Source organism: Lacinutrix jangbogonensis, from assembly GCF_000797445.1.
Classification (GTDB): domain Bacteria; phylum Bacteroidota; class Bacteroidia; order Flavobacteriales; family Flavobacteriaceae; genus Lacinutrix; species Lacinutrix jangbogonensis.
Map to the genome: position 1 here is coordinate 115,343 of NZ_JSWF01000031.1, position 57,671 is coordinate 173,013.

Annotated in this window: 45 protein-coding genes, 1 tRNA gene and 2 pseudogenes (2 of these 48 running past the window's edge); 44 read left to right on the top strand and 4 right to left on the bottom strand. The window is 33.1% G+C overall.

Features of this window, described 5'->3' with window-relative positions; all coding sequences use genetic code 11:
* On the top strand, positions 1–460 hold the 3' end of the coding sequence (locus tag RH82_RS12280; RefSeq protein ID WP_034061130.1) for a metallophosphoesterase. The gene continues 842 nt to the left of window position 1, outside the view; only the last 460 of its 1,302 coding nucleotides appear in the window; its start codon lies beyond the left edge, outside the window; the stop codon is at positions 458–460.
* An 86-nt stretch (positions 461–546) separates the two neighbouring features.
* Positions 547–843 carry a thioredoxin family protein gene (locus RH82_RS12285; RefSeq protein WP_034061132.1) on the top strand — a complete coding sequence of 99 codons (297 nt, stop codon included), beginning with the start codon at positions 547–549 and terminating at the stop codon, positions 841–843.
* Positions 844–862: 19 nt separating this feature from the next.
* On the opposite strand, the gene RH82_RS12290 is transcribed toward RH82_RS12285, so the two are convergent.
* Positions 863–1,525 carry a polysaccharide deacetylase family protein gene (locus RH82_RS12290; RefSeq protein WP_034061134.1) on the bottom strand — a complete coding sequence of 221 codons (663 nt, stop codon included), beginning with the start codon at positions 1,523–1,525 and terminating at the stop codon, positions 863–865.
* A 2-nt stretch (positions 1,526–1,527) separates the two neighbouring features.
* Complete coding sequence (locus tag RH82_RS12295) at positions 1,528–5,022, bottom strand: glycosyltransferase family 117 protein (protein WP_034061136.1); 3,495 nt, start codon at positions 5,020–5,022, stop codon at positions 1,528–1,530.
* A gap of 209 nt (positions 5,023–5,231) precedes the next feature.
* On the opposite strand from RH82_RS12295, the gene RH82_RS12300 reads away from it, so the two are divergent.
* Positions 5,232–5,304, top strand: a tRNA-Gln gene (locus RH82_RS12300).
* 110 nt (positions 5,305–5,414) lie between these two features.
* Here RH82_RS12300 and RH82_RS12305 read toward each other — a convergent pair.
* Positions 5,415–6,236 (bottom strand): universal stress protein, encoded by an 822-nt coding sequence (locus RH82_RS12305; RefSeq protein ID WP_034061138.1) that lies wholly within the window; start codon positions 6,234–6,236, stop codon positions 5,415–5,417.
* Between the two features lie 282 nt (positions 6,237–6,518).
* Between RH82_RS12305 and rimP the strand changes: the two are divergent.
* The 4 genes and pseudogenes from rimP to RH82_RS12325 all read left to right on the top strand — a co-directional run bounded on the left by rimP (position 6,519) and on the right by RH82_RS12325 (position 12,175).
* A pseudogene (gene rimP / locus RH82_RS12310) lies at positions 6,519–6,979 on the top strand (ribosome assembly cofactor RimP).
* A 12-nt stretch (positions 6,980–6,991) separates the two neighbouring features.
* Positions 6,992–8,224, top strand: a complete 1,233-nt coding sequence (gene nusA, locus RH82_RS12315; RefSeq protein ID WP_034061140.1) for a transcription termination factor NusA — start codon at positions 6,992–6,994, stop codon at positions 8,222–8,224.
* Positions 8,225–8,267: 43 nt separating this feature from the next.
* Positions 8,268–11,093, top strand: coding sequence for a translation initiation factor IF-2 (gene infB / locus RH82_RS12320; protein ID WP_034061142.1), 2,826 nt, complete (start codon positions 8,268–8,270; stop codon positions 11,091–11,093).
* A gap of 195 nt (positions 11,094–11,288) precedes the next feature.
* A pseudogene (locus RH82_RS12325) lies at positions 11,289–12,175 on the top strand (IS1595 family transposase).
* 72 nt (positions 12,176–12,247) lie between these two features.
* Here RH82_RS12325 and RH82_RS12330 read toward each other — a convergent pair.
* A complete protein-coding gene (locus RH82_RS12330) occupies positions 12,248–12,589 on the bottom strand; it encodes an SPOR domain-containing protein (protein WP_241148061.1) in 342 nt (113 codons plus the stop codon).
* A gap of 213 nt (positions 12,590–12,802) precedes the next feature.
* Between RH82_RS12330 and RH82_RS12335 the strand changes: the two genes are divergently transcribed.
* The 37 genes from RH82_RS12335 to RH82_RS12515 form a co-directional block, all read left to right on the top strand.
* On the top strand, positions 12,803–14,095 hold the full coding sequence (locus tag RH82_RS12335; protein WP_034061206.1) for a c-type cytochrome: 1,293 nt from the start codon (positions 12,803–12,805) through the stop codon (positions 14,093–14,095).
* Between the two features lie 76 nt (positions 14,096–14,171).
* On the top strand, positions 14,172–17,273 hold the full coding sequence (locus tag RH82_RS12340; RefSeq protein ID WP_034061144.1) for a TAT-variant-translocated molybdopterin oxidoreductase: 3,102 nt from the start codon (positions 14,172–14,174) through the stop codon (positions 17,271–17,273).
* 33 nt (positions 17,274–17,306) lie between these two features.
* Positions 17,307–18,776 (top strand): NrfD/PsrC family molybdoenzyme membrane anchor subunit, encoded by a 1,470-nt coding sequence (gene nrfD, locus RH82_RS12345; RefSeq protein ID WP_052158329.1) that lies wholly within the window; start codon positions 17,307–17,309, stop codon positions 18,774–18,776.
* Between the two features lie 3 nt (positions 18,777–18,779).
* Entirely contained in the window at positions 18,780–19,310 is a 531-nt protein-coding gene (locus RH82_RS12350; RefSeq protein WP_034061146.1) for a DUF3341 domain-containing protein, read from the top strand.
* Between the two features lie 9 nt (positions 19,311–19,319).
* Entirely contained in the window at positions 19,320–19,877 is a 558-nt protein-coding gene (locus tag RH82_RS12355; protein WP_034061148.1) for a c-type cytochrome, read from the top strand.
* 21 nt (positions 19,878–19,898) lie between these two features.
* On the top strand, positions 19,899–21,284 hold the full coding sequence (locus RH82_RS12360; RefSeq protein ID WP_034061150.1) for a hypothetical protein: 1,386 nt from the start codon (positions 19,899–19,901) through the stop codon (positions 21,282–21,284).
* Positions 21,285–21,315: 31 nt separating this feature from the next.
* Positions 21,316–22,389 (top strand): cytochrome c oxidase subunit II, encoded by a 1,074-nt coding sequence (locus RH82_RS12365; RefSeq protein ID WP_034061152.1) that lies wholly within the window; start codon positions 21,316–21,318, stop codon positions 22,387–22,389.
* A gap of 28 nt (positions 22,390–22,417) precedes the next feature.
* Entirely contained in the window at positions 22,418–24,205 is a 1,788-nt protein-coding gene (locus RH82_RS12370) for a cytochrome c oxidase subunit I (protein WP_034061154.1), read from the top strand.
* Between the two features lie 173 nt (positions 24,206–24,378).
* On the top strand, positions 24,379–25,401 hold the full coding sequence (gene ruvB / locus RH82_RS12375) for a Holliday junction branch migration DNA helicase RuvB (protein ID WP_034061155.1): 1,023 nt from the start codon (positions 24,379–24,381) through the stop codon (positions 25,399–25,401).
* A 135-nt stretch (positions 25,402–25,536) separates the two neighbouring features.
* On the top strand, positions 25,537–26,865 hold the full coding sequence (locus RH82_RS12380; protein ID WP_034061156.1) for a cytochrome P450: 1,329 nt from the start codon (positions 25,537–25,539) through the stop codon (positions 26,863–26,865).
* Positions 26,866–26,927: 62 nt separating this feature from the next.
* On the top strand, positions 26,928–27,854 hold the full coding sequence (gene queG / locus RH82_RS12385) for a tRNA epoxyqueuosine(34) reductase QueG (protein ID WP_034061211.1): 927 nt from the start codon (positions 26,928–26,930) through the stop codon (positions 27,852–27,854).
* A 105-nt stretch (positions 27,855–27,959) separates the two neighbouring features.
* Positions 27,960–30,257, top strand: a complete 2,298-nt coding sequence (locus RH82_RS12390; protein ID WP_034061157.1) for an NADP-dependent malic enzyme — start codon at positions 27,960–27,962, stop codon at positions 30,255–30,257.
* Positions 30,258–30,308: 51 nt separating this feature from the next.
* Positions 30,309–30,890: a Holliday junction branch migration protein RuvA gene (gene ruvA / locus RH82_RS12395; RefSeq protein ID WP_034061159.1), complete on the top strand. Its 582-nt coding sequence runs from the start codon at positions 30,309–30,311 to the stop codon at positions 30,888–30,890.
* A 6-nt stretch (positions 30,891–30,896) separates the two neighbouring features.
* Positions 30,897–38,159 carry a T9SS outer membrane translocon Sov/SprA gene (gene sov / locus RH82_RS12400; RefSeq protein WP_034061160.1) on the top strand — a complete coding sequence of 2,421 codons (7,263 nt, stop codon included), beginning with the start codon at positions 30,897–30,899 and terminating at the stop codon, positions 38,157–38,159.
* A gap of 72 nt (positions 38,160–38,231) precedes the next feature.
* Positions 38,232–38,612 carry a glycine cleavage system protein GcvH gene (gene gcvH / locus RH82_RS12405; protein WP_034061162.1) on the top strand — a complete coding sequence of 127 codons (381 nt, stop codon included), beginning with the start codon at positions 38,232–38,234 and terminating at the stop codon, positions 38,610–38,612.
* Complete coding sequence (locus RH82_RS12410; RefSeq protein ID WP_034061163.1) at positions 38,605–38,997, top strand: VanZ family protein; 393 nt, start codon at positions 38,605–38,607, stop codon at positions 38,995–38,997. Before gcvH ends, RH82_RS12410 begins: the two co-directional genes overlap by 8 nt.
* A 44-nt stretch (positions 38,998–39,041) precedes the next feature.
* On the top strand, positions 39,042–39,767 hold the full coding sequence (locus RH82_RS12415; protein WP_034061165.1) for an energy transducer TonB: 726 nt from the start codon (positions 39,042–39,044) through the stop codon (positions 39,765–39,767).
* A gap of 117 nt (positions 39,768–39,884) precedes the next feature.
* Positions 39,885–40,682 carry an energy transducer TonB gene (locus RH82_RS12420; RefSeq protein ID WP_034061166.1) on the top strand — a complete coding sequence of 266 codons (798 nt, stop codon included), beginning with the start codon at positions 39,885–39,887 and terminating at the stop codon, positions 40,680–40,682.
* 124 nt (positions 40,683–40,806) lie between these two features.
* A complete protein-coding gene (locus RH82_RS12425; protein ID WP_034061168.1) occupies positions 40,807–42,906 on the top strand; it encodes a hypothetical protein in 2,100 nt (699 codons plus the stop codon).
* Between the two features lie 653 nt (positions 42,907–43,559).
* Positions 43,560–44,948: a hypothetical protein gene (locus RH82_RS12435; RefSeq protein ID WP_034061171.1), complete on the top strand. Its 1,389-nt coding sequence runs from the start codon at positions 43,560–43,562 to the stop codon at positions 44,946–44,948.
* A 9-nt stretch (positions 44,949–44,957) separates the two neighbouring features.
* Positions 44,958–45,449, top strand: a complete 492-nt coding sequence (locus RH82_RS12440) for a hypothetical protein (protein WP_034061172.1) — start codon at positions 44,958–44,960, stop codon at positions 45,447–45,449.
* A gap of 523 nt (positions 45,450–45,972) precedes the next feature.
* A complete protein-coding gene (gene cyoE, locus RH82_RS12445; RefSeq protein ID WP_034061173.1) occupies positions 45,973–46,863 on the top strand; it encodes a heme o synthase in 891 nt (296 codons plus the stop codon).
* A 2-nt stretch (positions 46,864–46,865) separates the two neighbouring features.
* Positions 46,866–47,447: a cytochrome c oxidase subunit 3 gene (locus tag RH82_RS12450; RefSeq protein ID WP_034061174.1), complete on the top strand. Its 582-nt coding sequence runs from the start codon at positions 46,866–46,868 to the stop codon at positions 47,445–47,447.
* 140 nt (positions 47,448–47,587) lie between these two features.
* Positions 47,588–48,586, top strand: a complete 999-nt coding sequence (locus tag RH82_RS12455; protein ID WP_034061175.1) for a cytochrome c oxidase subunit 3 — start codon at positions 47,588–47,590, stop codon at positions 48,584–48,586.
* A gap of 57 nt (positions 48,587–48,643) precedes the next feature.
* A complete protein-coding gene (locus tag RH82_RS12460; protein WP_034061176.1) occupies positions 48,644–49,033 on the top strand; it encodes a cytochrome C oxidase subunit IV family protein in 390 nt (129 codons plus the stop codon).
* A gap of 88 nt (positions 49,034–49,121) precedes the next feature.
* The gene (locus RH82_RS12465; protein WP_034061177.1) at positions 49,122–49,838 is read left to right on the top strand and encodes a hypothetical protein; all 717 of its coding nucleotides are present in this window, start codon (positions 49,122–49,124) and stop codon (positions 49,836–49,838) included.
* Between the two features lie 45 nt (positions 49,839–49,883).
* The gene (locus RH82_RS12470; RefSeq protein WP_034061178.1) at positions 49,884–50,627 is read left to right on the top strand and encodes an SCO family protein; all 744 of its coding nucleotides are present in this window, start codon (positions 49,884–49,886) and stop codon (positions 50,625–50,627) included.
* A 60-nt stretch (positions 50,628–50,687) separates the two neighbouring features.
* On the top strand, positions 50,688–51,236 hold the full coding sequence (locus RH82_RS12475; protein WP_034061180.1) for a DUF420 domain-containing protein: 549 nt from the start codon (positions 50,688–50,690) through the stop codon (positions 51,234–51,236).
* Between the two features lie 72 nt (positions 51,237–51,308).
* Positions 51,309–51,542: a hypothetical protein gene (locus RH82_RS12480; protein WP_034061182.1), complete on the top strand. Its 234-nt coding sequence runs from the start codon at positions 51,309–51,311 to the stop codon at positions 51,540–51,542.
* Complete coding sequence (locus RH82_RS18435) at positions 51,532–51,669, top strand: hypothetical protein (RefSeq protein WP_156112473.1); 138 nt, start codon at positions 51,532–51,534, stop codon at positions 51,667–51,669. Before RH82_RS12480 ends, RH82_RS18435 begins: the two co-directional genes overlap by 11 nt.
* 17 nt (positions 51,670–51,686) lie before the next feature.
* A complete protein-coding gene (locus RH82_RS12485) occupies positions 51,687–51,908 on the top strand; it encodes a hypothetical protein (RefSeq protein ID WP_034061183.1) in 222 nt (73 codons plus the stop codon).
* 239 nt (positions 51,909–52,147) lie between these two features.
* Complete coding sequence (locus RH82_RS12490; protein ID WP_034061184.1) at positions 52,148–52,438, top strand: hypothetical protein; 291 nt, start codon at positions 52,148–52,150, stop codon at positions 52,436–52,438.
* Positions 52,439–52,542: 104 nt separating this feature from the next.
* Positions 52,543–53,244: an ABC transporter ATP-binding protein gene (locus RH82_RS12495; RefSeq protein ID WP_034061185.1), complete on the top strand. Its 702-nt coding sequence runs from the start codon at positions 52,543–52,545 to the stop codon at positions 53,242–53,244.
* Entirely contained in the window at positions 53,237–54,466 is a 1,230-nt protein-coding gene (locus RH82_RS12500; protein ID WP_034061186.1) for an ABC transporter permease, read from the top strand. Before RH82_RS12495 ends, RH82_RS12500 begins: the two co-directional genes overlap by 8 nt.
* Positions 54,466–55,707 (top strand): ABC transporter permease, encoded by a 1,242-nt coding sequence (locus RH82_RS12505; protein WP_034061187.1) that lies wholly within the window; start codon positions 54,466–54,468, stop codon positions 55,705–55,707. The genes RH82_RS12500 and RH82_RS12505 overlap by 1 nt, the downstream gene beginning before the upstream one ends.
* Positions 55,708–55,774: 67 nt before the next feature.
* Positions 55,775–56,890, top strand: coding sequence for an efflux RND transporter periplasmic adaptor subunit (locus tag RH82_RS12510; RefSeq protein ID WP_034061188.1), 1,116 nt, complete (start codon positions 55,775–55,777; stop codon positions 56,888–56,890).
* Positions 56,877–57,671, top strand: partial view of a TolC family protein gene (locus RH82_RS12515; RefSeq protein WP_162182457.1) — the 5' portion only. 543 nt of this gene lie beyond the right edge of the window; 795 of the gene's 1,338 nt are visible here — the first part of the coding sequence; it begins with the start codon at positions 56,877–56,879; its stop codon lies off the right edge, out of view. The genes RH82_RS12510 and RH82_RS12515 overlap by 14 nt, the downstream gene beginning before the upstream one ends.

A 57,671-nucleotide genomic window follows, 5' to 3' on the forward strand; every position in this document is an offset into this window, starting at 1 on the left:
TAATATTCTTGGTGTTGAAAATTGGGGAGCGTCGAGACATTTTCCAAAACGCGGAAGCCTAAAAGAAGCCACAAAGTCTATTGGAGAAAACGATTTTAATATCCTTATGTCTCATGATCCGTCACATTTTGATTATGCTGAAATGGAACTTAATAAAAAAGACAGAAATAGTCATGATTTAGTTACAAACGAAACAAATGTTATTGATTTCGAGAAACATATTCATTTAACTTTAGCAGGTCACACGCATGGAATGCAATTTGGCATCGAAGTGCCATCTTTAGGTATTAAATGGAGTCCAGTAAAATACCGTTACCCAAAATGGGCCGGACTCTACGAAGTAGCAGGAAAGTTTTTACACGTAAATAGAGGTTTTGGGTACTTGGCTTTTCCTGGTCGCATTGGTATTTGGCCAGAAATTACAGTGATTACACTAAAAAAAGGAACGAAAGTTGCTTAATATGCTATTAAATTAAATAGATAAATCTATAAGTTGTTAAAAAATTGTAGATTTACAGTTATCATTTTAAACTAATACTTTAAGAAATGTCAAAATTCGGAGAATTAATCGATGTAAAAATCCCAGTTTTACTAGATTTTTTTACAGAGTGGAATGAAAAATCTACAGCTATGCATCCTATACTTCGTGATGTTGCAGCTGCACTTGGCGATAAAGCTAGAGTGATTAAGATTGATGTAGATAAAAACAAAGAATTATCGGAAGCTTTGCGTGTAAAAAGTTTACCAACTTTAATTATTTATAAAGATGGTGAAATGAAATGGCGACAAAGTGGAGAGCAAGATGCTAATACTTTAATAGCTATTGTTCAAGACTTTGTTTAAATATACCAAATGAATTACTTTATAATGCATTAGTAATTGCTTTAAAAGTATAGCCTTTTTTACTAAAATAGTCCAATACTTTTGGCAGTGCATACATCATATTTCTAGATGCCTTTACGCTATCATGAAAGACTACTATATTGTTTTTTGCAGATGCTTTACTAATTACATTTTTTAAGCATTGCTCTTTAGAGATTTTATGTTCCCAATCGAAAGCAATAACACTCCACATAATTATTTTGTAGCCTAAATGTATTAAAGCTTTACCTTGACTATTCTTCAATTGTCCAAAAGGAGGTCTATAAAGATTGTTGATCGGTGATTCTTGATTTTTGATTTCAGAATGAATAATTCCTTGCGCTTTTCTTATGTTCTCTAGATAGTTTTTAGTTGAAGTTTTCCAGCCTTTAATATGATCATGAGTATGGTTTCCAAAACTATGACCTTCTTTTAAAATAGCCTGAAAGATTTCTGGATGTTTAGCCACATTATTTCCAATGCAAAAAAAGGTGGCCTTTGCATTGTATTGTTTAAGTGTGTTTAGAGTCCATTGAGTAATTTCTGGTGTTGGACCATCATCGAATGTTAGATATAAAATTTTGTCTTTAGACGAAAAATCCCAAACATAGTTTGGGAATATTCGTTTTATAAATGGTGGTATTTTAGCAGGAATAAATGGCATGTTTATTCTTCTGTTTCAACCTCAATGGGTTCGATATTAGGGATGCTACTATCTCTATCAATATCGCGTTCTTCCCTTAATTGTGGACTATCGTCTTCTGGGAAGAGTCTACTAAATAGTTTTTCGTAATTATTAAAATTTAAGAATTCTTTTTCAGCAAAGTCTTCATCATATTCTACTAAAACGATTATTAAGGCTCTGTAACGTTCTAAATCTGTAACAATTTCTTGTCCGTTTTTAAGTTGATTATCAAGAGTCAGTTCGCTGTAGTATGTTAAATTTTCTTGATATTTTACTGCAACATCTTGAAACAATTGTCTTGCTTTGTCTTGCGACCCTACTTCGTAATAACCACTTACGTAAGGTTCTAATAAAGTATAATAACCAAATTTATCTACAGGCATATTTTCCATTGCAATGTCTGCAATGTTTTCTGCTTTATCAAGTTTGTTTTCTTGAATTAGTTTCTCCATTAAACGTGCTAGATTCCCTCTGTAAGTTATAGAATTCTTTCGTGTTTCTGGATCGTGGTAAATGTCATCACTACCACTATTTCCCCAATCCCAAGCTTTAACTTTGTCGTACATAAATTCACTGTCTACGCGACCCATATCAAAAGGATTTGCACGATCTGTAGGTGTTTTTATTGGTACGAGTTTGTAGCACATACCATCCAACTGCAGGTAGTCTTTCATCCAGATGTAATCATCTTCTCCAAAAGCACCACCAGTAAAGTAAATAGGGCGTTTCCAATCGTTATTAGCAACAATGTCTAGCATTAATAAACGTTGCTTGTAAATCGCGCTTTCTTTAATTTTTATATCTATATAATCAACCATAGCATCGGCATCTTTTTCCTTAACAATACCATATTTAATAGCATTAGCTTTATTGACAGGAATACGAATATTTTCTACTGGAAAATAATTTGTGTTTAATAATTGTGAAGGGTATTGATCTGTTTTTTCACCTTGTAATTGGATAATACGCTTAAACTTAGTCTTAGGATTATCACTAGAAACAAAATCCATGAACTCTTTAATCATTAAAGTATCTCTACTAAAAGTAGGCTTAGCTTCTTCCGTTTTTGGATCTACATAATATGTGCGTTTCATGATATAATCTCGCGTACCATATTTATACTGATCATGTGTTAATTGCGAAGGTACAGGATCACTCTCGTAAGCCTTTCGTTTCATCTGGTCTATATACCAATCGGTTTGGAATAAGCTGGTGTTTACAACACGAACATCTGTTCTATAGTTTTCAATTTCTTGAGCATACCATAGCGCAAACGTATCGTTATCTCCGATAGAGAATAGAATTGCATTTTCACCACAAGAATCTAGATATTTTTTAGCCATAGATAAGGCTGTATATTTTCCAGATCTGTCATGGTCATCCCAATTATTTACTGCTAAAATTAATGGCGCAATAAGTAAGCAAACTCCGGTAATTGCCAGAGGTAAAGCCGAACTTTTTACTTTATCTTTAAAGAACTCATACATACCATAGACACTAAAGCCTATCCAAATAGCAAACACATAAAACGACCCAACCACAGAATAATCACGTTCACGAGGCTCAAAAGGTCTTACGTTAGTGTATACTTGAATTGCGATTCCTGTAAAAAGGAAGAATACCAACAGCACCCAAAACGTTTTTTTGTCTTTATTAAATAAGAAGAATAGCCCAATAATACCTAATATAAGCGGAAGAAAAAAGTACGTATTTCTGGCTTTATTATTTTTCACATCACTTGGTAAATGATTTTGAGATTGACCTAAATGCATTTCATCTACAAAGTTAATTCCACTAATCCAGTTTCCATGATTGTTGTATTCTCCTTGAATATCGTCTTGTCGTCCTGAAAAATTCCACATAAAATAACGCCAATACATATAACCTAATTGGTATTGAAATAAATAGGTTGTAGTCGCTAAAAAAGAAGGTTTTTCAATATCTAAATACTCTTGACCATATTCTTTTAAAAACCTATGATAACCTTCATAATCAACATTTCCACGGGCAACTTCACCTTTAAACTGATTAATAAAAGCAACATCTTTTTGAACCCTTGGACTTAGAGCAACATTTAATTTTTCGCCATAAATCTCCATAAATTCGTCATACTCATTCTCTGTTAATTCGTTTTGTTGGTATTTTTCAACAAAAGCAGCAATTTTTTTCTGTGTGAACGGATCGATGTTAAATTTATCTTTTAAATTATAATCTAAAAAACCTGAAAACATCATGTAATTCTCTGCATGCTCACCACTCCACATTCTTGGTAAAACAGCAGCATGATCGTAATTGTAATTTTGTACAGCATCCTTGTAATCGTTAACAATTACGTATTCACCTTTTTCTAAATCTTTTTCATATTTAGGTTTGTCATCTCTGTAAGCATCTTTTTTGTTTTTATTTAAAGCAGCATATTGGTCTGTAAATAATGGTCCGTAAAACAAGTGTGTTTTTGGGTATTGTTCTAAATTGTAATAAGCCAAAAGCTCTCTAGCACTAGAAGGATTGTTTTCATTTATTACTACACCAGCATTAGCTCTAATGGGTAACATTAGCCAAGAAGAGAAACCAATAACTACAAATGTTAGACATAAAATACCTGTGTTAATATGTCTATAACCTTTTTCTCTTGTGTATTTTAAACTAAAATATATTGCAGCCACCAATAGAACGCCTGCGATTATAGATCCTGAATTAAAAGGTAAACCAACAGTGTTTACAAAGAAGATCTCCAATAGGCTGAAGAATCTTAGAATATTAGGAGCTAATAATTTAAAAATGAATAGTAGAATAGCAACCGAAACTATGTTTGCGATAATGAAATTCTTAAGTGTTACGGTTTTATAATTTTTAAAATAATAAATTAATCCTATGGCAGGAATCGTTAATAATCCCATAAAGTGAACACCAAATGAGAGCCCAATTATAAAAGCAATAAGAATTAGCCAACGGTTTCCTCTTGGATTATGCATGTCGAAATCCCAACGCAATGCGCAATAAAATAAAATAGACATTAATAAGGTCGCCATGGCATAAACTTCTGTTTCAACAGCATTAAACCAAAAAGAATCTGTAAAAGCAAACGTTAAACTTCCAACTAAAGCACTTCCTAAAATAGCATAGCCTTTAGCATCAGTAAATTTTTCAGAAGCAGTCATTTTTCGAAGTAACAATGAAATACTCCAAAACATAAACAGAATAGTAAACGCACTAGAAACAGCACTTAGCATATTAAGCATGAGTCCAATGTTTTCTGGTGACATAGCGAAGGTTGAGAAAAAGGCACCTAACATTTGAAATAAAGGTGCTCCTGGTGGATGTCCAACCTGTAGTTTTGCAGAGGTTAAAATATATTCACCAGCATCCCAATAACTAACCGTTGGTTCAACTGTTAAACTGTAAGTTATTAAAGCAATTAAAAAAGCGAACCATCCTAAGATAGTGTTCCATTTTTTAAAGTTTGAAGACCTCATACACGTAGTTTGTTTATTTTAATGGCGAATTTACTAATAAATATCAAATGAGAATGATAAAATTTTCATAACAGATTTTATTAAAACAGCTCATTTTCATATAACTGACTGAGTTTTCTAAAAAAAAGTAAAAAAATATAAATTTTTTTACCACAAAATGTTTGTGCAAATAAAACTTTGTTATAGATTTGCATCCTGTTACAAAATATTGGCCTATGGTGTAACTGGTAACACGTCAGTTTTTGGTACTGAAGAGTCTAGGTTCGAGACCTAGTGGGCCAACAAAATTAATCCTAATACATTTATGTGTTGGGATTTTTTGGTTTTACACGTTTGCTCGTGAAAAAAAGGCTCCGTTTTAGAGCCCCTTTTAAAATACTATGTTTTCAGTATTAAATCTTAAATGTGATTACTGGTCTTTTTGCATGATTTACAAGGTCTTCACTTAAACTCCCATTTAAAAAATGCGAAATCCCTTGCCTTCCATGTGTGCTAATACCTATAAGATCTGCGTTTAGAATATGAGAAAAGTTTAAAATTCCTTTCTCTACAGTTTCGTCATTGTATATGTTTGTCGTGTAGTTTGTAAAGTTTGTCCCTTCTATAAACTCAGAAATTTTCACTTTAGCACGAGCTGTTGTTTTAAAGTTAGAAACGGTATTTACCATTAATAGATGAATTTTTGCATTAAAAGCTTCTGCTAGTTTAGTTGCTTGTTTAAACGTTTCTCTATTGTCATTTTCAAAGTCGGATGCAAAAACAAATTCTTCAATATTAAAATCGTCATGCTCGTTTTTAATTACTAAAACAGGCTTTTCAGACGTACGTACAATTTTTTCAGCATTAGAGCCAATAAACATTTCTTTAATACCACTAGAACCATGAGATCCCATAACGATTAAATCAATGTCATGAGACTTACAAGTTTCTAAAATTCCAGTAGAAATATCATGGAAATCTACCATTTCTCTTACAGTAATGTCGGTTAAATAGTCTTTAGCCATAACACCTTCAAACTGCTTGTGTGCTAATTTCATGAAGTATACAGCTTCTGGTAAATCTGCTGGAGCATTTTTACCAATACTTGATAATGGTAAATCTAGCATGTGTAATAAAATAAGTTCGCAATTGTGTTTTTTAGACAATTGAGCTGCTACTTTTATAGCATTTTCGGCTTCTTTTGAAAAGTCCGTAGGGACAAGAATTTTTTTCATAATTAATGATGTTTAAGAAGTACTTCAATTTAATAAAAAAAAAGGACTTCTAAAAATCAATACTATAATACTTCTAGATTTTACGGGAAAGGTTTGTCTTTTTATGTTGTAAGGGGTGTTTTATTTTACTAGAAAATTTGACATAACACAACGGTAGTTTTTTGAAAAAGCAAAAGTCTGCTTTAGTTTTCTATGAAAATTAATAAAAACATCGTATATTTGCACCGTTGTAAGAAAAATGAATGTGAGCGGACGAAAAGTCCGCTCTTTTTATACTTAAAAATGTTTAATACCACAGTAAAAGATTTATTGAATGAAGCCTTAGAGGAAAGAGCCGATTTGTTTTTAATCGATTTCACTATTTCTGGCGACCAATCAATAAGCATAATTATCGATGGTGATAATGGTGTAAAAGTTGAAGATTGTATGTTTATTAGCAGGGCAATTGAAAATAATATTGATAGAGAAGAACATGATTTTTCTTTAGAAGTAGCTTCTTCTGGAGCAGCTGCGCCTTTAACGCTACCAAGACAATTTAAAAAAACTTAGGTAGAACATTAGAAGTTAGAACACAAACCGAAAACATTGAAGCAGAATTAATAAATGTCTCGGAGGAAGGTATTGAATTGACATGGAAAGCTAGAGAGCCAAAACCTGTAGGAAAAGGGAAGGTGACGGTTCAGAAAAATGCAGAAATAGCGTTCAACGATATTGTAGAGGCAAAAGTTATGATAAAATTTTAATTTAGTAGAATAATGGAAAATATAGCGTTAATTGAGTCATTTTCAGAGTTTAAAGACGATAAATTAATCGATCGTGTTACGCTAATGGCGATTTTAGAAGATGTATTTAGAAATGCATTAAAGAAGAAGTTTGGAGATGATGATAACTTCGATATTATTATAAACCCGGATAAAGGAGATTTAGAGATTTGGAGAAATAGAATCGTTGTTGCGGATGGAGAAGTGGAAGAGCCTAATCAAGAGATTTCTATAACGGCTGCAAGAAAAATTGAACCAGATTTTGAAGTTGGTGAAGATGTTTCTCAAGAAGTTAAACTTATAGATCTAGGGCGTCGAGCTATTTTAGCATTACGCCAAAACTTAATTTCTAAAATTCACGAACACGATAATACCAATATATTTAAGCACTTTAAAGAGCTTGAAGGAGATTTATATACTGCAGAAGTACACCACATTCGTCACAGAGCAGTTATTTTATTAGATGATGATGGTAATGAAATTATTTTACCAAAAGATAAACAAATACCTTCAGATTTTTTCCGTAAAGGAGACAATGTAAGAGGTATTATCGATAGTGTAGAGCTTAAAGGTAATAAACCAGCGATTATTATGTCGCGTACATCACCTAAGTTTTTAGAGAAATTATTCGAGTCTGAGATTCCTGAAGTATTCGATGGTTTAATTACTATTAAAAACGTAGTAAGAATTCCAGGTGAAAAAGCGAAAGTAGCTGTAGATTCTTACGATGATAGAATTGATCCTGTTGGAGCTTGTGTTGGTATGAAAGGATCAAGAATTCATGGGATTGTTCGTGAATTAGGAAATGAAAACATTGATGTTATTAATTATACTAGTAACTTACAATTATATATTACAAGAGCATTAAGTCCAGCACGAGTAACATCTATTAAAATTGATGAAGAAAACAAACGTGCAGAGGCTATATTAAAACCAGAAGAAGTAAGTAAAGCTATTGGTCGTGGAGGTCACAACATTCGTTTAGCGGGGCAACTTACTGGTTACGAGATTGACGTTTTTAGAGAAGGTGCAGAAGAAGATGTGGAGTTAAGAGAATTCTCTGATGAAATTGAAGGCTGGGTAATTAAAGAATTTAGCAAAGCAGGTCTAGATACGGCTAAAAGTGTATTAGAGCAGGACATTGTAGATTTAGTAAAAAGAACAGACTTAGAAGAAGAAACAATATTAGATGTTATAAGGATTCTTAAGGAAGAATTCGAAGATTAACATATATTTGAGTAAAATTAAGGTATTAAGGTAAAGGCAATTTATGGCTGAAACGATTAGATTAAATAAAGTACTACGTGAGCTTAACATCTCTCTAGATCGTGCTGTGGAATTTTTAGATTCCAAAGGTGTCGATATAGAGAAGCGTCCGACAACGAAAATTTCTGAAGGGACTTATAAGATTCTTTCAGATGAATTCGAAACAGATGCTGGTAAAAAGGTTAAATCTCAAGCGGTTAGTGAAGCTAAGCTTAAAGAAAAGGAAGATTTACGTATTAAACGTGAGCAAGAATTAGAAGTTAAGCGTAAAGAAGAGGAAGCTAGAGCTATTGCCAAAGCCAAGGCCGAAGAAGTTGTAAAAGCGTCTAAAACCCTTTCTGGACCTAAAAAAGTTGGTAAAATAGATTTAGACCCTAAAAAGAAAGCGCCTAAAGTTGAGACAAAGGAAGTTAAAGAAGTAAAGGTTGAGGCTCCAAAAAAGGAAGTTAAGGCAGATACAAAAGCTCCTGTAAATGTTGAAGTAAAGAAGGAAGCTCCTCTTAAGAAAGTGGATTCTGCTAAAGCTGATTCGACTAAAGCCGATTCGACTAAAGCCGATTCTTTGAAAGAAGAATCTGCGAAATCTAAACCTAAAAAACCTGAAAAAGAAGTTCCTGCTGAAGAGATTGCTAAAGAAGAAAGCAATATACCAGAAACAGTAGAAACTCAATATCAAAAACTTTCAGGACCTAAAATTGCAGGTGAAAAAATAGATTTATCTCAGTTTAATAAGCCAAAGAAAAAGAAAGAGGTTGTTAAAAAAGTGGATGATGCTAATAAGAAAAAGCGTCGTCGTATCTCTAAGCCAGGTGATAATAGACCAAGTGCTGGCGGAAACAACAGAGGAGGCAATAATCGCGGTGGAAACGATAGATTTAAAGGGAAACCTGGACAAGCGCGTCGTACTATTGTAAAAGCAGAACCTAGCGAAGAAGATGTAAAGAAACAAGTAAGAGAGACACTTGAAAAATTACAAGGGAAATCGAGCAAAGGTAAAGGTGCTAAATATAGAAGAGATAAAAGAGATCAACATAGGGAGCAGACAGAAATCGATGAACAAATCGAAGCAGCAGAAAGTAAAATTCTTAAAGTAACAGAATTTGTTACTTCAAGTGAAGTTGCTACGATGATGGATGTTCAGGTAACTCAAATTATCTCGGCATGTATGTCTCTTGGTATGATGGTAACAATGAATCAGCGTTTGGATGCTGAAACGTTAACTATTGTAGCAGAAGAGTTTGGTTATAAAGTAGAATTTGTAACTGCAGATATTGAAGAATCAATAGTTGAGATAGAAGATAAGCCAGAAGATTTAATTGAACGCGCACCTATTGTAACTGTAATGGGACACGTAGATCACGGTAAAACTTCCCTTTTAGATTACATTCGTCAAGAAAACGTAATTGCAGGAGAGTCAGGTGGTATTACACAACATATTGGAGCGTATGGTGTAGAATTAGAAAATGGTCAAAAAATAGCATTTTTAGATACTCCAGGTCACGAAGCATTTACAGCAATGCGAGCACGTGGTGCACAAGTTACAGATATTGCTATTATTGTTGCTGCCGCAGATGATGATATCATGCCGCAAACAAAAGAAGCAATTTCTCACGCTCAAGCAGCTGGAGTGCCTATTGTATTTGCAATAAATAAAATTGATAAACCTGATGCTAATCCAGAAAAGATTAAAGAAAGGTTAGCACAAATGAATCTTTTAGTTGAAGATTGGGGTGGGAAAATTCAATCTCATGATATCTCAGCAAAAGTAGGTACAGGTGTTAAAGAATTATTAGAAAAAGTATTACTTGAAGCAGAGTTATTAGAGTTAAAAGCTAACCCTAATAAAGCGGCACAAGGTACAGTAGTTGAAGCATTCTTAGACAAAGGCCGTGGATATGTATCAACTATATTAGTGCAAGCAGGAACACTGAAAGTAGGTGATTACGTGTTAGCTGGTAAAAATAGTGGTAAGATAAAAGCCATGCAAGATGAACGTGGTCACGATGTTCAATCTGCAGGGCCTTCTACGCCAGTCTCAATCTTAGGATTAGATGGCGCACCGCAAGCTGGAGATAAATTTAATGTATTTGCAGACGAGCGTGAAGCGAAGCAAATTGCAACAAAACGTATGCAATTACAACGTGAACAAGATGTTCGTACTACTAAAACATTAACACTAGCAGAAATTGGTCGTCGAATCGCATTGGGTACGTTTAAAGAATTAAATATTATTCTTAAAGGTGACGTTGATGGTTCTGTAGAGGCATTAACAGATTCTTTCCAGAAACTGTCTACTGAAGAAATTCAAGTCAATATTTTACATAAAGGTGTTGGAGCCATTACAGAAAGCGATGTGTTGTTGGCTACAGCTTCAGACGCTATTATTATAGGCTTTAATGTGCGTCCTGTTGGAAATGCTAGAGTTATTGCAGATAGAGAAGAAGTAGATATTAGAACTTACTCAATTATCTACGATGCTATTAATGATCTTAAAGACGCAATGGAAGGTATGCTATCTCCAGAGCTTAAAGAAGAGACAACTGGTACCGCAGAAATTAGAGAAATCTTTAAGGTTACTAAAGTTGGAAGTATCGCTGGTTGTATGGTAATGAATGGTAAGATATTCAGAAACTCTCAAATTCGTTTAATACGTGATGGTGTAGTTGTCTATACAGGTGAATTAGACTCGTTAAAACGATTTAAAGACGATGTTAAAGAAGTTGCTAAAGGATACGATTGTGGTATGCAAGTTAAAAATTACAACGACATTAAAGAAGGCGATGTAATCGAAGCTTTCCATGAAGTAGAAGTTAAGAAGAAACTTAAATAATATTATTCAGAGCATAGCAAAGAATTCTATATATTAACAGAACTAAAAAACCGTTTTAAAACGTAATAAGATACGGTTTTTTAGTTCTGTTTCAATTGTCATTGCTAACTTAGCTTGACTTTCCTTTTCTGCACTATAAATTAATAGAGGTCAGTATATAAATACGTATCTTAGACTGAACAAATAGGGCATATAATGGAGATATTTACAGGACAAAACCTTCTAGAGTTTACTGAACGTTTTAAAACAAACGAGGATTGTAAGGAATACTTAGCTATTTTAAAAGCTGAATCGGATTATAAGTGTTTAAAATGTGCTCATTCTTCCTGTCAGAATCGCAAAGATTTTGCGAGACAATGTAATATTTGTGGCCATATAGAATCAGCTACTGCAAATACGCTTTTTCATAAGGTTAAATTTGGTGTGAGAAAAGCATTTTTCATATGCTTCGAGATGTCAACTAGCACAAAAAGTTTGTCAGCTAGTTACATGGGTGTCCGTTATGGTATCACTGAAAAAACAGCAAGATATTTTATGCTTAAGGTACGAGAAGCCATGTCTTCAAGTGGCAATTTTCCTATGGATGGAAATGTACATGTTGATGAATTTGTTCTTGGTGGAAAGGAAAAGTTGGTAGAAGTTATGATGGAAAGAAAAAGAAAGCAATAACTGCTGTCCAGCTTACTCAAGACGGAAAAGTAAAAAGAATGTATGCTATGAAAATAGATGACTTTTCTGCACAATCTCTTCAGTATATTTTTGTAAATCACATAAGTCGTAAAGCTAAGGTAAAGACAGATAAATGGAAAGGATATAGGCCAATTGCAAAAGCATATGACATTACACAGATCGAAAGTAATAATGGTATGAACTTTAAGGCATTACATACAATGATACATCAAGTCAAATCGTGGATAAGAACAACGTATTCTTGGGTGAGCGACCATAATCTTAATCGATATTTTAATGAATTTTGCTTCAGAATAAATAGATCTCAAAGCAAGTCGACAATATTCAACAATCTTATCAAGAGAATGGTCAAAACTGATAAAATATATCAGGTTGATTTTATAGGTAAATAACTACTGACCTCTAAAGAAATATTTAATCTTTTTTCTTTGGCTTAAATATAAAGGCATTTGGAAACTTGCTTTTTATTTTTTTAATGCTTTATCGGCTTCAAGTCGTGTTCTAAAACTACCAACCCAAATTTTATAGTTTGGTGTTTCGTGAACTAGTTGAGAAGACCAAGAATTAAAAGCACTATCAAAACTATTTTCTGCGTTTTCCGCTTTCGTTCTCGATCCAGAATAAATTTGAATTTTATAGCGATTACTATCTTCGTCTTCGTTATTTATCTGTTTTTTAAACTCTAATAATACTGAAATTTCTGGATCTTGATTTACAACAACTGTACCTTCTTGAGCCGATAGATAACTGCTCGTAAACGTTAAGCCTAGCGATAAACATAGGATTTTGAGCGATTTAATATTCATAATTAATAAGTATTTAATGCAAATGTAAAAGTATTAAACGAATTAGGAGGTGATTTTATTATTTAGAATTTATCTAAATTAGGAATTAAGACTTCTTTAAGATTTCAAAAATGGACTTTAAGTATTACTTTTGCGTAAGTTTTTTATAACTGTATTTTTAAAGTATAGATGAAAAAATCATACCAAAGTTTAGAAGTAAATTCAATAAATAATATGAAACAGGTGATTCACCGCAAGTTAGGTATTAATATTCTTAATTTAATCCTAATTTTTTTACTAGCGTTTTCTACTACTCTTTCTGCTCAAGATGGAGATGCAGTAGCAGGTAAGGCATTGTTTAATGCTAACTGTGCTTCTTGTCATAAATTAGATAAGAAAATGACTGGTCCAGCATTACGTAATGTTGAATCGCGTTTAGCTGAAGATGAAGGGTTAGATAGAGCTTGGATTGCTGCATGGCTTCGAAATAGTGATGCTGTGAAGGCTTCCGGAGATGCATATGCGCTTAAGATTACTAAGGAGTATAACGGTACGGCAATGACAGCTTATCCTGGATTCACAGATCAAAACATAAGTGATATTTTAGCATACACTGCAGCGGAACCTAAAACTCCACCAATAACAACTATAACTCCAAATGTAAATCCTTCTAGCGATAGTGGCTCAAACGGATTAATTTTAGGAGCTTTAGCATTATTGTTTGCAATATTAGCAGGAGCTTTATTTTTAGTAAATAAAACTTTACGCAGTTTTGCAGATGCAAAAGGTATTGCTGTTTCAGAGAAGACTAAGTCTAAGCCTTTATGGAAAGCGTTTGCTGAAAATCAATTCCTAGTATTAGTAGTTGCAATTTTCTTCTTATTAGCTTCAGCTTACTTTGTATATGGTTACTTTATGCAAGTAGGTGTTAATCAAGGTTACGAACCCGTTCAAGAAATTCATTATTCACATAGAATACACGCAGGAGATAATGGTATCGATTGTAAATACTGTCACTCTTCAGCGCGAGTGTCTAAGCATTCTGGTATTCCTTCTTTAAATGTATGTATGAATTGTCATAAATCAATATACGAAGTAGCTCCAGAAGTACAATCTGAAGGAATGGCTGAGTATGGTGTAGATTACAATTCGGAAATTCAAAAGCTATACAAAGCTGTTGGTTGGGATGATGCGGAACAAAAATATACAGGAGAGACTAAGCCAGTAAAATGGACAAGAATTCACAACTTGCCAGATTTCGCTTACTTTAATCACTCACAGCATGTTTCTGTTGCAGGAGTAGAGTGTCAAACATGTCACGGACCGGTTGAAGAAATGGAAGTGATGTATCAATTCGCTCCATTAACGATGGGTTGGTGTATTAATTGTCACAGAGAAACAAATGTGAAAGTAAAAGACAACGAATACTATACCAAAATTCACGAACAACTATCTAAAAAATATGGTGTTGAGCAATTAACAGTAGCGCAGATGGGTGGATTAGAATGTGGTAAGTGTCATTACTAATGTTACAATAGTTTTCTTTTCCGCAAAAACAGGAGTTTTAAAATAAATAAATTAAGAAGTAATTCAATTATATAATATGTCATCAAACAAGAAATACTGGAAAAGTGTTGAGGAGCTAAAAGATAGCTCTATTGTTGAGACGCTAAAAGAGAACGAGTTTGTAAACGAAATACCTACAGATGAGTTTCTTGGAGACAAGGAGGCATTAGAGTCTTCTTCTACAACGCGTCGTGATTTCTTAAAGTACGTTGGTTTTAGTACAGCAGCGGCTTCATTAGCAGCTTGTGAAGGACCAGTAATTAAATCAATACCGTATGTGGTGCAACCAGATTCTATTATTCCTGGTGTGGCTAACTACTATGCAACTACAATAGCAGATGGTTTTGATTTTGCAAGTGTTTTAGTAAAAACTCGAGAAGGTCGTCCAATTAAAATTGAAAACAATAACCTTGGAGCTACAAATGGTGGCGCTAATGCAAGAGTTAATGCATCGGTTTTGGGTTTATATGATAGTTTAAGAGTACAAAGTCCAATGAAAGGCGAAACTGCTATTTCATGGTCTACTTTTAATTTAGAAACGACTCAAAAATTAAATGCTTTAAAAGACAGTGGAAAGCAAATTGTGTTACTAACACAAACGCATGCTAGTCCATCTACGTCTAAATTGATTTTAGAATTTAAAGAAAAATATGGAAATGTTAACCATGTAGTGTACGACGCTGTTTCAGAGTCGACTGCATTAGATGCATTCCAAGCAAAATATAATGAAAGAGGCTTAGCTGATTTTGATTTTTCACTTGCATCAACAATTGTTGCTTTTGGTGCAGATATCCTAGGTGATTGGCAAGGTGGAGGATTTGACTCTGGATATTCAAAAGGACGTGTTCCAACAAACGGAAAAATGTCTCGTCATATTCAGTTTGAATCTAATATGTCTCTAGCAGGAGCTAATGCAGATAAGCGTGTCCCATTAACACCAAGTGTACAGAAATTAGCTTTAGCTAAATTACATAGCTTAATTGTAGGTGGCTCTTTTTCAGGAAGTCTACCAAAAAATATTGAAAAAGCAGTACAAGATGCAGCTTCAGAGCTTGATAAGGCGGGAAGTAATGGCGTTGTTGTTACAGGTCTTCAAGATGTAAATGCTCAAACGGTTGTTTTAGAAATTAACGAAAAGCTAAACAGTAAAGCTTTCAACGCTAAAAAGCCTATTAAAACAAGACAAGGAAATGATAAAGCAGTCATGTCTTTAGTTGCTGATATGAAAGCAGGTAAAGTAGGTGCTGTTATTATGAGTGGTGTAAATCCATTATATACATTACCCAATCATTCAGACTTTTCTGAAGGTTTAAAAAACACTGAATTATCTATTGCTTTCTCTATGAAAGTAGATGAGACAGCTTCAGCTTCGCAATATATTGCTGCTGCACCTCACTACTTAGAAAGTTGGGGAGATGTGGAACTTAAAAAGGGTCATTTTGGTTTAGTTCAGCCAACTATTCGTCCTTTATTTGATACAAAACAATTCCAAGACGCTTTATTGATTTGGAATGGTAAAGATGAAAAGTATAGTGATTATGTTAAAACACTTTGGAATACTGAAATATTAGGAGGGGCATCATTTAATCAAGCATTACATGATGGTTCTTATATCTCTAAAGTTTCAGGAGATTTAGTTGTAGATACAACTGAAGCTTCAGAAGACACTATTGAAACACCTTCTGGAAATGCGGCAAGAGCTTTAGCTGCTACTGCAACTTCAAAAGGAATGGAACTTACTTTATATACTAAAGTAGGTATGGGAGATGGACAACAAGCAAATAACCCTTGGTTACAAGAATTTCCAGATCCAATTACAAGAACCTCTTGGGATAACTATTTAACAGTTTCTGCAGGAGATGCAAAAGCTTTAGATTTAGTTAACGAACACGAGGCAACGGGTGCTTTAAATGGTAGTTATGCAGATGTTACTGTAAATGGAACTACACTAACTGTTCCAGTAATTATTCAACCAGGTCAGGCTAAAGGGTCTGTTGGTTTAGCCTTTGGATATGGTAAAGTAGCAGGTTTAAAAGAAGAAATGCAAACTGGTGTTAATGCGTATGCATTATACCAAGGTTTTAATAATACACAAAATGTAACTGTAACGAAAGCGGCTGGTATGCACGAGTTTGCGTGTGTACAGTTGCAAAATACTTTAATGGGTCGTGGAGACATTATTAAAGAAACAACATTAGAAATCTTCAATACTAAAGATAGAACGGTATGGAATAAAATCCCTACAGTATCTTTAAATCATGAAGAAGTTGAAATCACTTCTCCAGAAGTTGATTTATGGGATGAATTTGATCGTTCTATCGGACATCATTTTAACTTATCTATCGACTTAAATGGTTGTACAGGTTGTGGTGCATGTGTAATTGCGTGTCACGCGGAAAACAATGTTCCCGTTGTAGGTAAGGAAGAAATACGTAGAAGTCGCGATATGCACTGGTTACGTATTGATCGCTATTACTCATCTGAAGATACGTTCTCACAAGATGATGCAAAAAAAGATGGTTTTTCTGGATTAACAGGAGCTAACGGTTCTTTAGGAGGATTTGGTGAATTAGAAATTGCTGCCGATAATCCACAAGTAGCTTTTCAACCAGTAATGTGTCAGCACTGTAATCATGCTCCTTGTGAGACTGTTTGTCCAGTAGCTGCAACATCACATGGTCGTCAAGGTCAAAATCATATGGCTTATAACCGTTGTGTAGGTACAAGATATTGTGCAAACAACTGTCCTTATAAAGTACGACGTTTCAATTGGTTCTTGTATTCTGAGAATGATGAGTTCGATTACTTTATGAACGATGATTTAGGTAGAATGGTAATTAATCCAGATGTAACAGTGCGTTCTCGCGGTGTCATGGAAAAATGTTCTATGTGTATTCAAAAAACACAAAAAACAATTCTTGATGCTAAACGTGACGGACGTGTTATTAAAGATGGTGAATTTCAAACAGCATGTTCTTCGGCTTGTAGCAATGGAGCAATGGTATTTGGAGATATTAACGATAAAGAAAGTAAAGTTTCAAAACTTTTAGAAGACGATCGTATGTATCACTTATTAGAAAGTGTTGGTACTAAACCTAATGTTCAGTATCATACTAAAGTGAGAAACACGAAAGCATAAGAAATATTAATTAACGAACAATTTAAAAGGATTATGGCGTCTCATTACGAAGCACCTATTAGAAGACCTTTAGTTACAGGCAACAAGTCGTATCACGATGTAACCGTAGATATCGCGGCACCTGTAGAAGGAAAAGCCAACAAACAATGGTGGATTGTATTTTCAATCGCATTAGCAGCTTTTCTTTGGGGAGTTGGATGTATGGTTTATACAATATCTACTGGAATTGGAACTTGGGGATTAAACAAGACCGTTGGTTGGGCTTGGGATATTACTAACTTTGTTTGGTGGGTTGGTATTGGTCACGCAGGAACTTTAATTTCTGCAGTACTATTACTATTCCGTCAAAAATGGAGAATGGCAATTAACCGTTCTGCAGAAGCAATGACAATTTTCTCTGTAATACAGGCAGGTTTATTTCCAGTTATTCACATGGGTCGACCATGGTTAGCGTATTGGGTATTGCCAATACCAAACCAATTTGGATCGCTATGGGTAAACTTTAACTCACCTTTACTTTGGGATGTATTTGCAATTTCAACGTATTTATCTGTATCATTAGTTTTCTGGTGGACAGGTTTATTACCGGATTTCGCAATGTTACGTGATAGAGCAATAAAACCTTTTCAAAAGAAAATATACAGTTTGTTAAGTTTTGGTTGGACAGGTAGAGCTAAAGATTGGCAACGTTTTGAAGAAGTATCTTTAGTACTTGCAGGTTTAGCTACGCCATTAGTACTTTCTGTACATACTATTGTATCTTTTGATTTTGCAACATCGGTTATTCCAGGTTGGCATACTACCATTTTCCCACCTTATTTTGTTGCTGGGGCAGTATTCTCTGGGTTTGCAATGGTGAACACACTACTTATTATTATGAGAAAAGTGTGTAACCTAGAAGATTATATTACAGTACAACACATCGAATTAATGAACATCGTAATTATGATTACTGGTTCTATTGTGGGTGTGGCATATATTACAGAACTATTTGTAGCTTGGTATTCAGGTGTAGAGTATGAGCAATATGCTTTCTTAAATAGAGCTACAGGACCTTATTGGTGGGCTTATTTGTTAATGATGAGTTGTAATGTGTTTTCACCACAGTTTATGTGGTTCAAGAAATTAAGAACAAGTATTATGTTCTCATTCTTTATCTCAATTGTAGTAAACATAGGAATGTGGTTTGAGCGTTTTGTAATTATTGTAACATCATTACATAGAGATTATTTACCATCTTCATGGACTATGTTCTCTCCAACGTTTGTTGATATTGGAATTTTTATTGGAACCATAGGATTTTTCTTTGTATTATTCTTATTATATTCAAGAACATTCCCAGTAATTGCACAGGCTGAAGTTAAGACGATTTTAAAGTCTTCAGGAGATAAGTATAAAAATTTAAGAGATTCTGGAAAAAGCTTAATGGGAACAGGTGCGGATGCTAGAACTTCAGTAGTGACGAATTTCGACGATAAAGAACAAAAAAATAATAACAAGTAGCATATGGAAACTTCAAAAGTAATTCACGCTATTTATAACGATGACGATGTTTTAATGGCAGCTGTGAAAACGGTAAAAGCTAAAAGGCATCACATTGAAGAAATATATACGCCATTTCCAGTCCATGGGCTAGACAAGGCAATGGGATTAGCACCAACAAGAATAGCAATCGCTTCATTTATGTATGGTTGTGTAGGTTTAATAGTAGCCACTGTTATGATGAATTTTATCATGATTGAAGATTGGCCTCAAAACATTGGAGGTAAGCCAAGTTTTAGCTACTTAGAAAACATGCCTGCATTCGTACCTATTATGTTCGAATTAACAGTATTCTTTGCAGCGCATTTAATGGTAATAACATTTTACTTACGTAGTAGAATGTGGCCATTTAAAAAAGCGGAGAATCCAGACCCAAGAACAACAGATGACCATTTTTTAATGGAAATTCCAGTTCACGGAAATGAAAAGGAATTGCACGATTTACTTTCAGAAACTGGTGCAGTTGAAATAAACGTAGTAGATAATACGCATTAATTTTAGACAATGAAGAGCATTTTTAACATAACAATATTAGCGCTAGTTTTAGTGTCAATTGTAGGTTGTAAGAAAAATTCGAGACCGAATTATGAATTCATGCCTAATATGTACCAATCGGTAGCTTACGAGACTTATCAAGAGTCTGATGCTTTCGCCAATGGTGTTGAAGCGCAATTACCTGCGGAAGGTTCAATACCTAGAGGTTATACTCCTTTTGATATTGAGAATTCAACTGAAGGTTATTTTGAAGCTAAAGCAAACTTGAAGAATAATTTAGATTCTACTCAAGTCGATTACGCAAGAGGTAAAGAATTATACGATATTTACTGCGGTATTTGCCATGGAACCAAAGGAAACGGACAAGGTAAATTGGTTAAAAGAGAAAAAATTCTCGGTATTCCTAGCTATAGTGATGTTGGAAGAGCTATTACGGAAGGTAGTGTTTATCATACTATATACTATGGTAAAAATGCAATGGGTTCTTACGCAAATCAATTAAGTTACGAAGAGCGTTGGCAAGTAGTTTCATATGTTATGAAATTGAAGGCAGATTTAGAAAAATAAGATTTAGTTAAAGATTATATAATGGAATACAAAATTTCAAATAGACTAAGATTAACTGCAATCATTTTAATGGTCGTTGGATTGTTAGGTGTTGTCTATAGTTTTACCACTTCGCATGTAACATTTGACGAGGTTGAGAAAATGTTATCAGAAGAATCTCATCATGGAGGAGCTGAGGATCATGGAGCCGAAACACATCAGGTGGAGGCAACAAGTCATGATGAACATGCATCAAAAGATGCTCATGGAGATACTCATGGTGTAAGCCATGAAGTTGTTGATGAGCATACCAAACATGTAAATCACGTTATGCACGCTATGCACAATAGGCCTTGGTCCGCATTTTATGTTGCTGCATTCTTTTTTATGATGATTTCATTGGGCGTTTTAGCATTTTATGCGCTTCAATATGTGTCTCAATCAGGTTGGTCTCCATTATTGCTAAGAGTAATGGAAGGTATTACAGCTTACTTATTGCCAGGTGCTTTAATTGTAGTTTTAATAGCTGTTGCATCGGGTACAGGATGGCTTGGTGGTCATTATAATATTTTTGTTTGGATGGATCCAGATGTAGTAGCGCATGATAAATTAATTCAAGGTAAAACAGGCTGGTTAAATATTGGTGGATTCCTTGTAAGAGGTTTGATTTTCATTGGTGGATGGTCTTTATACAGATACTTTTCTAGAAAATTTTCTATTGCTCAAGATAAAGCAAACGATAATAAAAACTTTAAAAAGACTTTCCGTATCTCTGCAGCTTTTTTAGTATTCTTTATTTATACAGAATCTATGATGTCTTGGGATTGGATAATGAGTGTAGATCCTCACTGGTTTTCAACTTTATTTGGTTGGTACGTATTTGCAGGAATGATGGTTTGTGGAGTTACTGTAATTGCATTCATTACAATGTATTTAAAAGGTAAAGGTTTATTACCACAGGTTAACGACAGTCATTTACATGATTTAGCAAAGTTTATGTTTGCATTTAGTATTTTCTGGACGTATTTATGGTTCTCTCAATTTATGTTAATCTGGTACTCGAACATTCCAGAAGAAGTAACTTATTTTGTAACTAGAATACAAGATTATAATTTACCATTCTTTGGCATGTTAGCCATGAACTTTATCTTTCCACTATTACTTCTAATGAACAGTGATTACAAACGTGTTCCTTGGTTTATTGTAATGGCTGGTATTGTAATATTAGCGGGTCATTATATTGATGTTTTCAATATGATTATGCCAGCAACAGTTGGTGACCAATGGGCTATAGGAATTCCAGAAATTGCATCTTTACTATTCTTTGCAGGATTATTTATCTTTATCGTGTTTACAGCGCTTACCAAAGCGCCATTAACACCTAAAAGGAATCCTTTTATTAAAGAGAGTGAAAATTTTCATTATTAATAACACATTTCAATAAAGAAGAAAGACAACAATGACGGCTTTATTATCAATTTTAGTTTTAGTATTTATTCTAGTTGCCATATGGCAAATGGTCAAGATATTCGATTTAACCCAGAGTGACTCAGATTTAAACAATCAAGTCGCAAACGACAAGGACAATAAGATTAATGGTTATTTAATGCTAGGCTTTTTGGCTTTCATTTATATCATAACTATATGGTCTTTCGTAGCTCTTGGTGAATTTCCATTAATGTCTAATTCTGCTTCAGAACATGGACCAGGTGTAGATAGTTTAATGATTATTTCTATGATAGTCATTTTCATAGTGCAAACAATAACTCAGTTTTTATTACATTACTTCGCTTTTAAATATAGAGGTGAAAAAGGTAAAAAAGCCTTATTCTATGCGGATAATAATAAGTTAGAAGCAATTTGGACTATTATTCCAGTAATTGTACTTGCTGTATTAATTATTCAAGGTCTATTTACTTGGACTTCGATAATGAATGTTAATGAAGATAACGATCCTTTAATAGTTGAGTTATACGCTCAACAGTTTAATTGGAAAGCGCGTTATGGAGGAGGAGACAATACTTTAGGTAAAGCAAACGTGAGATTGATTGATATTAATCGCAATAACACACTTGGTGTTGATGAAGCAGATCCTAATGCACAAGACGATGTTATTACAACAGAGTTACACTTGCCTGTAGGACGTCCTGTATTATTTAAGATGCGTTCGCAAGATGTTTTACACTCGGCATATATGCCTCACTTTAGAGCACAAATGAATTGTGTTCCAGGTATGATTACTCAATTTGGCTTCACACCATCAGTTACTACTGTAGATATGCGTGAGACTCCAGAGATGAAAGAGAAAGTACAAAACATTAATAAGATTAGAGTAAAAAAATCGAAAGCTTTAATGGCTAATAATGAAGAGGCTTTGGAACCTTATACTTTCGACTATCTATTATTATGTAATAAAATTTGTGGTAAATCTCACTACAATATGCAAATGAAAATAATAGTAGAAACACAAGAAGAATATGATGCTTGGATTAAAACACAAAAAGCATTTAAAAATTCTCTAATAAATAATTAATTAAAAGATTATAAAGATTATAAAGATTATGTCAGCAAACGCAGATACTCACGACGCTCACGACGATCACCATCATAAAGAAACTTTCGTAACTAAATATATATTTAGTCAAGATCACAAAATGATTGCTAAGCAGTACCTTATTACTGGTACTATTATGGGAGTTATAGGTGTAATAATGTCTTTAATGATGCGTATGCAAATTGCATGGCCGGAAGAGCCAAATGTGATTTTTGAAGCATTATTAGGTAAATGGGCACCAGATGGTGTTATGGATGCAGATATTTATTTAGCATTGGTAACTATTCATGGAACTATAATGGTATTCTTTGTACTTACAGCAGGTTTAAGTGGTACGTTTAGCAACTTATTAATTCCGTTGCAAATTGGTGCACGAGATATGGCGTCAGGTTTCTTAAACATGGTGTCGTACTGGTTGTTCTTTATATCAAGTATAATCATGGTATCTTCTTTCTTTGTAGAGGCTGGACCAGCTGCGGCAGGTTGGACAATCTATCCACCTTTAAGTGCGCTTCCGTTGGCTCAAGGTGGTTCTGGAATGGGAATGACATTATGGTTAGTATCGATGGCAATCTTTATTGCATCATCTTTATTAGGATCTTTAAATTATGTAGTAACAGTAATTAACTTAAGAACAAAAGGAATGTCTATGACTAGACTACCTTTAACTATTTGGGCATTTTTTGTAACTGCAATTATTGGTATCGTTTCTTTTCCTGTATTATTATCGGCGGCTTTACTATTAATAATGGATAGAAGTTTTGGGACTTCCTTCTTCTTATCAGATATATTTATACAAGGAGAAGTACTCCATTACCAAGGAGGTTCTCCAGTATTATTCGAACACCTATTTTGGTTCTTAGGACATCCAGAAGTATATATTGTAATCTTACCAGCAATGGGATTAGTGTCAGAAATTATGGCTACTAATTCACGTAAACCTATTTTTGGTTATCGTGCAATGATTACTTCAATTTTGGCTATTGCGTTTTTATCGACAATAGTTTGGGGACATCACATGTTTATTTCAGGGATGAATCCTTTCTTAGGTTCAGTCTTTACATTTACAACCCTATTAATAGCAATACCATCCGCAGTTAAAGCCTTTAACTGGATAACTACGATATGGAAAGGTAATATTCAAATGAATCCTGCTATGTTGTTCTCTATAGGATTTGTTTCTACATTCATTACAGGAGGATTAACAGGAATCATTCTTGGAGATTCTGCTTTAGATATTAACGTACATGATACTTATTTTGTAATAGCACATTTCCATTTAGTAATGGGTATATCTGCACTTTACGGAATGTTTGCAGGAATTTACCATTGGTATCCTAAAATGTTTGGTAGAATGTTGAATAAGAAACTGGGTTATATTCACTTTTGGATTACGGCAATATGTGCTTATGGTGTGTTTTTCCCTATGCATTTTATAGGTATGGCCGGTTTACCTAGACGTTATTATACAAATTCTAATTTCCCGTTATTTGATGATTTAGCGGATACAAACCAGATCATTACTATTTTCGCATTAATTGGAGGAGCAATACAATTAATCTATTTATGGAACTTCTTTTATAGTATATTCTACGGAAAACCTGCAGTACAAAATCCATGGAGATCGACTACACTTGAGTGGACAGCTCCTGTAAAACATATTCACGGAAACTGGGAAGGTGATTTACCACATGTACACAGATGGTCCTACGATTATAGTAAGCCTGGACATGACGAAGATTTTGTGATGCAAAATGTTCCTTTAAAAGAAGGTGAAGAAGAATTGCAACATTAGAAAATTCTTTTGTAAATAAGTCATCTCAAAATATAGATAACAAAACATATTAAAAAGCCTTTCAGTGTATTTATAAACTGAAAGGCTTTTTCTTTATATTTGCTTGTACTGAATTTGTTTCAGTTTCTCCTTACTATTTCTGTGAATACAGGAGTTTATTTTTAACGGTAAACATGAACGAAAACCTAGATCCATCAAACGAGAATTTTTCTTCGGAAGAATTCGATATCGAAAAAACATTAAGGCCCTTATCTTTTGAAGATTTTGCGGGTCAAGATCAAGTGTTAGAAAATTTAAAAGTCTTTGTTCAAGCTGCTAATCAAAGAGAAGAGGCATTAGATCATACATTATTTCATGGTCCTCCAGGATTAGGTAAAACAACACTAGCAAACATTTTAGCAAACGAGTTAAATGTTGGAATTAAAGTAACCTCTGGTCCTGTTTTAGACAAACCAGGTGATTTAGCAGGACTACTTACTAATCTTGACGACAGAGATGTATTATTTATAGACGAAATCCACAGATTAAGTCCAATTGTAGAAGAATATTTATACTCTGCAATGGAAGATTTTAAAATTGATATCATGATCGAATCTGGACCAAACGCAAGAACGGTTCAGTTAAATTTAAATCCGTTTACTTTAGTTGGTGCCACCACACGTTCTGGATTGTTAACAGCTCCAATGCGCGCACGTTTTGGAATACAAAGCCGATTACAATATTACTCAACCGAACTATTAAGTACAATCGTGCAACGAAGTGCACAAATATTAAATGTTCCAATAGCTATGGAAGCTGCAATTGAAATAGCTGGTAGAAGCAGAGGTACTCCAAGAATAGCAAATGCTTTACTGCGCAGAGTTCGTGATTTTGCACAAATAAAAGGGAATGGAAGTATAGATATAAAAATTGCCAAATATTCTTTAGAAGCACTAAATGTAGATGCTTATGGTTTAGATGAAATGGATAATAAAATATTATCAACTATAATAGATAAATTTAAAGGTGGACCTGTTGGCGTTTCAACCATTGCAACAGCTGTGAGTGAAAGTTCTGAAACCATTGAAGAGGTTTACGAACCTTTTTTAATACAACAAGGTTTTATTATGCGAACACCTCGTGGACGTGAAGTTACAGAATTAGCTTATAAACACTTAGGCAAGATAAAAGGACCAACGCAAGGCGGGTTATTTTAACATGTTTGTCCTTCTTAATTTGTTTCAGCATCTTAGCAAATAAATAACCTTCATTAGGTAACTAGAAATTAATAAACGAATACATAACGGTTTCCTTTGCTTCAGAAAGGATTAAGAATACTAGAAATAATATAAATGAAACGAGAAATACCAGAAGTTTCGTTACTTAAGTTCATAAAGCATTCAGTAGAAATACTTAAAAACCCATTACCATTTCATAATAAAAATTTCAACTTAAAAGGCGATATTTTTAAGTTGAATGTAGGTTTTAATTCTAAAATATATTTTTGTCGGGATGCTGCATTTGCACAATATGTACTTCAGAAAAATCAAAGAAATTACGTCAAGTCCAAAATTCAAACTGAAGATTTGGTTAAATATGTAGGTGAAGGCTTATTAACATCCGAAGGTGAAAAGTGGAAAAAACAGCGCAAAATGATGCAACCTGCTTTTCATAAAAAACAGCTTGAGAATTTATTGAGTGGCATGCAAGAAACAATAGTTTCGGAGTACGAAAAGATTGAAGCCAATACTACAATAGACGTTTTTCCTATTCTTAATGACTTAGCCTTTCAAACAGTTGTAAAATCACTATTTACAAAGGCAGCAAACGCTAACGATATGGAAAGGTTACAATACATAACCGAAGCCAATCAGCGCATGTTGGTTAGAGAGTTACGCCAACCGTATTTAGGATGGTGGTTTAAAATAAGCGGGACGTTAGATAAATACATGAAGCTTTCTAACGAAGCGAGAACCATTTTAAAACGTATTGTTGAAGAACGAAAATTGTCTGGAAATCATTATGGCGATTTATTAGACATGTTATTAGAAACGAGATATGAAGACGGTTCAGGTATGTCCGAAGAACAGCTTATTGATGAAATTTTAATTATCTTCACAGCAGGACACGAGACGACGTCTAACTCGCTAACATTCACTTGTCAATTATTGGCAAAGCATCCAGAATGGCAAGATAAAATTTACGAAGAGTTTCAAAGTTTAGGTGGTGACCAAGCCGATTTAATGACGCGAATTGCAACCTCAAAAGTTTGTCAGCAGGTGTTAGAAGAATCGATGAGATTATATCCACCAGCCTATTTTATAGACCGCGTTAACATTGAAACAGACCATTTTAATAATATGGAGTTTAAGCCTGGTTGTAATTTATTGTTTTCGGTTTATGAAATGCACAGACATCCTAAATTATGGGTCAATCCAGAAGCGTTCTCTCCAGAACGTTTTAGTGAAGGTAGTCGCCAATTTTCTGCTCAATATTTTCCTTTTGGAGCAGGACCAAGAAAATGTATAGGTAATAATTTTGCAATGTTTGAAATGATTATTGCGGTCACCGAATTAGTGAAAACCTATAAAATCTTACCAGAATTCGAAACTATTGGTATAACGCCACTAATAACACTAAAGCCGAAAAATGCTTTTCTTAAATTTGAACAAAGAAATTAGTAGTAACTAGAAAAATTATTGTGAATCAGAGGAGTAAACAAAGCTTAAGTTCTCTTTCCCATATTGAGAAAGGAAGAGAAAGAGCAAAGCAAATTAAATCCGAAGCAAAACGCTTGGGTTTTTTGTCCTGTGGTATTAGTAAATCAGAATTTTTGGAAGCAGAAGCGCCACGTTTAGAGAACTGGTTAAATAAAAACAGGAATGGCGAAATGCGTTATATGGAAAATCATTTCGATAAACGTTTAGACCCAACAAAATTAGTTGAAGATTCTAAAAGTGTGATTTCTTTATTACTTAATTATTATCCTTCGGAAACACAAAAAGATGCTGAAGCACCAAAATTATCTAAGTATGCTTATGGTCACGATTACCATCATGTTATAAAAACGAAATTAAAAGAACTCACACACTTTATTCAAGATGAAATAGGTGAAGTAAGCGGAAGAGCCTTTGTAGATTCTGCACCCGTTTTAGACAAGGCGTGGGCAGCAAAATCAGGTTTAGGTTGGATTGGTAAGCACAGTAATTTACTCACGCAACAAGTAGGGTCGTTTTATTTTATTGCGGAACTTATTATCGATTTGGACTTAGAGTACGACCATGTAACAACAGATCATTGTGGAACATGCACTGCATGCATAGACGCTTGTCCAACACAGGCTATTGTAGACCCTTATATTGTAGATGGTAGTAAATGTATTAGCTATTTTACAATAGAGCTTAAAGATCAATTGCCAAACACCATGAAAGGTAAGTTTGACGATTGGATGTTTGGTTGCGATATTTGCCAGGATGTTTGTCCATGGAACAAATTCTCAAAATCACATAATGAACCACTTTTTAATCCACATCCAGAATTGTTAGACATGACTAAAAAGGATTGGGCGGAAATAACAGAAGATGTTTTTAAAAAAGTGTTTCAAAAATCTGCAGTGAAACGCACAAAATTTGAAGGCTTGAAACGTAATATTGACTTTTTGAAGGATTAATTTTAATAGCAATAGTCACTTCTCTTTTCTTTTCTCTTTCTTCAATTCTTCTTTCCTTTTACACCAAAAACCTTACATTTGTATTTCGTGTCACAATAAAAAATTATGAGTAAACAAAGTAAAAGAAGAGAAGCCTTGGTATATCATGCCAAGCCAACTCCAGGTAAAATAAAAGTAGTGCCAACCAAGAAATATGCAAGTCAAAGAGATTTGGCTTTAGCCTATTCTCCAGGTGTTGCAGAGCCTTGTTTAGAAATTGAAAAAGACGTAAATAACGTCTATAAATATACCGCAAAAGGAAACTTAGTAGCTGTGATTTCCAACGGAACAGCTGTTTTAGGTCTAGGTAATATTGGACCAGAAGCTTCAAAACCAGTAATGGAAGGTAAAGGTTTACTTTTTAAAATATTTGCAGATATTGATGTTTTCGATATTGAAGTAGGTACAGAAGATGTAGAAATGTTTATTCAAACAGTAAAAATGATTGCACCAACATTTGGTGGAATAAATCTTGAAGACATAAAAGCACCTGAAGCTTTTGAAATTGAAAGACGTTTAAAAGCAGAACTGGATATTCCTGTAATGCATGACGACCAACATGGTACTGCAATAATTTCGGCAGCAGCATTATTAAACGCATTAGAGTTATCCGAAAAAAAGATAGAAAACGTTAAAATAGTAGTTAGCGGTGCAGGAGCTGCAGCAATTTCTTGTACACGATTGTATTTAGCATTTGGAGCAAAACGCGAGAACGTTGTGATGTTAGATAGTAAAGGTGTTATTAGAGACGATAGGGATAATTTAACCTCTCAAAAAGCAGAATTTGCGACACATAGAAAAATAGACACGCTTACTGAAGCCATGCAAGATGCTGATGTTTTTATTGGCTTATCAACTTCAGATATAGTGTTTCCAGAGATGTTAAAAACAATGGCTAAAAACCCAATTGTTTTTGCAATGGCAAACCCAGATCCAGAAATAAAATACCAATTAGCTATTGATACCAGAGATGATATTATTATGGCTACTGGGCGTAGCGACCATCCTAATCAAGTAAATAATGTCCTTGGTTTTCCATTCATTTTCAGAGGAGCTTTAGATGTTCGTGCAACAAAAATTAACGAAGCCATGAAAATGGCTGCCGTAAAAGCTTTAGCTAATTTGGCTAAAGAACCCGTTCCAGAGCAAGTAAACATTGCATATAATGAAACCAGACTAACCTTTGGTAAGGATTATATTATACCAAAACCATTCGACCCAAGACTTATTGGAGAAGTACCTCCAGCAGTTGCAAAAGCAGCAATGGAAAGTGGTGTAGCATTAGAACCAATAGAAGATTGGGAAAAGTATAAAGACAGCTTGTTAGAGCGCTTAGGAAATGATAATAAAATTATTAGACTGCTTTTAAATAGAGCTAAATCCGCTCCTAAGCGAGTAGTTTATGCAGAAGCAGACCATATAGATGTATTAAAGGCGGCGCAAATAGTTTATGATGAAGGTATTGCAATTCCAATTTTATTGGGAAGAAAAGAAGAAATTGAGCGTTTAAAAGAGGAAATAGAGTTTGATGCTGACGTTTTAATAATAGATCCAAAAACTGATGAACAAATTGACCAAAAAAATAAGTATGCTGAAGTCTATTGGAAACAAAGAAAACGCAGAGGTGTAACTTTATTGGAAGCTCAAAAACTAATGAGAGAGCGTAACTATTATGCTGCAATGATGGTGAACGAAGGTGATGCAGACGCATTAATTTCTGGGTATTCGCGTAGTTATCCGCAAATAGTGAAGCCAATGTTAGAACTTATTGGTTTGGCTCCGGGTTCAACTAGAATAGCAACTACTAATGTCATGATGACAGAACGTGGACCAATGTTTTTAAGTGATACGTCTATAAACATTAATCCTACAGCTAAAGATTTAATAAAAATTGCACAAATGACTTCTGGAGTTGTAAAAATGTTTGGGATGACACCAGTAATGGCAATGACGAGTTATTCTAATTTTGGATCTTCAAAAGACCAAACAGCCACAAAAGTGCGAGAGGCTGTGTCTTATTTGCATAAAAGACATCCAGATTTATTAGTAGATGGAGAATTGCAAACCGATTTTGCATTGAACAGCAAAATGCTTCAGGATATTTTTCCGTTTTCAAGATTATCTGGACATAAAGTAAATACACTTATTTTTCCAAATTTAGAATCGGCGAATATTACGTATAAATTGCTAAAAGAATTAAATAAAGCGGAGTCTATTGGTCCAATTATGATGGGATTACGTAAACCAGTGCATATTCTTCAGCTTGATGCAAGTGTAGACGAAATTGTAAACATGACTGCCATTGCAGTAATAGATGCACAGAAGAAAGGAAAAGAAGCATTAATGAATGAAAAAACGAAATAGTCTTTAGTCCAATAATTTTATTACATTTGAATGCTTAACAAAGAACTGTAGATGATTACACATATTGAAGGGAAAATGGTGGAAAAAAATCCAACAGATGTCGTTATAGACTGTAATGGTGTTGGTTATTTATTAAATATTTCTTTAAATACGTTTTCTCAAATCCCTGATCAGGAAAGCATAAAGTTATTTACACATCTTCAAGTAAAAGAAGACTCTCATAGTCTTTATGGTTTTGTAACTAAAGGAGAACGTGAAGTGTTTAGGTTGCTAATTTCTGTAAGTGGAATTGGTACTAACACAGCAAGAACGATGCTTTCGTCTTTAACGCCTAAACAAATTCGTGAAGGTATTGCTACCGAAGATGTTGTACTTATTCAATCTGTTAAGGGTATTGGTGTAAAAACGGCACAGCGTGTTATAATCGATTTAAAAGATAAAATCATTAAAATTTACGATATTGACGAAGTTTCTGTTAATAGAAGCAATACCAACAAAGATGAAGCGTTATCTGCTTTAGAAGTGCTTGGGTTTGCAAAAAAACAAGCAGAACGCGTGGTGGATAAAATTGTTGTAGCCCAACCTGAGGCTACCGTAGAGGCCCTAATTAAACAAGCTTTAAAAAAATTATAGTAGATTTTGAACACAACTAACCAATACTTTCATAAATCAATTAAACAGAGTTTACCATTTATAGTAACTTTATTACTTTCCTTAAGCGCTATCGCACAGGTGGTAGATGATCCTGATGCAACAATAGAAACAGATTCTACAAAAACAGGATTCAGTTTTGGTACTATTGAAATGCCAAATCCTAATAGTATCACTTCAAATTACACGTATGATCCAGTTATAGATCGTTATGTGTATACAGAAACTGTAGGTAATTTTAATATTAATTATCCAATTATTTTAACACCCAAACAATACCAAGATTTAGTGTTTAAAGAAAACCTTAAAGACTATTATAAAGATAAAATTGATGCTGTCGATGGTAAAAAGGATGATTCCGAAGAAGCAAAAAAGAATTTGCTGCCAGAATTTTATATAAATTCAGGTCTTTTTGAAACTATATTTGGCGGTAACACCATAGAATTTGTACCACAAGGTTCTTTAGAGATGGATTTAGGGATCTTGTTTACTAAACAGGACAATCCTTCATTTTCACCTAGAAATAGAAGTAATTTTACATTTGATTTCGACCAAAGAATTAGCTTAAGTTTATTAGGTAAAGTAGGAACAAGACTCCAAGTAACAGCAAACTACGACACAGAAGCAAGTTTTGATTTTCAGCAAATAGTAAAATTAGAATACGATCCTACTTTTGGTGGAGGTGAAGATTCTATTCTTCAAAAAATAGAAGTTGGTAATGTAAATATGCCACTAAACAGTTCTCTAATTTCCGGAGCTCAAAGTTTATTTGGTGTAAAAACAAAATTGCAGTTTGGTAAAACATCTGTTACTGCTGTATTTTCAGAACAGAAATCCGATACACGCTCTGTAGTTGCACAAGGAGGAGGGACATTAGAAGAATTTGATTTTTTTATTCGCGATTACGACGAAAATAGACACTTTTTCTTAGCACAATATTTCCGCGAGAATTATGATAAAGCACTAGAAAACTATCCCTACATTAATACAAATGTCCAAATAACAAGAGCAGAAGTTTGGGTAACCAATAGAAGTAATAGAACGGACAATGTAAGAAATATTGTAGCGCTTCAAGATATTGGTGAATCTTCAATCATTGGAAATGCAGGTGTTGTAGTCACTGCTGGTTCAGGTGCATTCCCAGATAATGGAAATAACAGATTAGATCCAACAAATATTGGTGGACCTGGTTCGCAAATTACAGATGCCATTAGAGATGTTGCAACAGTACAAGCTGGAATATTAATCCCTGGTTTTAATGAAGGTTTCGATTATGCTAAACTAGAAAACAGTAGAAAGCTTATTGAAGGACAAGAGTATACACTTAGTACTGAATTAGGTTATATCTCCCTAAATCAAAGGTTAAATAATGACGAAGTTGTAGCAGTAGCGTTTCAATACACTGTTGGAGGACAAGTATTTCAAGTTGGAGAATTTGCAAACGATGGTATTGATGCAACTGACGTTCAAACCAATACTAATGGAGAGGTAACAAATGTAACTAATAACAATTTAATATTAAAACTTCTTAAAAGTAGTATCACATCTATAACTCAACCAATTTGGGATTTAATGATGAAGAATATCTACGCGACTGGAGCCTACCAATTAAGTCAAGAAGATTTTAAATTAAATATTTTTTATAATGAGTCTGCACCATTAAATTATATTTCGGCTGTAGATGGTTCTCCATTTGGAACCGATTTTGAAGGAGAACCAATTGAACAAACGACATTGTTACGTCTTTTTAATTTAGATAGATTAAATTTTAATAACGATCCACAAGCAAAAGGAGATGGATTCTTCGATTTTGTTCCAGGAATTACAGTAATTCCTCAAAATGGAAAAATAGTTTTTACTAAAGTAGAGCCTTTTGGACGTTATTTATTCGATGTTTTAGATAACGATGGTAATCAAGGAAACAATGCTTTCGATTACGAATCCGATACCTACACTAACGCCAATCAAGAAAAATACGTTTACGATTTATTATATAAAGCAACCAAAACGGCTGCTTTAGACGAGGTTCAAAAAAATAAATTTCAAATAAAAGGACGTTACAAATCTCAAGGAGGAGATGGTATTCCTATAGGAGGATTTAATGTGCCAAGAGGTTCTGTAACAGTAACTGCAGGTGGTCGTGTACTTGTGGAAGGTGTCGATTATACTGTAAATTATCAATTAGGACGTGTACAGATTTTGGATGAAGCTTTAAAAGCATCTAACACACCAATTCAAGTAACTACAGAAAATAATGCTATTTTTGGGCAGCAAACTAAGCGTTATACGGGTTTAAATATAGAGCATCAGTTTAATGATAATTTTTTAATTGGTGCGACTTATATTAATTTAAATGAAAGACCAATCACCCAAAAAGCAAATTATAATAACGAGCCCATTAATAATACCATTATAGGTTTTAATGGTAATTATTCTACAGAAGTACCTTTCTTTTCAAGACTGGCAAACAAATTACCAAACATAGATACAGATGCACCATCAAACCTTTCAGTGCGTGGAGAGTTTGCTTATTTATTACCTGGAGCACCAAAAGGGACAGATTTTAATGGCGAAGCAACTGCTTTTATAGATGATTTTGAGGGCAGCCAAAATGGTATCGATTTAAAATCGGCTCAGTCTTGGTTTTTATCAAGTCGACCAATAGGATTAAATAATACAACTGCTTTCGATATAGATGGTTTTGAGAATGGTTACGATAGAGCATTATTAAATTGGTACAGTATAGATCCTATTTTTTATAGTAACCAACGACCAGGAGGAATAGATGATGATGATGTTTCCGATTTGTATACTTCTCGTGTTTTTGTTACTGAATTATTTCCAGAACGAGACATTGCGCAAGGTCAAACAGCTGTTTTAAACACGTTAGATCTAACTTATTATCCAACCGAAAGAGGACCGTATAATTTTAGTGATTCCAATTTGTCTTCAGATGGTGCATCTCTTATTAATCCTAATAATGGTTGGGCAGGAATAACAAGACAATTAACCTCTACCGATTTTGAGCAATCTAATGTCGAGTATATTGAGTTTTGGATGCAAGATCCTTTTCTAAATAATCCAAATAATCCTGGAGGGAAATTAGTATTTAACTTAGGAAGTATTTCTGAAGATGTCTTAAAAGATGGTAGAAAGCAATATGAAAATGGATTGCCAGCAGATGGGAATATAGATTTATTACCAACAACAACTTATAATACAGTAGTCCCCTTAAATCAAGCCTTAATTTATGCTTTCGATACTACAGGTGAAGAAAGAATAAATCAAGATGTTGGTTACGACGGTTTTGATGATGCAGAAGAAAGTGTGAATTTCCCAGCATTTAGTAGTCTACCAGATCCATCAGCAGATAATTATCAATATTACCTTAGTTCAGAAGGAAACGTTTTAGAACGTTACAAACGCTATAATAATATGCAAGGTAACTCACCAGATACTTTTAGCGATACTGATAGAGGTTCTACAACACAGCCAGATGTTGAAGATATTAATCGAGATAATACGATGAATACTATCGATAGTTATTTTGAATACGAGCTAGAAATTACGAGACAGAATTTACCTTTAAATAGCATAGACGAAATTGCATCTAGTAATCCAATAGGTGACTTTATTAGAGATGTAAAATCACGTCCAAGAGTGTTACCAAACGGAGAGACAGAACAAGTGCGTTGGTATCAGTTTAGAGTGCCCGTTCAAGGTGATCATGTAGTTGCCGTAAATGGGATTACCGATTTGCGTTCAGTTCGTTTTGCAAGACTATATTTAAATGGCTTTTCAGAGCAAACAACCTTCCGTTTTGGAACTTTAGATTTAGTACGTAGTGATTGGAGACGCTACCAATTAGCATTAGATGGTGGTTTTACTCCACCAGATTTTGGTGATACAGACTTTACTGTTGGAGTAGTAAGTACCCAAGAAAATGATGGTAGTTACGAGTCTCCTCCGGGAGTTGTACCAGAACAATTAAACAATAATAACACAATAATAAACCAAAATGAACAATCTTTAGTCGTTAATGTTTGCGATTTAAAACCTAAAGATGCTAGAGCAGTATTTAAGAATATTAGTGTGGACATGAGACAATACAAACGTATTAGAATGTTTATGCATGCCGAAGAAGGAGATAATCCGGGATTAGGAAATCAAGATTTAGTAGGGTTTATTAGAATGGGTAACGATTTAACGCAAAATTATTACCAAATAGAAGTGCCGTTAGAAGTTTCTATAGGGAATTCTAGTGAGCAATTATGGCCAACTGCAAACGAAATAGATTTACCTCTAAATCTATTAGAACAAATGAAATCTTTAGGTATTGCAAATGGGTCCTTAGCAAATGCAACAGCTACTTTTTACGATATTTTTGATAATGAATTGGTTCAAATCCCTAATGAGTTTTCTGGATATAATACTGTTGGTAGAGATAAACATCGTTTAGCAATAAAAGGAAATCCAAATTTTGGAGCCATAAGAACCTTAATGGTTGGTGTAAAAAATGGAACTAGCAACACACAATGTGGCGAGGTTTGGTTTAATGAATTACGTCTATCAGACATGGATAACGAAGGTGGTTGGGCAGCAGTAATGAGTTTAGATACTAATTTTGCCGACTTTGCAAACGTAAGTGCAACAGGTAGAATGAGTACTGCTGGTTTTGGCTCTGTAGATCAAGGTCCACAAGAACGTAGTAGAGAAGATGTAAAGCAATATGATGTTGTTACCAATGTAAACGTAGGGCAATTGTTACCCAAAAAATGGGGAATTCAAATCCCATTTAATTATGGTCAAGGTGAAGAATTAATTACGCCAGAATACGATCAACAATATAAAGATTTAAGACTTCAGAGTAGAATTGATGCTGCGGAAACTTCTGAAGAAAAGAAAATTATTAGAGAACAATCTGAAGACTATACTAGACGAAGAAGTATCAATTTTATTGGTGTTAGAAAAGTAAGAACAGGAGATTCTAAACCACGTTTCTATGATGTAGAAAATCTAACGTTTAACCATTCGTATAATAAAGTAGAACATCGCGATTTCGAAATTGAACGCTCGATAGATAAGCAAGTGCGAACAGGAGCAAGTTATACCTATAGTTTTGAGCCAAAAATATTCGAGCCTTTTAAAAAGAAAGATTCGCTTTTTACTAGTAAATATTTAAAACTTTTAAAAGATTTTAATCTTAATCTAATGCCTTCTAGTTTTGCTATTAATTCAGATATTAGTAGACAGTTTAATAGGCAACGTTTTAGAGAGTTAGAACTAGGAGGTAATAATATTAGTCTTGATGAATTATTTAGAAGGAACTATAATTTTGATTTCCAATCTACAATAAACTGGAACTTAACGAAATCACTAGCGTTAAACTTTGCCGTAGCCAATAATAATATTGTAAGAAACTATTTTCAGGATAATTTAATTAATGGAGAGCAAGATCCAAGCTTAGATGTTTGGGATGGTTATTTTGATATTGGTGATGCCAACAGACGCTCGCAAACTTTAGGTTTAAATTACGAAATACCATTTAATAAATTTCCGGCACTTAATTTTATTAATGCAACCTATGCGTATCAAGGGCTATATCAATGGCAAAAAGGATCAGATTTATTTGGAGAACTTGTTGCAGATGATGGTATAACTTATGATCTAGGGAATTCTATATCAAACGGTAATACGCACAATATTAATTCTACGTTAGATATGCGTAAGCTTTATAAATACATAGGTCTAAAAAAGAAACGTGTAGCCAAGAATAATGGTAAAGTTAGTAGAAATGCAAGAGTTGGAAACCTTCCAGGGAAAGTTAAAAAAGAAGAAGCTAAAAAACCAGAAGCCAAAAAGAAAAGTGGTCTTGGAACAGGAATCGCTAATTTAGGAATTGGTCTTTTAACCTCTGTAAAACGTATTCAAGCAAATTATTCTGAAAATAATGGAACGTTCCTTCCTGGTTTTGTGGACACACCAGGTTTTATTAGCGCTTCTAAACCAACTTTTGGTTATACTTTAGGAAGCCAACGAGATATTCGAGATTTAGCAGCCAGAAATGGATGGTTAACAGTGTTTCCCGATTTTAATCAGCAATACACAAAAAATCATACAAAACAACTGGATCTTTCGGCTAATTTAGAACCTATTAACGATTTAAAAATAGATTTAGTAGCCTCAAGAACCTATGCTGAAAACTATACAGAAAACTATAGAATTGAAAACAACGAATACACTTCTTTAACACCAAACATATTTGGAAATTTTAACATATCCACATTTACACTACCAACGGCCTTTGGAGCAAGTGATGAAATAAGCTCTGAAGCTTTTGATGCTTTTAGAGAAAACAGATTAACAATGGCTAGAAGATTGGCTATCGAAAAAGGAGCAAATGTAAACGATGTGGATGCAGATGGTTATCCTTTAGGTTTTGGAAAAACAAGTCAAGCAGTATTGTTACCAGCGTTTTTAAGTGCATATACCGGACAGAATGCTGAGAAATCAAAATTAGGAGCTTTTAGAGATATGCCCATTCCAAATTGGGATCTTAAATACACAGGCTTAATGAAGTTTAAATGGTTTAAAAAACGCTTTAAACGTTTCTCTCTAGCTCATGGTTACCGTTCAAGTTATACTATAAACCAGTTTAGAACTAACTTAGATTTTAATGGAATAGATTATAGCCAGCCTTATGCATCTCAACCTACAGACGATTTAGATCAAGCAGGTAATTTTAAAAATGCAGAATTATACAGCAATATTAACCTAACAGAATTGTTTAGCCCGTTAATTAGAATAGATATGGAAATGAAAAACTCTATAAAGATTCTTGCTGAAATTAGAAAAGATAGGTTATTGTCTCTTAGTTTCGATAATAATTTAATGACCGAAATACAAGGAAACGAATACACGTTAGGATTAGGCTATAGAATTAAAGACGTACGTATAAAATCTAAATTAGCTGGGCCTAAAAAAGCTATTGTTAGCGATTTATTAATGGAGGCAAACATATCGGTTAGACAGAATAAAACCATTATTAGGTATCTTGATTTAGAAAACAACCAAATTACTAATGGACAGACCATATACGGTTTAAAGTATAATGCAAACTATGCATTTAGTAAAAATTTAACTGGTATCTTCTATTTCGATTATACCTTCTCAGAATATGCGATATCTACAGCATTTCCACAAACAACAATACGTTCTGGATTTACTATAAGATACAATTTTGGTAATTAAAAAATGGTATAATTTTTCTATTTGAAAAGCCAAAACAATTAAATACATTTGTAAAAATAAAAAAATAGCACAATGAATATTCCAACAGAATTAAAATATACTAAAGATCACGAGTGGATTAAAGTAGAAGATGATGTAATTACAATAGGTATTACGGATTTCGCACAAAGCGAACTTGGTGATATAGTTTACGTAGAAGTAGAAACTCTTGACGAAACTTTAGAGGCAGAAGAAGTGTTTGGTACAGTTGAAGCTGTAAAAACGGTTTCAGATTTGTTTTTACCAGTAGCTGGAGAGGTTGTAGAATTTAATGAGTCTCTAGAAGACGAGCCAGAAAAAGTAAACACAGATCCTTATGGTGAAGGTTGGATGGTGAAAGTTAAGGTTTCTAATGTTTCAGATTTAGATGGTTTGCTATCTGCTGAGGACTACAAAGCCCTAATTAGTGCTTAAGAAATTCAGTTTTCCTATAAGTATTCTTTACACGTTAACCTTATCTGCTTTAAGTTTAATAAAGATAAGTCATGTAGTTAAAAATATGCCATCATTTAACGATAAAGTAGGGCACGCTCTCGCTCATTTTATTTTTGTGGTCTTATGGTTTGTTGTATTTTATTATAAATTCAACTTTAAATATGGTAAAGCTTTAGGCTTTGCAGGACTATTTTCATTTGGATATGGTGTGCTTATCGAAGGACTACAAGGTTGGATTACAATTAGTAGACAAAGTGACTTTAATGACGTCTTTGCAAATGTTATAGGAATGGTATTTGCTTTATTACTTTTATTAAGTATAAAAAAACGCGTGTTAAAAAGTAATAATACCTTGCTTTTTTGAAAAATAAATAGTTATTTTAGCACAGCATAAACAAATATAATTTTATGGAAACAAAGAAAAACCCAAAAGCAAACGTAGGTAGAAACAGTAGTCTCTATTTTGCAGTTGGTATGCTGTTAATGTTAGGTTTAACTTATACAGCTATCAATTACAAAACTTACGATGAGCGTGTTGTAGATAATAGATCTATAGATGTTGATGAAGAATTGGATGAAGAAATCCCAATTACAAATCAAGCACCACCGCCACCACCACCGCCACCGCCACCACCGCCACCAGCTCCAGAAGTTATTGATGTTGTTGAAGATGAGGCAGAAATTGAGGAAACAGTTATCGAATCTACAGAAACAACTCAGGAAGAAGAAATTGTTGAGGTTGAAGAGGTAGAAGTAGAAGAAATAGAAGAAGACGTAGAAGTTTCTTTTGCAGTTATAGAAAGTGTACCTGTATATCCTGGTTGTGAAAAGGGAAATAACGATGCAAAGCGTAAATGTATGTCGGATAAAATCAACAAATTAGTTGGTAGAAAATTCGATTTAGATTTAGGTCAAGAATTAGGTCTAAGCGGTAAACAGCGTATTTACGCACGTTTTACAATAGACAAGTCGGGTAATATTGTTAATGTAAAAACACGTGGTCCACATCCTGGATTAGAAAAAGAAGCTAGAAGAGTTGTTGGTTTAATACCAAAAATGAAACCTGGTAAGCAAAGAGGAAAGCCTGTAAAAGTAACTTTCGATTTGCCAATAACATTTAACGTACAAGACTAAATAATTAGTTTTAAGTGGCATAAATTAAAAACCCGATACAAATTTGTATCGGGTTTTTTGGTTTTGGTATGCTTATTGTGTTTTCCTCATAATATTAACATGTAAACTTTAATAATTATGAACAATTCAAAGAAAAGTCGCGATCTCGTTCGCCAAAACGAGAAAAACGTGCAAAAATCGCAAAAGCATGATGCAAATTTACAAAAAAACTCAACGCTGTACTTTCAGGTTGGATTAATTTTGTGCTTGTTAGCTAGTTATGGTGCATTAGAGATGTCTTTTGCGTCTAATGGAAACCATTACGATCCTCCGAAAGAAATGGAATCTGAAGATTTCGTTTATGTAATGCCAAATTTTAAAGTAATAAAAGAGGTGCAGCCGGAAAAGAACAAAGTAACAAAGAAACTAAAAGCTAAAGCGCCGGTGATTAAAATTGTAGATAATCATACAAAGGTTTTAAAACCTGTAGATGCTATTGTAGATGTGTTTGTCCCAGATAATAAGATAGCAATTATTTCAACAGACGATCCTAGTTTAATAATTGATGATGTTGATCCGGTAATGAATATTATGGCTGTGCAAAAAGTTCCAATCTTCCCGGGTTGTGAAAAAGAAACAACTAACAATGGAAGAAGAAAATGTTTGTCTTCTAAACTAACAAAATTGGTGCGAAGAAAATTTGATACCGACGTTGCTATTGATTTAGGTTTAACTGGAAAGCAAAAAATTGTTGTTTCATTTAAAATTAATAAGCTAGGAGAAGTAGAGATTATTGAAACAAGAGCAAATCATAAAGCACTAAAAATAGAAGCCAATCGTGTAATAGGTAAAATACCAACCATGGAACCAGGAAAAAATAACGACAGGCCAGTAGAGGTGTCGTATATGCTTCCAATACAATTCAATATTCAGTAAAACTATTCGTTTTACAATTATTTAACCGTTATTACCTTTCGTAGTAACGGTTTTTAATTTTTAATGAGTTTCATAAAAAAAATAAAAATGTTATCTTTCGGCGAAATTAAATGTAAAATATACTATGAAGTATTGCGCTTTCATTTTAATAATTTGTTTTCAGTCTTTAGCAATAGCTCAAGACAATAACATTAAACCTCCTATTTTCGATTCTTGTAAAGAAGAGCCAATTGCCAATTTGCAAAAATGTTTCGATTCTAAAGTTTTCAATTTGTTATTTAAAAACTTTAATGTTCCAGACGCCGTTAGCGAGGCTAATTATAAAGGCGAAGTTGTTATTTTATTTGAAGTCGATAAAGAAGGTGGTTTTAGAACCATGTATGTGGATGCTATTTATCCAGAATTAAAAGCGGAAGCTATTCGTGTTATTAGTGCTTTTCCAAAAGTAGACCCAGCAACTTATAATGGTAATTTAACATATAAGCAATATTCAATCATCTTAAAAATACCTTTGGTGGATCAAACAGTTTCGATCGAAGATTTAGCAATTAAAATTGAAAAAGAAGAACTAAATGCTTTAGAAATTGCGGCTAAGAAAGAATTAGATAAAGTAAATACAGATTATATAAAATACGATAATAGCGAGTATAAGAGTCAATTAAATATACCGTTTTCGCATGAAAACTATTCTAATTTCGATCGTGCTACCAATTTAATTGGTACTAATAGTCATACAGGGTCTAAACCTTTTTTGTATGAAGAGATTTCTGCTTATCATGATTTTAGTGCTGAAAATGAAACCTTAAAGAAAGACTCACAGACTTGGGTAGGGAAAAAATTATGGAATGAGCATTTGGTGCAATTACAAGCCGAAGACTATTGGTTTACAATAGATCCTATTTTCGATTTACAAGCCGGAAAAGATACAGATGCTGACTTTAATTCTACTTTTAACAACACGAGAGGCGTTTTTGTGCAAGGAGGCTTAGGTAAGAAATTTAATTTCTCAGCTTCAGTTTACGAAAACCAAGGTCGTTTTGCACAATATTTTAATCAATATGCGGAAAGTATTAAACCGTCTGATGGACCAGCCATAGTTCCTGGTCGTGGTATTGCTAAACGTTTTAAAACTGATGCTTTCGATTATCCAGTGGCAGAAGCGTATCTATCTTACACACCAGCCAAATTTATAAATGTACAATTTGGACATGGTAAGAATTTTATTGGAGATGGTTATCGCTCTTTATTTCAAAGTGATGTAGCAAGTCCATACCCATATTTAAAACTAAACACTAAGTTTTGGAAAATAAAATATACAAACACGTACACGTGGTTAAAAGATGTTAGAGCTGAAGTTGCTGAAAATGGTGCCTATTTAACTAAATATATGGCTAATCATTATTTAAGTTGGAATGTAAATAAACGTCTAAATCTAGGCCTGTTTGAATCTGTAATTTGGGCAAATACAAACGATAGAGGTTTCGATATTAATTATCTAAACCCGATTATTTTTTATCGTGCTATTGAGTTTGAAACTGGTCAAGATGCAGGAAATGCTATTGTTGGTCTTTCAGCAAAATATAAGGTTAACGATAACTTTAATATGTATTCGCAGTTTGTTTTAGATGAATTTTCTTTAAGCGATGTAAAAGGAGGAGATGGCAGTTGGAAAAACAAATTCGGATTACAATTAGGTGCTAAGTATTATAACGCTTTTAAAGTGAAAGATTTAATGCTTCAAGCGGAATATAATGCCGTAAGACCTTATACATATTCACATAACACAATAACTTTAAACTATGCACACAATAACCAGCCAATGGCACACCTTTGGGGAGCAAACTTTAGAGAGCTGGTGTTAATTGGGCGTTATAGATATAAACGTTGGTATGGTGAAGCCAAACTAATTGCAGGTGTTCGTGGTTTCGATTTAAACGATGGCACAGATAATTTTAATTATGGAGGAAATATCTATAGGGATGAAAGGGATAGACCTTTTGATTCTGGAGTAGAAATTGGGCAGGGCATAAAAACCAACACTATTAACGCAAGTATTCAAGGCGGTTATTTAATAAATCCAGCTTCAAATTTAAAGGTTTTTGCAAATATTAGTTACCGTAATTTTAATCCTGAAGCCGAAACTATGACGGTTTTAAACAACAGTACGGTGTGGTTTAATTTTGGAATTAGAACAGATCTATTTAATTGGTATTTTGATTTGTAGAATAAAAACGAAAAGTATTTCATTAATCATTACGCTGTTTTTGGTTTTTAATTTCAGTTTCTCTAAAGAAATTGAAAATCTATCCTATATTAAAATGGACACTATTATTTGCTACGAATATCCAATCTAAGACAAGCAGAAAAAGAAACAATTTCGAGCCGTTTTCAAAAAAGATACAGAATTATATAAATAGATGTCTGTTGATACTCTTTATATTTATCTTGAGAGTGAAACTTATAAAAAAGGAATTTTAATAAAATATTCAAAGGTTTTTAATTCTCATAAAATATTTGATACTACACCATTTTGTAATTTTGTAGCTGAAAATAATTTCAGGATGCCTAGACTAAGTTCAAAAAGGTATTACGATTTTGATGCACAGGAAATTGATTCTACAACTTTTCTAAAAAAAAAGAGTTTAAAAGAACCTCTTTAAATAGAACAATTACAGATTCTATTACTGGAATTGAAATTAAAACAGAATATGCAAACTACCTAGAGTATTCAAATAATAATTATCATTCTTATACTTTTGCTGTTGTAAATACTCCAGTAAATGGTGGCTAGAAAATGTATTTTTAAGCTTACAAGAAGATGGTGCTTACAAAGCGTTTTTAGCACATTATGATGTTACAGATGAAGAAATTGAATTTATGAATTATGGGCAATATGTAGATTTAGAAAATAAAATTACTGAATTAAACAACAGTAATTTTATAGATGCAACTAACAACAAAGTGTATTGGGATCCAGAAACAATGTGTTTAGTTAATTCAAGTTGGATAGAAGGCACTGTTTGTAGTGGTAGCGAAGAACATACATATCAAGAATGGATGGGTGGTGCACAATGTAATGGCAGAACAAAACCAACAAATGGTTTTTATCACAATTACAACATTTCTTGTATGCCTTCAAGTACAGGTGGTAATTCGACTCCTAGTAATAATAACCCATCTAATGGGCAACAATCTGGAGCTGGTGGCTCAACTCTACCTCAAGATGAAACTGTAGTAGTTTCTTGTAATTCTAGAAGTAGTGATTGTTTACCAGAGTTGTGTGCCGCAAGCGAAATTATTTCTACAGTTGCTGCAAATTTAGGTTTAACACCCGAGCTTACTAGTTGCTTACGGGATGAAGATAATTGTACAGCAGCTACAGCGTTAGTTGATTTTGTAAATGCTAATCCAACAAGCACTGCATTTGCTCAATTAGCTGCTCAAGCTATTTGTGATGGAGGAGAAGTTGATTATCCAAATAGTATCGTTTTAGATTCAACTTTTAATAATAATCCTAAAGCTAAATGTGTTTATAATAAACTAAAAAATTTATCAGATACTGTATTTAAGGACATAATAAGTAATCATTTTGGAAGTCAATTTACAAGAGATATAAAATTTGAAGTAGGTAATATTCCTGCTCAATTAGGGAATACGGATGCTTTTACATATACTAATTATGATGTTAACAATTTAGTAATTGCATCAGGAGATATTATGACTATAAGAGTAAGTCCTACATTTTTACAAAATGCTTCGGCAATTGAAATTGCGCTAACATTAATTCACGAAAGTATTCATGCTGAGTTAATGGATAGATTTATACAATTAGGTTTAGTTAACAATGTAACAACATTAGGAGCAATAGTTTTTAACAATGGGAATACTAATGTTTTCACATTGTCTGATGTGATTTTCAATCAACTTCTCATTATATATAATGCATATCCTCCGAATTCGAATGGCCAATGGAATCATGATTTATTTAATGCATTAAGTTATAGGACTAAAATGGCACAAAATTTGGTATCTGTACATCCATGGTTGCATGATTCTTCTGATGATTTTTTAACTAATGTAAATGGAGACAACTTAAACCTCTATGGAGATTTCACAATTAATGAGCTGATGGATTATATAACATGGATAGGTTTAGAAGAGACAGAAGATTTTGCTAACAATATTGAGAGTGTTCCTTTAGAATTAACAAAGAAAAATTTTGTTGAAACTGCGGCTAGAACCTATTATACTAAAAACTGTAACTAAAGATACATTATGAAAAAATCAATTTTAATCTTTTTACTATTTTTAAGTTCATTACCTTTATTAAGTCAAGAAGAGTTGAAAAAAGAAGAACTCTATATTTATGTTTCTAATATCAGTTTCCAGTCAAGTGTCTTAAGTTATGAAGCTTATTTTGGATTAGAAAGCCAAGAAGAAGACTTTAATCACGACACTTATTTTTTTAAGATAAGTTTTCCAGATTTAGAACATCATACTCTATTTGGGTTAGGTAAAACTATTGAAAAAAAGTCAATAAATTATATTGAGCCTATTTCGTATTTTAAAAACAAATCTTTTTGTTACATGCATTTAGAGTTGAGTCGCTATAAGAGAATATTTATTGTTACTGACTTTCCAAATACTCATAAAGAAGGTGGTAAAAGTTATAAGGATAAGTTTGTGATTTTTTATAGTAGATATAATGGTAGTATAAAAGATATTTCTTTCATGAATATGACTAACAAAAATTTAATAAACTTATAAGTCAAAATATAAAGACACAAGCTTCTTTTGCTTGTGTCTTTATATTTAATTAATATTTTCATTTGTTGATAATTAACTAATTGATTTGATTGTTTCATTCAATGAGATTAACTGTTCACTTAATAATGTTTTTATTAGAATGTTTTATATTGAAGAATAAATTAAATATGCATGATTAGAGATTCAATTTTAATACTATGTGCTTTTTTTTTCTTTCAGAGTATTTCAGCTCAAACTGATTCCCTCTATTTATCTAGTTGAAAAAACAAAGGATAATTTCAATAGTCAAACAGGTATTTATAGTTTTAAATAATATATTTTACCAATGCGATATACAGGAACTAGAAAAAAACGTATTGCTTACAGATCTGTCCACAAACTAAAATTGAGATTTTAGAAGATTATTATAAAAGAAAACCACCAGCAAAAATGCTCGTGGTTTTCTTTTATAAATCTACTTTTACAACGTATCTTTGCATCAAAATTTTAAGCGCTTAAAACCGCTTTAAACCAAATCAAAGCATTGAGTACAGCAACTACAACGATAAAACATTCATTAATTTCAGATTTTAAAGAAATCACGAAAATGCGTTTAGCATTAAGTGTGGTTTTTTCTTCAATTGCTGGTTATTTACTTGGTGTAGAACAGGTTAACTTTACAACATTATTTCTCCTTGCTTTAGGAGGTTATTTTATGGTTGGAGCGTCAAACGCTTACAACCAAATTATAGAAAAAGATTTAGATGTTTTAATGGATAGGACTAAAAACCGTCCCATTCCTGCTGGTCGCATGTCTGTGCGCACAGCATTTATTGTCGCCACTACTTTTACAATTTTAGGGATTGCAATTCTGTATTATATTAATCCACAAACCGCAATGTTTGGCGCGATTTCTATTTTTTTATACACTTGTGCTTATACACCATTAAAAACAAAAACACCGTTATCTGTATTTGTTGGTGCTATTCCAGGTGCTATACCTTTTATGTTAGGTTGGGTTGCCGCTACAGATAATTTTGGTATTGAACCAGGTACTTTATTTGCTTTACAATTTTTCTGGCAATTTCCGCACTTTTGGGCTATTGGTTGGTTTTTATATAGCGATTATAAAAAAGGAGGTTTCTTTATGTTGCCAACAGGAAAACAAGATAAAGGCACAGCTGTACAAATAATTATGTACACAATCTGGACAATATTAATTTCTATTGTACCAGTGTTTGGAGTAACAGGGAAACTAGAATTGTCTTATGTTGCTGCAACCGTTGTTTTTGGTTTAGGTTTGTTTATGCTGTATTATGCGATTCAGTTATTTAAAAAAATGACAGAAAAAGCAGCAAAGCAACTTATGCTGGCTAGTGTCTTTTACATTACATTAATACAAATTATTTACGTACTAGATAAATTTATTAGATAATTATGGATTTAACCGAAGGAACTTTAAGAGAAAAGAACGAACGTGCAAAAAAAATGATGCTCTGGTTTGGCCTTATTGCATTATTCATGTCGTTTGCAGGTTTAACAAGTGCAGTAATAATTAGCCGTACACGTCCAGACTGGTCTAAAGCTTTAGCATTACCAGAAGTATTTTTAATCAGTGTATTTGTAATAATAGCAAGTAGTATTGCTTATATTTTTGCTGAACGTGCTTTAAGAAACAACAATAGACAACTAACAACAATATTACTGTTAACCACTTTTGTGTTAGGAGTGGTATTTGTTTTACTGCAATTTCAAGGTTTTAGAGCACTTATAGAAGCTGGTTATTATTTTACAGGAGAAACTAGTGATCCTAAGGCGTCGTTTATATTTTTAATCGCTTTTTTTCACTTGCTTCACGTTGCAGTTGGCTTAATTTGCCTGTTGGTTGTAATTTATAATCATTTTAAACAAAAGTATACAGCAGATAATATGTTAGGTATGGAATTGGCTGGAACATTTTGGCATTTTATTGATATACTGTGGGTATTCTTGTATTTACTAATGTATTTTGTAGGTTAGATTTTTATAATATAAGAGCAGACAAGAAAAAGAATTTACTAATCAGATAAAACAAGGCTCAAAAATTACAGTTTAACATTTCTTTAATAAAAGAAAATGATTATTTTTGTGCAATATTTAAAATTAACGAACTCAACTATATGAATACTACAGTTGCAACTACTGGAACAGAAGGTAAAATTTGGGGAGGAGGAAACCAACCTCTAAAAGCCAGCTATGGTAAAATGATGATGTGGTTTTTTATCGTTTCCGATGCCTTAACATTTTCAGCATTTTTAGCTGCTTACGGTTTCTCACGATTCAAATTTATTGATTCTTGGCCAATAGCAGACGAGGTTTTTACTCACGTCCCTTTCTTTCATGGTAATTACCCAATGATTTATGTAGCGTTTATGACGTTTGTTCTTATTATGTCTTCAGTAACTATGGTATTAGCCGTAGATGCTGGTCACCACTTGAATAAGAAAAAAGTAACATGGTATATGTTCTTAACCGTTATTGGTGGTGTAATTTTTGTAAGCTCTCAAGCTTGGGAATGGAAGACATTCATTAAAGGAGAATATGGAGCAGTACAAACTAAAGGAGGTAATATTTTACAGTTTGGTGAGTACGTTACAGAGAATGGAGAAGAAAAATTTAAGCGTGTTGCTATAGCAGACTTTGTTAAAGTAGGTCATAGCGATAGAGTACAACACGAAAGTAAAAATGGAATTTGGTATGAAACTGAAGGTACACTTCCAGAATATTCTGTAGACGAAGTTTATAACGGTTTGGTTGCTAATGAAAACGTATTTGTCAGAAATCAAATTATTAATGAAGATGGTGAGAAAACAGTATTATCTCGTTCAGAATCATTAAAACAATTAAAAGCCAACGGAAAACTAGTAGTGCATGGCGCTAACTTAAAAGTAAACGAATATGGTTCGCCATTGTTTGCAGACTTCTTTTTCTTTATTACAGGTTTCCACGGTTTCCACGTATTCTCTGGAGTTGTAATTAATATTATTATTTTCTTTAACGTTATAATTGGTACTTACGAAAGACGTAAGAACTACGAAATGGTGGAGAAAGTAGGATTGTATTGGCACTTTGTAGATTTAGTTTGGGTATTTGTATTCACATTCTTCTACTTAGTTTAATAAAATAATATTGTCATTTCCTTGAATAAGGAAATCTAAAAAAAAATAGTATCAAAAATGGCACAAGAGCATAAATTAGAAATCTTTAGAGGATTAGTAAAGTTCAAATCTAACATTACAAAAATTTGGGGTGTTTTAGTATTCTTAACAGTTATTACAGCTGTTGAAGTAGTGTTGGGTATATATAAAGCTGAATTGCCACAAATTTTTAGAGATGCTATCTTGGGAATGAAGGCTATTAACTGGATCTTTATCATCCTAACATTAGTTAAAGCCTATTATATTACTTGGGATTTTATGCACATGCGTGATGAAACCAAAGCTTTAAGACGTATGGTGGTTTGGACAGCGGTATTCTTAATCTGTTATTTAGTGTTCATTCTATTGCAAGAAGCAGGTTATATTGAAGGTGTTTATACCAACGGATTTGTTAAAAAAGATTTTTAATTAGAAACATAAGTTAAAAGATAGTAAAAGGTGGTTTTTTTAAACCACCTTTTTTTATTTTTGTAACTCAATTAAATTATAGAGTGAAATGAGTAAAAAGGCCATTAAAAAATACGTAATTCTTGTAATACTATTTTTTCTTCCTGTAGTGTTTTTACTCATGTTATATCCTGCTACAAACAATTATAATATACTTGACGTTGTAAAAGAAGAAGTGCTTGATATTTCTAATTTATCATCCGTAACAAATTCCGACATTCTCTTAAAAGACCATATTACAGTATTAGGCTTTTTAGGTAGTGATCCAGAATCTAGAATAGTTGAAGCTTCAAACCTTAAAGAGCTTGTTTATAATAAGTTTAAAGGCTTTAAAAAGTTTCAAATTGTTATGGTAGTGACTAAAGACTCTCAAGATAAAACGAGTAGATTAATTCAAGAACTAAATAAGTATAGCGAACACAAATACTGGCATTTTGTATATGCTAGTGATAGCGACATTAATAAACTGTTTAATAGTCTAAGAACAAGTTTGCAATTGGATAATACGCGCTCTACAAATGGTGTTTTTGTAATTGATAAAGAGCTAAATCAGCGCGGTCGTTTAGACGATAGAACTAAAAAAGAGATTGAAAAAGGAGTAAAAATCTATCCGCTTACAGCCTACAATTGTTCTGAAGTTTCAATTATAAAAAACAAATTAGCAGCCGAAGATGTGCGTGTGCTGCTAGAAGAATATAGGAAATCTGGAAGAAATAAAATAGACTCCTCAAACCGAAGAGCCAAAGATCTTAATCCAGATAAATAATGATATTAACATTTTAACTTGTCGAAGAGTTTTAATCATAGTAAAATGAAAAAAAATAATTACTCATACATCAGTATCGCTTTTATTATTCTTTTATTCGGAATTATTTTTATTCCAAAAATAGTGGATAGAATAAAGAATAACGACATCACGCGTAATAATAGAATGGATGTTGGGCAAGACAATAACTTTGAGGATAAAGGCCAATTATCGTTTATAGAAATTAACGGAACTCCTAAAAAAGTACCTGCGTTTAGCTTTACAAATCAAGAAGGGAAAATAATTTCTCAAGAGGATTATAAAGGGAAAGTATATGTCGTAGAATTCTTTTTTACTACTTGCCCTACTATTTGTCCTAGAATGAATAGAAACTTAGTAGATATCCAAAACACATATAAAATCAATACCGATTTTGGTATTGCTTCCTTTTCAATAACTCCAGAGTTGGACACTCCAGAAATTTTAAAGGCTTATGCAAATAAATACGGAATTACCAACCCGAATTGGCATTTAATGACTGGAGAAGAAAAAGATATTTACGACTTAGCAAATATTGGTTTTAACATATTTGTAGGTAAAGTACAAGACGATGAGATTGGTTTTGAGCACTCAGGAGATTTTGCTTTAATAGATAAAAACGGTTTTATTCGTTCTAGATTAGATGCTTTTGGTAATCCTAAAATATTTTATAAAGGTATTATTAGCGAACAAGAGAAAATGGACGAAGACGGTAATGAGCAGGAAATTACGATGCTAAAAGAAGATATTAAGAAATTACTAAACGAGTAGTTATATTTAAAAGTATTTCGAGTTATTTTGATGTACAATAAATTGAGGCAAGAAGAAATAATGAATTCAGCAGAGAACATACAAAACGAAAAAAAATACAACAAATGGATTGTTATACTATCCGTTGTTGTTCCTCTAGCCGTTGCGGCTTTATTTGGTGTTAAATTAAAAGATCTAGGTATCAAGGTCGAGCCATTAACTTTTTTGCCTTCTATTTATGCAACCATAAACGGTTGCACAGCTATTGTTTTGTTATTAGCGCTTTGGGCAATAAAGAAAGGCAATAGAAGGCTTCACGAAAGGTTAATGAAATTCGCCATCTTATTATCAGTAGTATTCTTGTTATTATATATAGCATATCATATGACGAGCGATTCTACCAAGTTTGGAGGAGAAGGCGTGATTGCATACGTTTATTATTTAATATTAATAACACATATTTTATTGTCTATTGTGGTAATACCTTTTGTATTAATAACTTATGTAAGAGCAATTTCTAATAATTTTGAGAGACACAAAAAAATAGCACGTATCACATTTCCATTATGGCTATATGTTGCTGTAACTGGTGTTATTGTGTATTTAATGATATCTCCTTATTACGTTTAAACTACCATTCAAAAAATGCAACTCTCATTCAGAGCATTCCGATTGTTATCGGAGTCGAAGAATCTGTCAAATATGAAAACTAAAATACTCTTTATTCTCTTATCCTTTCTCTTTTTCATTAAAACAAATGCACAATGTGCAATGTGCAGAGCTGTGTTAGAAAACGAAGAGGGTCAAGGCGCAGCACAAAGTATTAATGACGGTATTATTTATTTAATGGCAATACCTTATGTTTTAGTTTTTAGTGTTGGTTTTGCTATTTATTGGAAATATTTTAGATCTAAAAAAGAATCTATTGGCAAATAAGATTTTTATTCTATTTGGTTTATATTTAAATGCGCAAACTACAATTGAAGGAAAGGTGGTTTCAAAAGAATTTAATTTACCATTAGAATATGCTAATGCTACATTACATTCTAAAAATATTGTTTGAGCACAAACTAGAAAGGATTGTTTTCTTTCGAAATAAAAAGAGCGTATTTAACAGATAGTCTTTTGGTTTCCTACATTGGTTTTATTCCTCAAAAATTTCTGATTTCAACATTTCTTTCAAATCCTAACAAAACAATTATTTTAGAAGAAGAACTAAACACTTTAGATGAAGTTGTTTTGGAAGTTAAAAAAGCAAAATATACTTCAGTTAAAACTTTTGGAGAAAATAGGCAATTATAGAAATACGGAAGCTCTGAGCCTTTTGGATATGAAAATGCTGTTTTTATTAGAAATACAGAAGAAAAAAAAGGAATAATAGAATCTGTAAAAATCACTTTTAAAGGAAATAAAAATAAAATTTACGAGGTACACTCCGCGTATTATCAAATTAAATTCTATAACAAAGATAGCTTGAAAATGTCACCAAGTACATTGTTGTCAACAAAAAAAATACCATAAAACCAGAAAGCAAAAATCAAGTGTTTAAACTTGATGTTAAAGATTATAATATTCCACTTCCAAAAAAAGGTCTTTTTGTTTCTATTACTCCTGTTAATTCTAATAACAAAAAACCTAAATCATTAATGTATGTAATAGCTCCCGTGTTAAAATGGACTTATGCAGTCAAAGCGCTAACTTATAAAAGTTTTAGAGGAAAACCTTGGCGTTTAAGTAAGACGAAATATAAATCTAAAAAACCTTTTTCAAAAACAAAAATTTGTTTTTCTAATCCAATGCTTACACTTAATGTTAAGTTTATTAAAGAGTGATATTCTTTTTTAACATATTTTTTACATAATTCTTGTAACAAATAAAGTCCTTTGCAGTCTAATGGATATGATGTGCTTAACGTCAATCAAAAAATCAATTAATTATGCTCAAAATAAATAAGCTTCACAAGTCTTACCCTATTGGAGATTCTAGTTTACATGTTTTAAAAGGTATCGATCTATCTGTAGAAGCTGGAGAGATGGTTGCTATTATGGGTTCTTCGGGATCAGGAAAATCTACCTTACTTAACATTATAGGAATGCTTGATGAAGCAGATGAAGGTGAATATATTTTAGATAATGTGCCCATTAAGGACCTTACCGAAAAAAAAGCAGCTATTTATAGAAATAAGTTTTTAGGTTTTATTTTTCAATCTTTCAACTTAATAAATTATAAAAGCGCATTAGATAATGTTGCTCTACCTCTTTATTATCAAGGGTTAAAACGTAAAGAACGTATTGAGAAAGCATTATTTCATTTAGAAAAAGTAGGTTTAAAAAAGTGGGCAACACACTTACCTAACGAGTTGTCTGGTGGACAAAAGCAACGTGTAGCTATTGCAAGAGCTTTAGCGGCAAACCCAAAATTATTATTGGCAGATGAACCAACAGGAGCTTTAGATACCACAACATCTTATGAGATCATGGATTTTATTCAATCGCTTAACGATGAAGGTAAAACTATTTTAATGGTAACTCACGAAGAGGATATAGCTAATATGTGCAAGCGTATTGTAAGATTAAAAGATGGCGTTATTATGGAAGATGTATTTATAAACCAAGTAAGAGCATTGCAACATGTTTGATAGAGATCTCTGGAGAGAAATTTTTCAAAGTATTAATATGAATAAAACCAGAAGTTTACTCTCTGGCTTTACTGTGGCGTTTGCTATTTCATTATTTGCTATTTTATTTGGAATAGTAAATGGCTTAGTAAATACTTTCGATACAGCTTTTGTAGACGATGCTTCAAACTCAATTTTTATTAATTCTGGTAAAACATCTAAAGCTAGTAATGGTTTGCAAGCTGGTCGTCGCATTCAGTTTAAAAATGAAGATCAAGCTTGGATTAAAGAAGAGTTTGATGACAAAGTACAATACATTACCTCAAGAGTCTATTTAAATGTAACAGCATCTTTTAGAAATGAAAAAAGCAATTATACCATTCGTGCGGTAAATCCAGATCACCAATATTTGGAAAACACTTTAGTAACGTATGGCCGTTTTATAAACCAATCAGACATCAAAAACAAAACCAAGGTCGTTATTATTGGCCGTTTAGTAGAAGAAGATTTGTTTTTAAAAACAACAGCTATCGGAAAGTATATAAATCTTAATGGCATACAATACAAAGTTGTAGGTGTTTTTAGTGATGATGGAGGAGACAATGAAGAACGATTAATATATATGCCAGTATCTACAGCGCAGCAAATTTATGGCAATAACGACTATGTCGACCAGATTAATTTAACCTACAACCCAGAGATGGATTTCGATGCGGCTATTGGGTTTAGTAATATGCTAACTAAAAAATTAAAAGAGCGTTTTATGGTTTCCCAAAACGATCAACGTGCTATTCGAGTAAGAAATTTAGCCAACGAATCTAAGATAGTAAACCAAATGACAGGAGGTTTAGGTGTTATGGTTTTGGTTATTGGTTTCGGAACACTAATAGCGGGTATTGTTGGTATTAGCAATATGATGATTTTTATAGTTAAAGAACGTACTAAAGAAATTGGTATTCGAAAAGCATTAGGAGCAGAACCAAAATCTATTGTTTCTATTATTTTATTAGAATCTATTTTAATAACGATAATAGCAGGTTTTTTAGGGTTGCTATTAGGTATGGGCGTCTTAGAATTAGCAAAACCTATATTAGAAGAATTTTTTATTAAAGACCCTTCAGTAAGCTGGAGTATAGTCATTGGAGCATTAATCACTTTGATTATTGCAGGAGCAATTGCAGGATATCTGCCAGCCAAGAAGGCATCAAGAATTAAACCTATTGTAGCACTAAGAGATAATTAATTATGTTTTTATTTGAAAGAGATACATGGCAAGAAGTTTACGATAGTTTAAGTAAAAATAAACTTCGTTCTGCACTAACAATGGTTGGTGTTTGGTGGGGGATTTTACTACTTATAGGGCTTTTAGGTTCAGCAAAAGGTTTAGAGAACTCATTCAATCGTTTGTTTGGTAGTTTTGCTACTAATAGCGTTTTTGTTTGGGCTCAAAGTACTAGTAAACCTTTTAAAGGTTTTCAAGAAGGAAGATTTGTTCAACTTAAAATAAGTGATGCTAAAAAAATAGAAGAAAACGTTGATGGTATCGAATTTGTGGTGCCAAGAAATCGAAATCAAGCTTTGGTTATTCATGATTTTTTATCTGGAAGCTTTCGAGTTGGTGGTGATTATCCATTATTGGATAAAGTGCAGAAAAAGAAAATGATGTACGGTCGTTTTATTAACCAAACGGATATAGATGAGAAAAGAAAAGTAGTTGTTATTTCTGAAGAAATATATAAACAACTCTTTGAAAAAGATGAGGAGATGATAGACGAATACATACAGCTTAATGGAATGAATTTTAAAGTTGTTGGTATGTTTGAAACAGCTGGTGCGAACATGGGCCCAACAGACGATATGCATATTCCGTTCTCTACCTTTCAGCAAATATACAATATGGGTGAAAATATTGGTTTTATGATGATTACCGGTAAACCAGAGTCTGATATTGTTCAAATTGAAGCAGATGCAAAACTAATTTTAAGGAATTTGAACAAAGTCCACCCTGAAGATAATCGTGCTTTTGGCAGTTTTAACTTAGGAAAAGAGTTTGCCAAGTTTACAAGTTTTTTATCAGGCATGCAATTTCTAACATGGTTTGTAGGTATCGCAACTTTAATTGCAGGTGTATTTGCAATTGGAAATATTTTATTAATTACAGTAAAAGAAAGAACAAAAGAGATTGGAGTGCGCCGTGCTTTAGGTGCAACACCTTTCGAAATAAAAAGGCAAATTGTAGTTGAGGCAGTATTTATTACAATTTTAGCAGGCTTGTTTGGAATTATAAGTGGCGGTTGGATATTAATTGCTTTAGATAGTGCCTTTGGAGGAGGGGGAGAGGCCGTTTTAGTCAATGCATCAGTATCAATTACAGTAGTCTTTATTGCGTTGCTTATACTAGTAATATTAGGAACATTAATAGGGCTAATTCCGGCTTTTAAAGCAACAAGTATTAAACCAATTGATGCCTTAAGAGAAGAATAATAATCAATCAAAAATAAAACAGAAAGCGCATAGCTTTTAAATCAACTGACAAAAATTAAATTTACAAATGAAGAAAGCATTAAAAATTATTGTAGGATTAGGATTGCTTATAGCACTTATATTTGTGCTAAAGTATTTTAAAGATTCTAATTCAAAATCTGTTGAAGATTTTAAAACAGCACAGCCGTTTTTCACGTCTATTAATACAAAAACAGTAGCTACAGGGAAATTGAACCCTGAAGAAGAAATTGAATTAAAGCCGCAAATTGGTGGAATTGTAGACAAAATTCTGGTGGAGGAAGGTGATATAGTTAAAAAAGGAGATGTTATTGCTAAAATTCGAGTAGTGCCTAACGAGCAAAGTTTAGTTGGTGCAAATGGACAAATAGCTACTGCTCAATTAGGCTATAATAATTCTAAAACGATTTATGATAGAAATAAAGCCTTGTTTGATAAGGGTGTGATTTCAAGACAAGATTTTGAAAATAGTGAGCTAGCATTAAACCAATCTAACGAAACCTTAAGACAAGCTAAAAATAATTATCAAATTATTAAAAGAGGCTCGTTGTCTGGAGGTGGTTCTGCAAATACTAATATTACGGCGCTTATTGCTGGAACTATTTTGGAAATCCCTGTTCGTGAAGGAGATCAAGTTATTGAGAGTAATAACTTTAATGCAGGAACAACAATCGCTTTTATTGCAGATATGAGCAAAATGATTTTTGAAGGTAAAGTAGATGAAGCTGAAGTAGGTAAACTAGAAGAAGGAAAAGAGATAAAAGTGATTCTAGGAGCTATAGGAGAAAAAGAGTTTCCAGCAAAATTAACGTTCGTTGCTCCAAAAGGAATGGAAGAAAATGGAGCAGTACAGTTTACTATTAAGGCAGATGTAGAAGTAGAACCATCTACAAAAATTAGAGCTGGTTATAGTGCAAATGCGGAGATTGAAATGGAAAGTAGGGATAGCGTTATGGTTATTAAAGAATCTTTACTTCAGTTTAATAGAATTACTGAAAAGCCCTTTGTTGAAATAGAAACAGGGGATGGTAAGTTTAAAAAAGAAAACGTAACCTTAGGATTATCTGATGGAATTAATGTAGAAATTACCGAAGGTGTTGCCGAAGGTGATAAAATCAAGGTATGGAATAAAGCCTCTAAAGAAGATAATGATGATGAAGATTAATAATTTAAAAATATTAACTTTAGGTTTGTTACTTAGTTTTTCAACCTACAGTTATAGTCAAGGTAAAGTCTGGTCTTTACAAGAATGTGTAGATCATGCATTGGAAAAGAATATTTCTATTGTGCAAGCCCAGAATACATTACTGTTAAACGAACAAGATATTAAAGCCGCTAAAGGCTCGTTTTTACCAACGGTTAGTGGTAATGCAGGTCATAATACTTCTGTAGGTAATACAGAATTGTTTCCTGGTCAGTTTGTAGATAGAACATCGAACAGTACTAATTTTGGAATTAACGCTAACCAAACTATTTTTAACGGATTTAGATTAACTAATTTATATAAACAATCACAGTTAAATCTTGAAACTAATGAGCTTGAATTACAACGTGTCAAGGACGATATTTCGCTTAATGTTGTCAACTCATATTTAAATATTTTGTTTAATAAGGAGAACTTACAGACTTCTAAAGCGCAGTACGAGTTTTCTAAAAAACAACTGGATCAAGTTCAAGAACTAGTGGATGCAGGAGTGCAACCTCAAGCTAATATTTATGATGCGCAAGCAACATTAAGTCTCGATTTGCAAGGTGTTACAGTAGCCGAAAACAACTATGAATTGTCTTTATTATCATTATCGCAATTGCTACAAATAGATTTTGCTGGATTCGATGTTGCGGTTATTGAAATAGATGATCCATCTGCCGAATTAATGTACGATGATATTGCTCCAATTTTAAGTTATGCAATAGAAAATAGAAGTGAAATTAAAGTAGCGGAAAAA

Coding starts and splice junctions, on each gene's coding strand:
- RH82_RS12285 (WP_034061132.1), top strand. CDS start 547: ATGTCAAAATTCGGAGAATTAATCGATGTAAAAATCCCAGTTTTACTA.
- RH82_RS12290 (WP_034061134.1), bottom strand. CDS start 1,525: ATGCCATTTATTCCTGCTAAAATACCACCATTTATAAAACGAATATTC.
- RH82_RS12295 (WP_034061136.1), bottom strand. CDS start 5,022: ATGAGGTCTTCAAACTTTAAAAAATGGAACACTATCTTAGGATGGTTC.
- RH82_RS12305 (WP_034061138.1), bottom strand. CDS start 6,236: ATGAAAAAAATTCTTGTCCCTACGGACTTTTCAAAAGAAGCCGAAAAT.
- nusA (WP_034061140.1), top strand. CDS start 6,992: ATGGAAAATATAGCGTTAATTGAGTCATTTTCAGAGTTTAAAGACGAT.
- infB (WP_034061142.1), top strand. CDS start 8,268: ATGGCTGAAACGATTAGATTAAATAAAGTACTACGTGAGCTTAACATC.
- RH82_RS12330 (WP_241148061.1), bottom strand. CDS start 12,589: ATGAATATTAAATCGCTCAAAATCCTATGTTTATCGCTAGGCTTAACG.
- RH82_RS12335 (WP_034061206.1), top strand. CDS start 12,803: ATGAAACAGGTGATTCACCGCAAGTTAGGTATTAATATTCTTAATTTA.
- RH82_RS12340 (WP_034061144.1), top strand. CDS start 14,172: ATGTCATCAAACAAGAAATACTGGAAAAGTGTTGAGGAGCTAAAAGAT.
- nrfD (WP_052158329.1), top strand. CDS start 17,307: ATGGCGTCTCATTACGAAGCACCTATTAGAAGACCTTTAGTTACAGGC.
- RH82_RS12350 (WP_034061146.1), top strand. CDS start 18,780: ATGGAAACTTCAAAAGTAATTCACGCTATTTATAACGATGACGATGTT.
- RH82_RS12355 (WP_034061148.1), top strand. CDS start 19,320: ATGAAGAGCATTTTTAACATAACAATATTAGCGCTAGTTTTAGTGTCA.
- RH82_RS12360 (WP_034061150.1), top strand. CDS start 19,899: ATGGAATACAAAATTTCAAATAGACTAAGATTAACTGCAATCATTTTA.
- RH82_RS12365 (WP_034061152.1), top strand. CDS start 21,316: ATGACGGCTTTATTATCAATTTTAGTTTTAGTATTTATTCTAGTTGCC.
- RH82_RS12370 (WP_034061154.1), top strand. CDS start 22,418: ATGTCAGCAAACGCAGATACTCACGACGCTCACGACGATCACCATCAT.
- ruvB (WP_034061155.1), top strand. CDS start 24,379: ATGAACGAAAACCTAGATCCATCAAACGAGAATTTTTCTTCGGAAGAA.
- RH82_RS12380 (WP_034061156.1), top strand. CDS start 25,537: ATGAAACGAGAAATACCAGAAGTTTCGTTACTTAAGTTCATAAAGCAT.
- RH82_RS12390 (WP_034061157.1), top strand. CDS start 27,960: ATGAGTAAACAAAGTAAAAGAAGAGAAGCCTTGGTATATCATGCCAAG.
- ruvA (WP_034061159.1), top strand. CDS start 30,309: ATGATTACACATATTGAAGGGAAAATGGTGGAAAAAAATCCAACAGAT.
- gcvH (WP_034061162.1), top strand. CDS start 38,232: ATGAATATTCCAACAGAATTAAAATATACTAAAGATCACGAGTGGATT.
- RH82_RS12415 (WP_034061165.1), top strand. CDS start 39,042: ATGGAAACAAAGAAAAACCCAAAAGCAAACGTAGGTAGAAACAGTAGT.
- RH82_RS12420 (WP_034061166.1), top strand. CDS start 39,885: ATGAACAATTCAAAGAAAAGTCGCGATCTCGTTCGCCAAAACGAGAAA.
- RH82_RS12425 (WP_034061168.1), top strand. CDS start 40,807: ATGAAGTATTGCGCTTTCATTTTAATAATTTGTTTTCAGTCTTTAGCA.
- RH82_RS12435 (WP_034061171.1), top strand. CDS start 43,560: ATGAATTATGGGCAATATGTAGATTTAGAAAATAAAATTACTGAATTA.
- RH82_RS12440 (WP_034061172.1), top strand. CDS start 44,958: ATGAAAAAATCAATTTTAATCTTTTTACTATTTTTAAGTTCATTACCT.
- RH82_RS12450 (WP_034061174.1), top strand. CDS start 46,866: ATGGATTTAACCGAAGGAACTTTAAGAGAAAAGAACGAACGTGCAAAA.
- RH82_RS12455 (WP_034061175.1), top strand. CDS start 47,588: ATGAATACTACAGTTGCAACTACTGGAACAGAAGGTAAAATTTGGGGA.
- RH82_RS12460 (WP_034061176.1), top strand. CDS start 48,644: ATGGCACAAGAGCATAAATTAGAAATCTTTAGAGGATTAGTAAAGTTC.
- RH82_RS12465 (WP_034061177.1), top strand. CDS start 49,122: ATGAGTAAAAAGGCCATTAAAAAATACGTAATTCTTGTAATACTATTT.
- RH82_RS12470 (WP_034061178.1), top strand. CDS start 49,884: ATGAAAAAAAATAATTACTCATACATCAGTATCGCTTTTATTATTCTT.
- RH82_RS12475 (WP_034061180.1), top strand. CDS start 50,688: ATGAATTCAGCAGAGAACATACAAAACGAAAAAAAATACAACAAATGG.
- RH82_RS12480 (WP_034061182.1), top strand. CDS start 51,309: ATGAAAACTAAAATACTCTTTATTCTCTTATCCTTTCTCTTTTTCATT.
- RH82_RS12495 (WP_034061185.1), top strand. CDS start 52,543: ATGCTCAAAATAAATAAGCTTCACAAGTCTTACCCTATTGGAGATTCT.
- RH82_RS12500 (WP_034061186.1), top strand. CDS start 53,237: ATGTTTGATAGAGATCTCTGGAGAGAAATTTTTCAAAGTATTAATATG.
- RH82_RS12510 (WP_034061188.1), top strand. CDS start 55,775: ATGAAGAAAGCATTAAAAATTATTGTAGGATTAGGATTGCTTATAGCA.